This window comes from Staphylococcus sp. AtHG25 (genome assembly GCF_003217445.1).
GTDB classification, from domain to species: domain Bacteria; phylum Bacillota; class Bacilli; order Staphylococcales; family Staphylococcaceae; genus Staphylococcus; species Staphylococcus haemolyticus.
Genome location: NZ_QJSN01000008.1, coordinates 1 through 57,671, shown reverse-complemented (window position 1 = coordinate 57,671; position 57,671 = coordinate 1). Strand labels below are relative to the sequence as shown.

Genomic DNA, 57,671 nt, shown 5'->3' with positions numbered 1-57,671 from the left:
TAAAAAAGCAGAAACAATTATAATAGCTGCTGGTGCTATTTTTGTCTTAATTATAATGGTTCTAGTAACTTGGAACGATATACAACGTTATTTCTTGTAGAATAAGGAGGATTAAGTGATGAAACAATCGAAAGTTTTCATACCAACTAGGAGAGATGTCCCTGCTGAAGCAGAAGCATTGAGTCACCAATTATTATTAAAAGCAGGATTAATCAAACAAAGTACAAGTGGTATTTATAGCTATTTACCATTAGCCTCTCGTGTGTTAAATAATATTTCTAAAATCATCCGTGAAGAAATGGAAAGCATTGATGCCGTTGAAATTTTAATGCCTGCACTTCAACAAGCAGAACTTTGGGAAGAATCAGGTCGTTGGGGTGCATACGGTCCAGAGTTAATGCGCTTAAAAGATCGTAATGGACGTGAATTTGCTTTAGGTCCTACACATGAGGAAGTAGTGACTTCTATCGTTAGAGATGAACTTAAATCATATAAACAATTGCCTTTAACGTTATTCCAAATACAATCTAAATTTCGAGATGAGAAACGTCCACGCTTTGGTTTGTTAAGAGGTAGAGAATTTATTATGAAAGATGCGTATTCATTCCATGCTGATGAAGCATCGTTAGATGAAACATATCAAGATATGTACAATGCTTACGATCGTATATTCAAACGTGTTGGCATCAATGCTCGACCAGTGGTTGCAGACTCAGGCGCAATTGGAGGTAACCACACACACGAATTCATGGCCTTAAGTGAAATTGGTGAAGATACTATCGTTTATAGTAAGCAAAGTGATTATGCAGCTAATATTGAAAAAGCGGAAGTCGTTTATCATCCAAATGAAAAGCATTCAGAAGAAGCAGAACTAGAAAAGATTGAAACACCTAATGTTAAAACTGCTCAAGAATTAGCTGATTTTTTAAACCGTCCGGTTGATGAAATTGTTAAATCAATGATTTTTAAAATTGATGGAGAATTCATTATGTTCTTAATACGTGGTCATCATGAATTAAATGATATCAAAGTAAAAGCATTCTTTGAAACAGATAACGTTGAAATGGCCACTCAAGATGAGATTGTTAATTTATTAGGTGCTAATCCTGGGTCACTGGGACCAGTTCATGATAAAGATATTAGAATTTTTGCAGATAATTATGTCAAAGATTTAAATAATTTAGTCGTTGGTGCTAATGAGAATGGATTCCACTATATTAACGCTAATTTAGACCGAGATTTCAAGGTTGATGAGTTTGGAGATTTCCGTTTTATCTTAGAAGGAGAACCATTAAGCGATGGCTCTGGCGAAGCGAAATTTGCTGAAGGTATTGAAGTAGGTCAAGTATTTAAGTTAGGAACTAAATACTCAGAAGCAATGAACGCAACATTCTTAGATAACCAAGGTAAAGCTAAGCCATTAATCATGGGGTGCTATGGAATAGGCGTTTCAAGAACGCTAAGTGCCATTGTTGAACAAAATAATGATGAAAATGGTATTATTTGGCCTAAATCAGTTACACCATTTGATTTACATCTAATTACTATTAATCCTAAAAAGGATGAACAACTAGAATTAGGTGATCAATTGTATAAAGAATTACAACAACAATATGATGTACTTTATGATGATCGTAAAGATCGAGCTGGCGTTAAATTTAATGATGCAGATTTAATCGGTCTTCCAATAAGAATTGTAGTTGGTAAAAATGCTAGTGAGGGTATCGTTGAAGTTAAAGTACGTCAAACTGGTGAAAGCGAAGATATTCATATTAACGATTTAAACACTCATATCGCTACACTTTATAGTAATTTATAATTTGCTAAGACTAAGTTGAATTTGATGAATGTACTTGATTTCACTTGTTCAACATGGATATTCAATGCATAATGCTAAATGAGGTTAAGACAATTTCATATTTGTCTAAACCTCTTTTTTTACTAAAAATTTTAAAACGAAACATATGAAAAGCACATGGCAAAGTAGTATAATGGATATCAAGTTTGCAGTTAGATCATAACACGTTGCGTATACATATAATTGAGAAATTAGTTAGATATAAGGGTGGTTATCTGTCATGGCAATGACGAATCAAGAAAAATTCAAAGTACTCGCTGACCAGATTAAAGTTTCCAATCAACTAGATCAAACAATCATTGAAAAAGGTGAATTAACGCGAGTAGATGTGTCAAATAAAAATAGAACGTGGGAATTTCAAATTACATTGCCATATTTTCTATCACATGAAGATTATTTAATATTCACAAATGCGATTACTGAAGAATTTAAAGAAATTGCCAAAGTTGATTGGCATTTTACAATTCAAGATACAAGTAATCAAGATGAGCATGCTATCAAATATTTTGGTCATTGTATAGAACATACTGCACTTTCACCTAAAGTAAAAGGTCAACTTAAACGGAAGCGTTTAATTATGTCTGGTAATGTGTTGAAAGTAATGACCTCTAATGACATCGAAAGAAATCACTTTGACAAAGTATGTAATGGTAGCTTAGTAAAAGCTTTTCGTAAATGTGGTTTTGATATTGATAAAGTTGTTTTTGAAACGGACGACTCAAGTTCTTATGATGATTTAGCTTCATTAGAAGCACATATTCAAGAAGAAGATGAAAAAAGTGCTCGTGAAGCTACTGAAAAAATTGAAAAAATCAAAGCAGAAAAAGCGAAACAACAAGATAACAATGAAAGTAATGTTGATAAGTGTCAAATTGGTAAACCGATACAAATTGATAATATAAAACCAATTGAATCAATCATTGAAGAAGAGTTCAAAGTAGCGATTGAAGGGGTTATATTTGATATTAACCTAAAAGAATTAAAGAGTGGTCGTCATATTGTTGAGTTAAAAGTAACAGACTACACAGATTCTCTTGTACTTAAGATGTTTACAAGAAAAAATAAAGATGATTTAGATCACTTTAAGGCACTAAGTGTAGGTAAATGGGTACGTGCTCAAGGACGTATTGAAGAAGACACGTTTGTAAGAGATCTAGTAATGATGATGACTGATATAGAAGAAATCAAAAAGACACCTAAGCAAGATAAAGCTGAAGAAAAGCGTGTAGAGTTTCATTTACATACATCAATGAGTCAAATGGATGGTATTCCTAATATAAGTGCATATATTAATCAGGCTGCAAAATGGGGACATAAAGCGATAGCAGTTACAGATCATAATGTTGTTCAAGCCTTTCCTGATGCTCATGGTGCCGCTGAAAAAAATGGTATTAAAATGATTTATGGTATGGAAGGTATGCTCGTAGATGATGGAGTACCTATTGCTTACAAACCAACAGATCGAGATCTTAAAGAAGCAACTTATGTTGTGTTTGACGTTGAAACAACTGGACTTTCAAACCAATACGATCAAATTATAGAATTGGCCGCCGTTAAAGTTAAAGATGGGGAAATTATTGATAAATTTGAACGATTTAGTAATCCACACGAAAAATTATCAGAAACAATCATTAATTTAACTCACATTACTGATGATATGTTGACTGATGCACCTGAGATTGAGGAAGTATTGACTGAATTTAAAGAGTGGGTTGGAGATGCTATATTTGTAGCACATAATGCATCATTTGATATGGGCTTTATTGACACTGGATATGAAAGGCTTGGCTTTGGGCCATCAACGAATGGTGTCATAGATACTTTAGAACTATCACGTACGATTAATACTGAATATGGTAAACACGGATTAAACTTTTTAGCGAAAAAATATGGTGTAGAATTAACTCAACACCATAGAGCCATTTATGATACTGAGGCTACAGCGTATATCTTCATTAAGATGGTTCAACAAATGAAAGAGTTAGGAGTTACAAATCATAAAGACATTAATCAAAAACTGTCTAATGAGGATGCATATAAACGTGCACGTCCGACACATGTGACATTAATTGTTCAAACACAAGAAGGCTTAAAGAACTTATTTAAAATTGTAAGTGCCTCATTAGTTAAATACTATTATCGAACTCCTAGAATTCCACGTTCATTATTAAATGAATATCGTGAAGGCATACTAGTTGGAACAGCTTGTGATGAAGGTGAATTATTCACTGCTGTAATGCAGAGAGACCAATCGGAAGTTGAAAAAATCGCTAAATATTATGATTTCATTGAAGTACAACCACCTAAACTGTATCAAGATCTTATTGATAGAGAACTCATTAGAGATACTGAAACACTTTATGAAATTTATGAACGTATATTAAAAGCAGGAGAAAGTACAGGTATTCCAGTAATAGCGACAGGAAATGCGCATTATTTGTATGAACATGACGCGATTGCTCGTAAAATCCTAATCGCATCTCAACCTGGTAATCCTTTGAATCGCTCAACTTTACCAGAAGCGCATTTTAGAACGACAGATGAGATGTTAGATGAGTTTCACTTTTTAGGTGAAGAAAAGGCACATGAAATAGTTGTTAAAAACACAAATGAATTAGCGGACCGAATTGAAAAAGTTATTCCAATTAAAGATCAATTGTTTACGCCACGTATGGATGGAGCAAATGAAGAAATTCGTGAACTAAGCTACACAAATGCCAAAAAATTATACGGTGAAGATTTACCACAAATCGTAATCGATCGTCTTGAAAAAGAACTAGCAAGTATCATCGGAAATGGTTTCTCTGTTATCTATTTAATTTCACAACGTCTTGTTAAAAAATCTCTAGATGATGGATATTTAGTAGGTTCGCGTGGTTCGGTTGGATCTAGTTTTGTGGCAACAATGACTGAAATAACTGAAGTTAATCCATTGCCACCTCATTACATTTGTCCTAACTGTAAAACGAGTGAATTCTTTGATGATGGGTCTGTAGGTTCAGGGTTTGACTTACCTGATAAACAATGTAGCACTTGTGGTGCTGAACTTATTAAAGAAGGGCAAGACATACCATTTGAAACATTCTTAGGATTTAAGGGAGATAAAGTTCCTGATATTGACTTGAACTTTAGTGGTGAGTACCAACCAAACGCTCATAACTATACTAAAGTGCTTTTCGGGGAAGACAAGGTGTTCCGTGCAGGAACAATAGGTACAGTTGCCGAAAAAACGGCGTTTGGATATGTCAAAGGCTACTTAAATGACCAAGGTATCCATAAACGTGGTGCGGAAATCGATCGTCTGGTTAAAGGATGTACAGGTGTAAAACGTACAACAGGACAACATCCAGGTGGGATTATAGTAGTTCCTGATTACATGGATATTTATGATTTCACCCCGATACAATTTCCTGCAGATGATCAAAGCGCTTCTTGGATGACAACGCATTTCGACTTCCATTCCATCCATGATAATGTTTTAAAACTTGATATATTAGGACATGATGATCCTACAATGATTCGTATGTTACAAGATTTATCTGGTATAGATCCTAAGACCATTCCAGTAGATGATAAAGAGACAATGCAAATCTTTAGTAGTCCTGAGTCATTAGGTGTAACTGAAGAGGAGATACTTTGTAAGACTGGAACGTTCGGTGTACCTGAATTTGGTACAGGATTTGTTCGACAAATGTTAGAAGATACGAAACCAACAACTTTTTCAGAACTTGTACAAATATCAGGATTATCTCATGGTACTGATGTTTGGTTAGGTAATGCACAAGAATTAATTCGTTCAGGTATTTGTGATTTATCAAGCGTTATAGGTTGTCGTGATGATATCATGGTTTATTTAATGTATGCAGGATTAGAACCCTCAATGGCCTTCAAGACAATGGAGTCAGTGCGTAAAGGTAAAGGTTTAACTGAAGAAATGATAGATGCTATGAAAGAGAATGATGTACCAGATTGGTATTTAGATTCTTGTCTGAAAATTAAGTACATGTTCCCTAAAGCCCACGCGGCTGCATATGTATTAATGGCAGTGAGAATTGCATATTTCAAAGTACATCATCCGCTTTATTATTATGCATCTTATTTCACAATTCGTGCATCAGACTTTGATTTAATTACTATGATTAAAGACAAAGAAAGCATAAAGAATACAGTCAAAGATATGTATTCAAGATACATGGACCTCGGTAAAAAAGAAAAAGACGTTCTTACTGTCTTAGAAATTATGAATGAAATGGCTCATCGCGGATTCCGTATGCAACCAATTAGTCTAGAGAAAAGTCAGGCATTTGACTTTATTATTGAAGGAGATAGCTTAATTCCTCCATTTATTTCTGTACCTGGACTTGGAGAGAATGTTGCTAAACGTATTGTTGAAGCGCGAGAAGATGGGCCATTCCTATCTAAAGAAGATTTAAATAAAAAGGCTGGTTTATCTCAAAAAATAATTGAATATCTTGATGATTTAGGTTCTTTACCTAATCTTCCAGATAAGGCACAATTGTCTATTTTTGATATGTAATTTTATATTCCAAGTTCAAAAGTATTTTATTAGTCTATGTGACGCAAGAGATAGACATTTGTTTAAGGAATTAAAGTGTGATATACTTAATGTGCGTAAAAAATTAGACTCAGGCAGAAAGAGTGGGCATATACCCGCTCTTTTCTATTTGCCGAAAAAGGAGGCCTGTATGAGTAAAATCACTGAAGAAGTAGAAACAATCATAACTCCTATTTTAGACGAATTGAATTTTGAATTAGTTGAAGTTGAATATACTAAAGAGGGGAAAGATCATTTCTTAAGAATCTCTATTGATAAAGAGGGCGGTGTCGATTTAAATGATTGCACACTTGCATCTGAAAAAATCAGCGAGGCAATGGATGAGAATGATCCAATTCCAGATATGTACTACTTAGACGTAGCATCACCAGGTGCGGAACGTCCAATTAAAAAAGAAAAAGATTATCACAATGCAATTGATAAACCAGTATTTGTATCATTATATGCGCCAATTGAAGGCGATAAAGAGTGGCTTGGAATTTTAAAAGCTGTTGATGAAGACACAATCACGATGGAAGTTAAAGAAAAAGCTAAAACAAAACAAATTGAAATACCAAGAAATAAAATTGCAAAAGCACGTCACGCTGTAATGATTTAACGTGATGAGGAGGAATAATTGTGGCAAGTAATGAACTTTTATTAGCAACTGAATATTTAGAAAAAGAAAAGAAAATCCCTAGAGAAGTATTAATTGATGCAATTGAAGCAGCTTTAATAACTGCATATAAAAAGAACTATGATAGTGCTAGAAACGTACGTGTAGAATTAAATATGGATGAAGGTACTTTTAAAGTTATAGCACGTAAAGAAGTTGTAGAAGAAGTATTTGATGACAGAGACGAAGTAGATTTAAGTACAGCATTAGTTAAAAATCCAGCATATGAAGTTGGTGATATTTACGAAGAAGATGTTACACCAAAAGATTTTGGTCGTGTTGGTGCACAAGCTGCTAAACAAGCAGTAATGCAAAGACTAAGAGATGCTGAAAGAGAAATTCTGTATACTGAATTTATTGATAAAGAAGATGATATTTTAACAGGTGTTATCGATAGAGTTGACCATCGTTACGTTTATGTTAACTTAGGTAGAATTGAAGCGGTCTTATCTGAAGCTGAAAGAAGTCCTAACGAAAAATATATTCCTAATGAACATATTAAAGTCTATGTTAATAAAGTGGAACAGACAACTAAGGGACCACAAATTTACGTTTCTAGAAGTCATCCAGGCTTGTTAAAACGTTTATTTGAGCAAGAAGTTCCTGAAATTTATGATGGAACTGTTATTGTGAAATCAGTAGCACGTGAAGCTGGTGATCGTTCTAAGATTAGTGTTTATTCTGATAATCCAGACATCGATGCGGTAGGCGCATGTGTTGGTGCAAAAGGTGCTCGAGTTGAAGCTGTAGTTGAAGAACTTGGTGGAGAAAAAATCGACATCGTTCAATGGAATGAAGATCCTAAAGTATTTGTACGTAATGCTTTAAGTCCTTCACAAGTATTGGAAGTTATCGTTGACGAAGACAATCAATCTACCGTTGTTGTAGTTCCTGACTATCAATTGTCACTAGCTATTGGTAAGAGAGGTCAAAATGCACGATTAGCTGCAAAATTGACTGGATGGAAAATTGATATTAAATCAGAAACTGATGCTCGTGAAGCGGGAATTTATCCTGTGATTGAATCTGAAGAATTAGCTGAAGACATCGTTTTATCAGAATCAGATGATGAAGATATCGAAATTGAAGATGTTAATCTAGAGGAATCAAATTTAACTACTGCAGAATTAGCGGCAGATATCGATGAACCTTCTGAAAATATCGAAGAAGCAGGCAATGAAGAAAAAGACGTATAAGCAGATAATTGGGGTGAGTAATTAAGTGAAGAAGAAAAAGATTCCAATGCGTAAATGTATTATTACAAATGAAATGCGTCCCAAAAAAGATATGATTCGCGTTGTTATTAACAAAGAAGGCGACATTTTTGCTGATGGTACTGGGAAACAACAAGGTAGAGGCGCTTATGTTTTAAAAGATGTTGAAAGTGTAGAAGTAGCCCAAGAAAAAGGCGTACTTGAAAGATATTTTAATGCAGATTCTGAGAAGCTAGACCCTGTTTATAAAGAAATTATACGTTTGATTTATAGAGAAGAGATTCCTAAATGAGCAAAGAACAAATTTTAAACTTTTTAGGTTTAGCAATGAGAGCCCGTAAAGTAAAGTCTGGCGAGTCTGTATTGCTTACTGAAATAAAGAAAAATAATATAAAGCTTGTTATCATGGCATCTGATGCCTCAGAAAACACTTTAAAGAATATAAAAAATAAATGTGAAACATATCATGTTCCATTTAGAATCTTTAGTACAAGAGCAGAATTAGGACAATCTTTAGGCAAGTCTGAACGTGTGAACATTGGAGTAATAGACTCTGGGTTTGCGACTAAGCTTACGTCGATGATAGATGAATATTGTGAGGAGTGATTATATGAGTAAAAAAAGAATTTACGAATATGCGAAAGAATTAAATGTTAAAAGTAAAGAGATTATAGATGAGTTAAAAAATATGAATGTAGAAGTATCAAACCATATGCAAGCGTTAGAGGACGATCAAATTAAGACGCTTGATAAAAAGTTTAGACCACAAGAAAGTAACAAGAATACAAAACAAAACACTCAAAATAATCACCAAAAACAACAAAACAATACTAAAAATAATAACAAACAGAACAACAAAGGTAACGCGAATCAAAAAGGCAATAATAACAACAAAAATAATGCCAAAAATAACAAAAATAATAAGAACAATAAAAGTAATAAAAACAACAAAGGTAACAAAAATAATAAACCAGCAGCAGAACCAAAAGAAATGCCATCTAAAATCACATATGAAGAAGGCATTACAGTTGGCGAGTTAGCTGATAAATTAAATATTGAATCATCAGGAATTATTAAAAAATTATTCTTATTAGGCATCGTTGCTAATATTAACCAAGCACTTGATGAAGAAACACTAGAATTGATTGCGGATGATTATGGTGTTGAACTTGAAAAAGAAGTCGTTGTAAATGAAGAAGATTTATCAATTTACTTTGATGAAGAAGAAGTTGATCCAGATGCAATTGAACGACCAGCCGTAGTTACAATTATGGGACATGTTGACCATGGTAAAACAACATTACTTGATTCAATTCGTCATACTAAAGTTACAGCTGGAGAAGCAGGCGGTATCACGCAACATATTGGTGCTTATCAAATTGAAAATGCTGGTAAAAAAATTACATTCCTTGATACACCTGGACACGCAGCATTTACTACAATGCGTGCACGCGGTGCTCAAGTAACGGACATCACAATTTTAGTTGTTGCAGCTGATGATGGTGTAATGCCACAAACAATTGAGGCAATTAACCATGCTAAAGAGGCTAACGTTCCTACGATAGTAGCTGTAAATAAAATTGATAAACCTACTGCAAACCCAGACCGTGTTATGCAAGAATTAACAGAGTACGGTTTGATCCCTGAAGACTGGGGCGGTGAAACAATTTTTGTTCCACTTTCAGCATTAAGTGGTGAAGGTATTGATGATTTATTAGAAATGATTGGCTTAGTAGCTGAAGTCCAAGAATTAAAAGCTAATCCTGATAAACAAGCTGTAGGTACTGTGATTGAAGCGGAGTTAGATAAATCACGTGGTCCAGCTGCTTCACTATTAGTTCAAAACGGAACATTAAATGTCGGTGACTCAATAGTTGTAGGTAACACATATGGACGAATTAGAGCGATGGTTAATGATTTAGGTCAAAGAATTAAATCAGCAGGTCCTTCTACACCTGTAGAAATTACAGGTATCAATGATGTGCCATTAGCAGGTGATCGCTTTGTTATCTTTAAAGACGAAAAACAAGCACGTCGCATTGGTGAAGCGCGTCATGAAGCAAGCGTCATCCAACAACGTCAAGAAAGTAAAAATGTTTCATTAGACAACTTATTTGAACAAATGAAGCAAGGTGAAATGAAAGATCTTAACGTGATTATCAAAGGTGACGTTCAAGGTTCTGTTGAAGCACTTGCAGCTTCTCTTATGAAAATTGATGTAGAAGGCGTTAATGTACGTATTATTCACACTGCTGTTGGCGCTATTAATGAATCAGATGTTACATTAGCTAATGCGTCAAATGGTATTATTATTGGTTTCAATGTGCGTCCAGACGCAGGTGCTAAACGTGCTGCAGAAGCTGAAAACGTTGATATGAGACTGCATCGCGTTATTTATAATGTTATTGAAGAAATTGAATCAGCTATGAAAGGTTTACTTGATCCTGAATTCGAAGAACAAGTTATCGGACAAGCTGAAGTACGTCAAACATTCAAAGTGTCTAAAGTTGGCACAATTGCTGGTAGTTATGTTACTGAAGGTAAGATTACTCGTAATGCAGGTGTTCGTATTATTAGAGACGGAATTGTTCTATTCGAAGGTGAATTAGATACATTGAAACGTTTCAAAGATGATGCCAAAGAAGTAGCTCAAGGTTATGAATGTGGTATTACAATTGAAAAATTCAATGATATTAAAGAAGGCGACATTATCGAAGCATTTGAAATGGTTGAAATCGAAAGATAAGACTTAACAATATATGTATAGGTGGACGTGGAGAAACCGTCCACCTTTTTAAATGATGAACATTACAATATATTGTTTCTTTAAGATAATGCGTTTAAATCTAACTTAAATAGTGAATAAAATAGCAAAGAAGAGTAACATCAAATATTGAGGTGACATAAATGAGTAACATGAGAGCAGAACGTGTAGGCGAACAAATGAAGAAAGAAATAATGGATATCGTTAATAATAAAGTTAAAGATCCTAGAGTAGGGTTTATCACAATTACTGACGTTGACTTAACAAATGACTTATCTCAAGCAAAAGTTTACCTTACAGTCTTAGGTAGCGAAAAAGAAGTTAATGATACGTTTAAAGCTTTAGACAAAGCGAAAGGATTTATTAAATCTGAATTAGGTTCAAGAATGAGATTGCGTATCGTTCCAGAATTATTCTTTGAATATGATGAATCAATTGAGTATGGTAATAAAATCGAGAAAATGATTCAAGATTTGCATAAGCAAGATAGATAATTATTTATAATCTTAATTACAGCAAATTTACTAAATAGTTAAGGGGTAGGACATTGAAATTAGTATAATTTCAGTTCTACTCTTTTTTTAAAAATTAAAGTAATTAAAAATTTACCAATTTAGCTATATGATATACGAATTAGTGTTATTACTTCTATATTAAATAACACAAGTTAAGTCAGATAAGTTATGATACATAGGTGTACTTAAAACTGAAGGATGTGAAAAAATGTATAATGGTATTTTACCTGTATATAAAGAGCGTGGATTGACGAGTCATGATGTCGTCTTTAAGCTAAGAAAAATCTTAAAAACTAAGAAAATAGGTCATACTGGGACATTAGATCCTGAAGTTTCTGGGGTATTGCCAGTATGTATTGGTACTGCCACTCGTGTAAGTGATTATGTGATGGATATGGGAAAATCTTATAATGCTACCATAACTCTAGGGGAAAGTACGACTACGGAAGATCAAACAGGAGAAGTTATTGATAAAATAGATGTACAAGAAAATGCAATAAATATTAATAAAGTAGACGCTGTTTTAAAACAATTTGAAGGAATTATAGAACAAGTTCCACCTATGTATTCATCTGTTAAAGTAAATGGTAAAAAGTTATATGAGTATGCACGAAAAGGTGAAACTGTTGAACGACCAGTTCGTAAAGTAAATATAGATTCGATAGCACGCACCTCTGAACTTCAATTCGAAGATGGGAAATGTCATTTTAATATTGAGGTTAAATGTGGTAAAGGTACATATATTCGCACATTAGCAACGGATATTGGTAAACAATTAGGGTATCCAGCTCACATGTCGCTATTGACACGAATAAATTCAGGTGGGTTTGACATTCAAGATAGTATAACATTAGATCAAATCTCTCAATTACATGAGCAAGACACATTACAATCAAACTTATTTCCTTTAGAATATGGTTTGAAAAGTTTGCCGAAAATTTATGTTTCTGATGAAAATATAAAAACTAGAATATTAAATGGACAAAAGTTTAATAAAAAACAATTTAATCAAATGATTGAACAACAACTCGTCTTTATTGATTCTGAGACGGAGGAAGTAATGGCAATTTATATTCAACATCCGGATAAAAATCATGAAATAAAACCTAAAAAAGTATTTAATTAAAGGAGTCTAAAGTTATGAAAGTGATAGAAGTAACCCATCCAATTCAAGAAAATCAATTGATAAAAGAAGACGTTGCGATGGCATTTGGCTTTTTTGATGGCATGCATCGTGGTCATCATAAAGTGTTTGAAGCATTGGATGAACGTGCTGCAGCGCAAAATCTAAAAAAGGCAGTAACAACATTCGATCCTCATCCTTCTGTTGTGTTAAATCCTGAACGTAAACGCACAGATTATTTAACACCACTTTCAGATAAACTTGAAATGATTGAACAACACGACGTGGATTATTGTATTGTTATTAATTTTTCTTCACGATTTGCGAGTGTAACAGCAGAAGAGTTTGTTCAAGACTATATTATTAATAATCGTGTTAAAGAAGTGATTGCTGGTTTTGACTTTACTTACGGTAAATTCGGAAAAGGTAACATGTCCGTATTAAATGAAATGGATGAATTTAGCACTACATTAGTTGGTAAACAAGAAATGGATACTGAAAAAATCTCTACTACTGCAATTAGGGAAGCTTTGAAAGAAGGAAATTTAAAAAAGGCCAATGAGCAGTTAGGTTATCTCTATCGAATTAAAGGCACTGTAGTTCAAGGAGAGAAACGTGGACGTACAATTGGCTTTCCTACGGCAAATGTTCAACCAAGTGATGATTATGTTTTACCTAAGAAAGGGGTTTATGCTGTTAGTATGGCGATAGGTGCTGAAAATAAGATCTATCGTGGTGTAGCTAATGTTGGTGTTAAACCTACTTTTCACGATCCTTCTAAAGCTGAAGTAGTGATTGAAGTTAATATCTTTGATTTTAATGACAACATATATGGTGAACGTGTCATTGTTTATTGGCATCATTATTTAAGACCAGAAGTTAAATTTGATGGTATTGATCCATTAGTTGAACAAATGAATAATGATAAAGAAAAAGCGAAATACTTACTTTCAGTTGATTTCGGTGATGATGTATCGTATAATATTTAAAGTTGGGTTCTAGAAAATAAAATTCAACTTTAAATATTATTCCTTTATCTTGGCGGGTTGAGACTCCGACGCCTAGCTCAGATTAAGGTGTATACAAATTTTAGGAGGAATTTAATTATGGCAATCACTCAAGAACGTAAAAATGAAATTATCAAAGAATATCGCGTGCACGAAACTGACACTGGTTCACCAGAAGTACAAATCGCTGTTTTAACTGCAGAAATCGCTGCGTTAAACGAACACTTACGTGAACACAAAAAAGACCACCATTCACGTCGTGGATTATTAAAAATGGTAGGTCGTCGTCGTCACTTGTTAAACTACTTACGTGGTAAAGATATTCAACGTTACCGTGAATTAATTAAATCATTAGGTATCCGTCGTTAATTTTTATATATTAAGAGGAAAGCACCATTTAGTTTGGTACTTTCCTTTTTTTATCGTTTAATATAAATCACTAATATAAAATTTGAAAAATAAATGATATGATGTAATTAATAGATTTCAGAGAGGAGATTCATAATGTCTCAAGAAAAGAAAGTGTTTAAAACTGAGTGGTCTGGAAGATCGTTAACGATTGAGACAGGACAATTAGCAAAACAAGCTAATGGTGCAGTTTTAGTACGTTATGGAGATACGGTTGTATTATCTACGGCTGTAGCATCTAAAGAACCGCGTGATGGTGACTTTTTCCCATTAACAGTTAATTATGAAGAAAAAATGTATGCTGCTGGTAAAATTCCAGGAGGATTTAAAAAACGTGAAGGTCGTCCAGGAGATGAAGCAACATTAACTGCACGTTTAATTGATAGACCAATTCGACCACTTTTCCCTAAAGGATATCGACATGACGTTCAAATTATGAACACAGTACTAAGCGCTGATCCAGATTGTTCGCCTGAAATGGCTGCAATGATAGGTTCTTCAATGGCATTAAGTATTTCAGATATTCCTTTCCAAGGACCAATTGCTGGTGTTAATGTAGGTTATGTTGATGGTAAATATGTAATTAACCCTACCGTTGAGGAAAAAGAAGTTTCACGTCTAGATTTAGAAGTTGCTGGTCATAAAGACGCTGTAAACATGGTAGAAGCCGGTGCAAGTGAAATAACTGAGAAAGAAATGTTAGAAGCTATTTTCTTCGGACATGATGAAATCAAACGTTTAGTAGCATTCCAAGAAGAAGTGGTAGCTCACATTCAACCTGTTAAAAAAGAATTTGTACCTGTAGAACGTGATGAAACACTGGTTTCAAGAGTTAAAACACTTACTGAAGAAAAAGGCTTAAAAGAAACAGTTCTAACATTTGATAAACAACAACGTGACGAAAACTTGGATTCGTTAAAAGCTGAAATTGCAACTGAATTTGTTGACGAAGCAGATCCTGAAAATGAATTGTTAATTGATGAAGTTTATGCAATTTTAAATGACTTAGTTAAAGAGGAAGTACGTCGTCTTATCGCTGATGAAAAAATTAGACCTGATGGGCGTAAACCAGATGAAATTAGACCACTTGAATCTGAAGTTGGTTTATTACCACGAGCACATGGTTCAGGTTTATTTACACGTGGACAAACACAAGCTTTATCTGTATTAACATTAGGAGCATTAGGTGATTATCAACTTATTGATGGACTAGGTCCTGAACAAGAAAAACGATTCATGCATCATTACAACTTCCCAAATTTCTCTGTTGGAGAGACAGGACCAGTTAGAGCACCTGGTCGTCGTGAGATTGGACATGGTGCATTAGGCGAGAGAGCATTAAAATACATTATTCCAGATACAACTGAATTCCCTTACACCGTACGTATTGTAAGTGAAGTATTAGAATCTAACGGTTCATCTTCACAAGCATCAATTTGTGGTTCAACTTTAGCTTTAATGGATGCTGGTGTGCCAATTAAAGCGCCTGTTGCAGGTATAGCAATGGGGCTAGTTACACGTGAAGATAGTTATACGATTCTTACGGATATACAAGGTATGGAAGATGCTTTAGGGGATATGGATTTTAAAGTTGCAGGTACAAAAGAAGGTATTACTGCGATACAAATGGACATTAAAATTGATGGTTTAACACGTGAAGTCATCGAAGAAGCTTTAGAACAAGCACGACAAGGTCGATTAGCGATAATGGATCACATGTTACAAACAATTGATCAACCACGTAAAGAATTAAGTGCTTATGCTCCTAAAGTGGAAATAATGCATATTAAACCTGATAAAATTAGAGACGTAATTGGACCAGGTGGTAAGAAAATTAATGAAATCATTGATGAAACTGGTGTTAAATTAGATATTGAACAAGATGGTACAATCTTCATAGGTGCAATTGATCAAGACATGATTAACCGTGCTCGTGAAATTATTGAAGATATCACACGTGAAGCGGAAGTAGGCCAAGTTTACAATGCAAAAGTTAAACGTATTGAAAAGTATGGTGCTTTTGTAGAATTGTTTGCCGGTAAAGATGCTTTATTACACATCTCTCAAATTTCAAAAGAACGTATTAATAAAGTAGAGGATGTATTAAGTATAGGCGATTCAATTGAAGTTAAAATAACTGAAATTGACAAACAAGGTCGCGTAAATGCTTCTCATAAAGCATTAGATGAAAATAAATAATATTTTAAGACTAGGAGATTATCATCCTAGTCTTTTATTAGTTTATAAGAATCATTAAAATTAAGAATTATATAATATCTAATACTAAATTCGATTGTTACTATAATGCCTCAAGAAATACTTTAATAGTGTACATCCAACATAAATTAAACTATAATAAATTATGAGTTTATATGGACGGGGATTTTATAATAGGAGGTAACATTTTGAGTTTAGTGAAAAAAAAGAATGACGATATTCGCATCATTCCACTTGGTGGTGTCGGCGAAATCGCAAAAAATATGTATATCGTTGAAGTAGACGATGAAATGTTTATGTTAGATGCGGGGTTAATGTTCCCAGAAGATGAAATGTTAGGTGTAGATATTGTAATTCCTGACATTCAATATGTCATTGAAAATAAAGAAAAACTAAAAGGTATCTTTCTAAGCCATGGTCATGAACACGCTATTGGTGCAGTTAGCTACATTTTAGAACAAATTGATGCACCAGTATATGGCTCTAAATTAACGTTAGCACTTGTTAAAGAAAATATGAAGTCACGTAATGTTAAAAAGAAAGTACGTTATTATACTGTAAATCATGATTCAGTAATGAGATTTAAAAATGTTAATATTACATTCTTTAACACTACACACAGCATTCCTGATAGTTTAGGAATTTGCATTCATACTTCATACGGTTCAATCGTTTATACAGGTGAATTTAAATTTGATCAAAGTTTACAAGGACATTACACGCCAGATATCAAACGTATGGCTGAAATAGGTGAAGAAGGTGTCTTCGCATTAATCAGTGACTCAACAGAAGCTGAGAAACCTGGATATAATACACCTGAGAATGTTATAGAATCGCACATTTACGATGCTTTTGCGAAAGTACAAGGACGCTTAATTGTGTCATGCTATGCTTCAAACTTTATTAGAATTCAACAAGTATTGAACACTGCAAGCAAATTAAATCGTAAAGTTTCATTTTTAGGTCGTTCACTTGAAAGTTCGTTTAATATTGCACGTAAAATGGGATATTTTGACATTCCTAAAGACTTGTTAATCCCTATTAACGAAGTTGGAAATTATCCTAAAAATGAAGTAGTAATTATTGCCACTGGCATGGAAGGCGAACCTATCGAAGCATTGAGCCAAATGGCCCAACAGAAACACAAAATAATGAATATTGAAGAAGGCGATTCAGTATACTTAGCAATTACAGCATCAGCTAATATGGAAGTTATCATTGCTGATACACTGAATGAATTAGTGCGCGCAGGTGCATATATTATTCCTAACAATAAAAAGATTCATGCATCTAGTCATGGTTGCATGGAAGAATTAAAAATGATGATTAATATTATGAAACCTGAATACTTTATCCCTGTTCAAGGTGAATTTAAAATGCAAATTGCGCATGCTAAATTGGCTAACGAATCTGGTGTGGCGCCGGAGAAAATTTTCTTAGTCGAAAAGGGAGACGTTATTCATTACTACGGTAAAGATATGGTATTAAACGAGAAAGTTAATTCTGGCAATATTCTTATCGATGGTATTGGTGTAGGAGATGTCGGTAATATCGTATTGAGAGATCGTCATTTACTTGCAGAAGATGGTATTTTTATTGCAGTTGTTACATTGGATCCGAAAAATAGACGAATTGCTGCTGGTCCTGAAATTCAATCACGTGGCTTTGTATACGTCCGTGAAAGTGAAGAACTAATGAAGGAAGCAGAAGATAAGGTTCGTGAAATTGTTGAAGCAGGTCTTCAAGAGAAACGTATTGAGTGGTCTGACATCAAACAGAATATGCGAGATCAAATCAGTAAATTACTATTTGAAAGTACAAAACGTCGTCCAATGATTATTCCAGTTATTTCAGAAATTTAAGATATATACAATCCAAAAGAGGTCGGGACAACATCACAGTTGTGTAATAATTTAAAAGGTTATGTAAACTCATTACTTAAATTATTCACTTTAGTTTATGACGATAAGTCTAAATGTGGTTGGTATTGTTCCAACCTCTTTCATACTTTTAAAAATACTATTAATACATATCGGAATACTATAAATATTTGTATAAAAAGAAATACTAAGTGATAAATAAAGAAGGTGTACTATTTTGCCACAAACTAAGAAAAAAACAACAACTCGTAAAAAGGGTGCAACAGCTCGTAAATCGACTAAGAAAAAGCAACAGAAAAAAGATAGCTCAATTCGCTATATCGTTGCAATCATTATAGTCATTTCGTCGGTTTTGGGAATGTTTCAATTAGGAATTGTTGGTCGAATGATTGATAGCTTTTTCAATTATTTGTTTGGAATGAGTCGCTATTTAACATACATATTACTAAGTTTGATTACAGTCTATATTGCAATGCAGAAGAAATTTCCTAAAACAAGACGGACTTTTGGGTTAATATCATTACAATTTGTCTTATTAATTACAACACAAATTATTTATCATTTTCAAAAAGGTGTAGTATCTGAAAGAGAACCTGTTTTATCCTATGTCTATAAGGCTTATGAACATAGTCATTTTCCGAATTTTGGTGGGGGATTAATAGGATTTTATTTACTTAAAATATTTATTCCACTCATTTCAATTGCCGGTGTCATCATTCTTACATTAATTTTATTAAGTTCTAGTATTATTTTATTGCTTAAACTTAGACATAGAGATGTTGTTAAAGCATCAATTGATAAAATGAGAAACTCAAGTCAAAGTGCATCATCTAATTTCAAAGTAAAAAGAGAACAAAACAAACTTAAAAAAGAAGAACGTCAACGTGAAAAAGAAGAAGAGCGTGAACGCCTACGACAACATCAATTAGAACAAGAACAACTTGAGTCAGCACAAATCAAAGATGTTAGTGATTTCCCTGAAGTTAGTACTGAACCAGAAGATATTCCTATATATGGACATAGTGAATCGCAAGAAAGTAAACAAACAACTACTAATAAACGTAAGAAAAGACGTTTTGGTTTAAATAGTGAAGATATTGATAAAGAGAATAGTAGTAACGATGAAACAAATCTAGAGGATGAAAATTTACCAGAGTCGAATTCAAATGATAATCATCAAATGAATGGAACAATTTCCGAAGCTGGTGAAGAGTCAAATGTGGCATATCACATTCCTCCATTATCATTACTTAATCAGCCAGCTAAGCAACAATCTACATCTAAGTCTGAAGTTCAACGTAAAGGCCAGATACTCGAATCAACAATGAAAAATTTTGGTGTAAATGCAAAAGTTAAGCAAATTAAAATTGGTCCAGCTGTTACACAATATGAAATCCAACCAGCCCAAGGAGTTAAGGTTAGTAAAATTGTTAATTTGCATAATGATATTGCACTCGCTTTGGCAGCGAAAGATGTACGAATTGAAGCACCAATTCCAGGTCGATCAGCTGTTGGTATAGAGGTACCAAACGATAAGATTTCTTTAGTTACGCTTAAAGAAGTTCTTGAATCTAAATTCCCAGCGAGTAATAAGCTGGAAGTTGGACTTGGTAGAGATATTTCTGGTGAACCAATGACAATTCAATTAAATGAAATGCCCCACCTATTAGTTGCAGGATCAACTGGTAGTGGTAAGTCAGTATGTATCAATGGCATTATTACTAGTATTCTTTTAAATGCAAAACCTCATGAAGTTAAACTTATGTTAATTGATCCTAAAATGGTGGAATTAAATGTTTATAATGGGGTGCCCCATTTATTAATACCGGTAGTTACAAATCCACACAAAGCTTCTCAAGCATTAGAGAAGGTAGTTGCTGAAATGGAACGACGATATGATTTATTCCAGCATTCATCTACACGTAATATTGAAGGGTATAATAAATTTATACGCCGTCAGAATGAAGAACTTGATGAAAAACAAGCAGAATTACCTTATATAGTAGTCATTGTAGATGAGTTAGCTGATTTAATGATGGTTGCAGGTAAAGAAGTAGAGAACGCAATTCAACGTATCACTCAAATGGCTAGAGCAGCAGGCATTCATTTAATTGTTGCTACTCAAAGACCATCTGTAGATGTAATCACTGGTATAATCAAAAATAATATACCATCACGTATTGCGTTCGCAGTAAGTTCTCAAACTGACTCTAGAACAATTATAGGCTCTGGTGGAGCTGAAAAATTACTTGGTAAAGGTGATATGCTATATGTAGGAAATGGTGAATCAGCTCAAACGCGTGTACAAGGTGCTTTCTTAAGTGATCAAGAAGTGCAAGATGTAGTTAACTATGTTGTTGAACAACAAAAAGCAAATTATGTGAAAGAAATGGAACCAGATGCGCCAGTAGATAAATCAGAAATGAAGAGTGAAGACGTTTTATATGAAGATGCATATATATTTGTAATTGAACAACAGAAAGCTAGTACTTCACTATTGCAACGACAATTTAGGATTGGCTATAATCGAGCTTCTAGATTAATGGACGATTTGGAACGTAACCAAGTTATCGGCCCACAAAAGGGTAGTAAACCTAGACAAGTATTAGTAAATTTAGATGATGAAGAGGTGTAAATGATGACAGAGTTAAACTCAGCTTTTAAAGTGAAAGAATATATTCTTAAGCAGATTAAAGAACAATCTTTAAAACCTGGTGATAAATTACCTAGCAATTTATCGATTGCTAGAGAATTAAATGTAAAAACTGATGATGTCTATGAAGCGATTGGTGGACTCATAACTGAACAAGTCTTGACAGATAACTTTGAAGAAGGACCAAGCGTAAAAACATTGCACCCCTTCTTCTATCCATTGAATAAATTATTTAGCATCAACGATATGATTAAAGAAGCTGGCTACCACTCAAGCACGGAATATTTAAGTTTAGAGCAACAACCTGCCTCTATACTGGATGCACAAATGTTAGGTATCAATGATAAACAACCTATTACAATCATTGAACGACTGCGTACTGCCAACCACCAACCAGTAATTTATTGTTTAGATAAAATCGCAGAAGATTATCTAACATGTGCAGATTATCAAGTGAGCGATGGTTCTATGTTAAATGCAATAGAGACTAATACGGGACATAAAGTCGCTTCAGCTGAAACAGAGGTTGAAGCCATTAGTTATGAACCACATATTTCTGATATTCTAAACGCATCACCACATGAAGGTTTAATGCTATTAAAGGTTGTACATTATGACGAAATGGGTAAACCTATTTTATACTCATTAAATTATGTGAAAAGCAGTCTAGTTAAATTTAAATTGACGCGTACAAAAATATAGAAACAATATTAAGGAGTGTGGATGAATGTTAGAACAACAAACTAATAATGAGCATCAAATACATATTGATGTGTTACCTACAGATAAATTTAAGACAACTTTGATTACCTTTAAATTTATGGCAACTTTAGAATATGAAACTATTACAGCACGATCATTGTTAAGCAAGTTGTTAATACGTGCTACAAAAAAATGGTCCACGGATAAAGTATTTATTAAACATCTATCTGAACTATATGGTGCATACATACATAGTTTTGTCTCAAAATTTAAAGATAAACATGTTATCACTATCTCGTTAGAAATAGTTAACGAACGCTATTTAAAAGATTCAACACCCTTATTTGAAAAAGGATTAAATGTACTATATGAAGTGATAATGAATCCACTTATAGAGAATAATGCCTTTAACACAACGTTTGTAAATCAAGAAAAATCATTATTATCAAAGAAAATTGAAGCTGTAATTGATAATAAAGCACAATATTCTTTCTTGAATTTATTAAAATATATGTTTAAAGATGAACCTTATCGTCATTTAGCGACAGGTCAGATTGAAAAAATTAGTACAATCACACCTGAAAATTTATATAATACATATCAAAACATGATTAGTAATGACCTATGTTCCATTTATGTAGTAGGTAACGTAAATAAACAAGAAGTTAAACAATTAATTCAATCTAAATTTACGATTAATCCATTTAAAATAGCGAAAACTAATCAACTTAATTTAAAAGATTCATGTTCAGAAACACAATATATAGTTGAAGAAGATGAAGTTGATCAAGCTAAATTAAATATGGGTTATCGTTTTCCAACACGATTCGGGGTAAATGATTATTATGCATTGGTTGTATTAAACACGATGTTCGGTGGCGATCCATCATCTGCATTATTTAATGAAGTGCGTGAAAAGCAAAGTCTAGCATATTCAATACACTCTCAATTAGATAGTAAAAACGGTTATCTTTTTGTATTAAGCGGTGTTTCAGCAGATAAATATGAACTTGCTAAAGATACAATTTTAGAGGAGTTTGATAAGTTTAAACGCGGTGAATTTGATATAGATAAATTAGAACTTGCTAAAAAAATTATCATTTCTCATAGGCACGAAATAACCGATCGACCTAAAAGTATCATCGAGGTCATGCAAAATCAACTACTGTTAGATTATAAACAAACAGACGAAAGCTACATAGATCACATTCAAAAAGTAACAAAGGATGATGTGATATCAATGGCTAATAAAGCAGAACTAGATACGATATATGTACTTACAAAGGGGGATCATTCTTAATGAGGGAAACATACTATGAATTGATTGATGAACGTGTTTTTGAACATGAATTAACTAATGGTTTACGTTTATTTGTTATCCCAAAAAAAGGATTCCAAAAGACATTTGTAACGTATACTACTCAATTTGGCTCTCTCGATAATACTTTCAAACCTCATAATCAAAATGATTTTGTGACCGTGCCAGATGGTGTCGCTCACTTTTTAGAGCATAAGTTATTTGAGAAAGATGATACTGAAGATTTATTCACTGCATTTGCCAATGATAATGCTCAAGTAAACGCATTTACTAGTTTTGATCGCACTAGCTATCTGTTCAGTGCAACAGATAATGTTGAAAGGAATATTTTAAGATTATTAGAAATGGTTGAAACGCCTTTCTTTTCTAAGGAAACGGTAGATAAAGAAAAAGGTATTATTGCTGAAGAAATAAAGATGTATCAGGAGCAACCTGGTTATAAAATTATGTTTAATACTTTACGTGCTATGTATCAAAATCACCCTATTAAAGTTGATATAGCAGGAAGCGTTGAAAGCATTTATAACATTACTAAAGATGATTTATATTTATGTTATGAAACATTTTATCATCCATCAAATATGGTGTTATTTGTCGTTGGAGATGTCAATCCTGAAAACATACGTGACATAGTTGAAACTCATGAAAATAAAAGGGATAAAACGAATCAGTCTAGCATTGAACGAGCAACTGTTGATGAACCAACAAATGTTATAACACCTTTTGTTTCAGAAGAAATGAAATTACAATCTCCTAGATTAATGTTAGGTTTTAAAAATGAACCAACTGAAGCTTTACCACATGAATACGTACAACATGATTTAGAAATGACACTATTTTTCGAATTAATATTTGGTGAAGAAACTGAATTTTATCAGACTTTATTAAATGAAGATTTAATAGACGAATCTTTTGGATATCAATTTGTACTCGAACCTACATATTGTTTTTCAATTATCACCAGTGCAACGCAATATCCAGATAAGTTAAAAGAAGTGTTGTTAAGAGAGCTAAACAAGTATTGTGGTAATCTTGATGATCAAGAAGCATTTGAATTGTTGAAAAAACAATTTATTGGGGAATTTATTTCAAGTTTAAATTCTCCTGAATATATTGCAAATCAATATTCTAAATTATACTTTGAGGGCGTCAGTGTATTCGATATGTTAGATATTATAGATAATATAACATTAGATAGTATTAATGAAACTGCATCTAAATTTTTAAATATCAATAATATGGTTGATAGTCGATTGGAGCCTAAAGCTTAATGAGAGCGTTAGTACTTGGTGGGTCAGGCACTATTGGAACAGCAATTGTAGAGCGTTTATTAGAAGAAGGTAATGAAGTAATTATTCAATATTTTCAATCAGATTTAAAAGCATTACAAGATAAGTACAAAGGCAAAGCAGTCGAATTTATACAAGTTGATTTAACGCAAAATATTGATTTGGAAACTACGTTTGCTCACATCAAACATTTAGATTGTTTGATATACAGTAGTGGTACAGCTTTGTATGGCTTATTGCAAGATATGTCAGATAAAGATATTGATCTTAGCTATAACATTCATGTTAAGCAGTTAATTAGATGTTGTCGTTATTTTATAGACTTAATACGTCAAAGTGAGTTTGGTCGAATTATTGTTATTTCATCCATTTGGGGTGAAACAGGTGCGAGTATGGAAACAATTTACTCGGCAATGAAAAGTGCACAAATCGGTTTCGTCAAAGCGCTAAGTCAAGAATTAGCGATGACTAATGTCACTGTTAATGCTATCACGCCTGGTTTTGTAAGTGGAAATATGTCACAAGTTTTTAATTCAGATGAATTGAAAGCTATATTAGCAGAATTGCCTCAGCAAAGAATGATTAATCCTTGTGAAATTGCGCATACGTGTGCTTATCTATGGAATCCTTTGGCGAAAAGTATTACTGGAACTGTCCAAAAAGTAAACGGTGCTTGGTATATTTAAGTTGTGACAATTGAGGATGTGATAGTATTTAACGTCACTACTCTATTAGCTATAGTAAATTTCCCTTACACAGTAAAAAAAGATTTTTGAACCAAGTTCTAAATGCTATAATATGATTACTAATTTTAATATTCCGATGGTAGGTTACCATTTAAAACAAGGGGCGGATATTGATGACAGTAGCCGAAAAGAAAGAATGGTATCTTGAATATGAAATCACAGTTAACCGAGCAGGTTTACTGGGTGATATTTCGAGTTTACTTGGTATGTTAGGTATAAGTATCGTTACGATTAATGGGGTTGATCAAGGTCGACGGGGTTTATTAATTAAAACGGACAGTCTTGAGAAAGTTAATCGCTTTGAACATATAATCAATGAGCTTAGTGAGATAGAAATTACTAAATTAAGAGTACCTGAATTACGTGATAGATTGGCTGTTAGACATGGACGTTATATTGAACAAGACGCCGATGATAAAAAAACTTTTCGTTTTGAACGTGAAGATTTAGGTTTATTGGTAGATTTTTTGGCTGAACTATTTAAAGAGGAAGGTCATAAATTAATTGGTATCAGAGGTATGCCGCGTGTCGGAAAAACAGAATCAATCGTAGCAGGAAGTGTATGTGCGCATAAGCGATGGTTATTTATTAGTTCTACATTGATTAAGCAAACTGTACGAAGCTCTCTTATTAAAGGAGAATATGATTCTAACCATGTTTATATTATTGATGGCGCTGTCACTGCTAGAGAATCAAACCCTAAGCATCAAGAATTAGTGCGAGAAGTAATGACCTTACCATCAATCAAAGTGGTTGAACATCCAGATTTATTTGTGGAATCGGGTAATTATAGCATGGATGATTTTGATTATATTATTGAATTAAGAGAAAATGAAAATCAAGAAATTGAATATGATCAAATGAAACAACAAACAGTTAAAAGTAAAAACACGCTAGACTTTGGAGAAGACATGTTTGGCGGAGGATTTGGATTTTTTGAATAGTGGTTGTGGAGGCTTTTAGAAGTGAAGACAATTGGTGAAACATTAAAAGGTAGACGTGAAAGGCTAGGAATGACGTTAGCAGAATTAGAAGAGCGCACTCAAATTAAACGTGATACGTTGAAATTAATCGAACAAAATCAGTTTGATAAATTAGCTAAAGTTGATTACGCAGAGGGTTTTATTCGACGTTATGCGAGTGTGGTAAATATTGATTCACAACAACTGATTCAAGCGCATCAAGAGGAAATACCAGATAGTCAACATCAATTGAATGAGTTTTTATACAGATATCATAATGATGATGCGCCTACATATCGTACTAAGAGTAAAGAACCTTTACAATTAATGATAATTATTGGTGGCATTATTGTAATAACTTTTATCTTATGGGTCTTAGCTGTGTTACTATTATAAAATGAGAGATAAATTTAGAAATGAGGCTTTAACATGAATATTCCAAATCAAATTACGGTTTTCAGAGTAATACTAATTCCGTTTTTCATATTATTTGCTCTAGTAAACTTTGGATTTGGCAATGTATCTATTTTAGGTGGATTTGAAATCCGTATTGAACAACTTATTGCTGCTATCATTTTCATTGTAGCTTCTTTAAGTGATTTCCTAGATGGGTACTTAGCTAGAAAATGGCAACTTGTAACTAATATGGGTAAATTCTTAGATCCACTAGCTGACAAATTGCTAGTTTCCAGTGCACTAATTGTTATGGTTCAATTAGGACTTACAAATTCAGTAGTAGCAATCATTATAATTGCACGTGAATTTGCTGTTACAGGATTACGTCTATTACAGATTGAACAAGGGTTTGTTAGTGCTGCTGGTCAATTAGGTAAAATTAAAACTGCTGTGACTATGGTTGCAATTATTTGGGTTTTATTAGGTGATTTATTAGCAACATGGATAGGCATCCAAATTGGACAAGTATTACTTTATATAGGTGTTTTATTCACGATTTTATCTGGTATTGAATACTTTTATAAAGGTAGAGATGTTTTCAAACATTAAATTAGTGAAATATAACCAAGAATGATAGTGATAGAAAGATAATTCTATTCCTATTTATTCTTGGTTTTTTAGTTCAATTTTTAGAATAAATGTCATACTTTGCATTATAATGATAGATGTTGTGTAAGAATTATCGTTAGGGGGATAAATGGACATGAATATTTCAATAATAGCTGTTGGATCTGAGTTATTATTAGGACAAATTGCTAATACGAATGGACAATATTTATCAAGATTATTTAATAGTATTGGTAAAAGTGTTGTCGAACATACTGTGATTGGCGATAATCCTCAAAGATTAGAGTATGTTATCAAAGAGGGGTTAAAACGTTTTGATACACTTGTATTTACTGGGGGATTAGGACCTACAAAAGATGACTTAACAAAGCATACTGTTGCGAAAGTGCTTGGTAAAAATCTTGTGACAGATACAAATGCATTAGAATATATTGAGAATTATTTTAAAGAACAAGGACAAGAAATGACACCCAATAATAAGCAACAAGCTTTGGTTATTGAAGGTGCAAAAGTATTACAAAACAAATATGGGATGGCACCTGGTATGTTTGTGGAATATGAAGATAAGAAAGTCATTTTATTACCTGGCCCACCAAGTGAAATGCAACCAATGGCAAAGAATGAGTTATTACCTTATTTAATGGATGAAGATAGAGTTATACACTCAGAACAATTAAGATTCGCTGGAATTGGAGAATCTAAAGTTGAAACAGAGTTAATGGATTTAATTGATAGTCAAGATAATCCAACCATTGCTCCATTAGCTGGTACGCATGAAGTTTATATTAGATTAACTGCTAATGCAAATACAGAAAATGAATGCAAAAAGTTAATTGCACCTACTAAAGAGAAGATTCTTGCAAGAATAGGTGACTATTATTACGGTTCGGATGATATCGTTATTGAACAGGCATTAATGAATATTATAAATAAAAGTTTCAGCATATATGATGGCGTGACCAATGGTGCACTATATACACGTTTGAAAAACCAAGATTTAAATCATTTTTTGAAAGGACAACTACCTGATTCATCAGTCTTTGTTTCTGATTTTGATGATATTGTAGATAAATTAAAATATGTATCTCAATATGTAAAAGATTTATATAAAACTGATTGGGGTATAGCGTTATTACACGATCAAGAACAAGTTTATCTTGGATACTATGATGACAGTGTGTTTAAATATGAGACATTTAAAATGCCTCTAAAACGAAATATTTTAAAAAGCAGAAGTCAAAATTATGCCATGATAAAGTTAATAAATTGGTTTAAATAGTTATTATTTTTGAAAACTAGAGTATTCATTTAGTACGTTTGTTCGATTTTATCTTGTCTAACATTGTTAAAAGCGAACAAATATTCGCAAAATGCTTGTAATTAGATTCAATTGAATGTATAGTATTAATTAAGATATTAATACGATGATTAACTCATTAATAGGAGGTTTCGCTTTGGATAATGATCGTCAAAAAGCTTTAGATACAGTTATAAAAAATATGGAAAAATCATTCGGTAAAGGTGCCGTTATGAAACTAGGCGATAATAAAGGACGCCGTGTTTCAAGTGTTTCAAGTGGTTCAGTTACATTAGATAACGCACTAGGTGTAGGTGGATATCCTAAAGGTAGAATTATAGAGATTTATGGACCAGAAAGTTCTGGTAAAACAACAGTAGCTTTACATGCTATTGCAGAGGTACAAAAGAACGGTGGCGTTGCTGCATTTATCGATGCCGAACACGCACTTGATCCGGTATATGCAGAAGCATTAGGTGTAGATATTGATAATTTGTATCTATCACAACCAGACCATGGTGAACAGGGTTTAGAGATTGCTGAAGCTTTCGTTCGAAGTGGTGCGGTTGATATTGTAGTAGTTGACTCTGTTGCTGCATTAACACCTAAAGCAGAAATTGAAGGTGAAATGGGCGATACGCATGTAGGACTTCAAGCTCGCTTAATGTCACAGGCGTTACGTAAATTATCTGGTGCAATTTCAAAATCAAATACAACAGCCATTTTCATTAATCAAATTCGTGAAAAAGTTGGTGTAATGTTTGGTAACCCAGAAACTACACCTGGTGGACGTGCATTAAAATTCTATAGTTCTGTTCGTTTAGAAGTTCGTCGTGCTGAGCAGTTAAAACAAGGCCAAGAAATTGTTGGTAACAGAACTAAAATTAAAGTTGTCAAAAACAAAGTTGCACCACCTTTTAGAGTCGCTGAAGTAGATATTATGTATGGTCAAGGTATCTCTAAAGAAGGTGAATTGATTGATCTTGGTGTTGAAAATGACATCGTAGATAAATCAGGTGCATGGTACTCATATAATGGTGATCGAATGGGTCAAGGTAAAGAAAATGTAAAAACATACCTTAAGGAAAATCCTCAAGTTAAAGAAGAAATCGATCGTAAGTTACGAGAAAAACTCGGTATTTTCGATGGAGATGTTGATGAAAAAGAAGAAGATGCACCGCAAACCTTATTCGATGAAGAATAGTATTTACAATTTTAATTATTGGAGTGAATATTTCGCTAACTATATAGCGATAAAGTTTTAGTAAAATACGTCAGTTCACTAAAATTTACTTTTATTATATGAAATAAGCCTGCTACATTTGATAAGCTACCCCAGTATTAAGCATTGAATAAATGAAATACTAGGAGGCAGTTTTTATCACTTAACATTGTAGTAGGATTTTTGTTTTTATATAAACTTACATATAGTAAGTAATATATGTAAATTCTAAATACAGTGCAATTTCATATCTTGACACTAACAAGTTAATAAACGTACAATTAATATGTATAGTTATTATACATTTATAAAAATCATAAAGAGATTTTGATATACAAAGCAAATACCTAGAAAAAGGAGGTGTTTATGTGAATTTATTAAACCTCCTACTCATTTTGCTGGGGATTATTCTAGGGGTTGTTGTGGGGTATTTTGTAGCCCGAAATTTATTGCATCAAAAGCAATTACAAGCTAGACAAACTGCTGATGATATTATCAAGCAAGGTCAAAAAGAAGCTGATAATATCAAAAAGGAAAAATTATTAGAGGCAAAAGAAGAAAACCAAATCATAAGAGAACAAACTGAATCAGAACTACGTGAAAGACGTGGTGAGCTTCAAAGACAAGAAGCCCGACTTCTTCAAAAAGAGGAAAATTTAGATCGAAAATCTGATCTTCTCGATAAAAAAGATGAGATTTTAGAACAAAAAGAATCTAAACTTGAAGAAAGACAACAACAAGTAGATGCAAAAGAGAGTAGTGTTCAGACATTAATAATGAAGCATGAACAAGAATTAGAACGCATCTCCGGTCTCACTCAAGAAGAAGCTGTAAATGAACAACTTCAAAGGGTTGAAGAAGAACTGTCACAAGATATTGCAGTACTTGTTAAAGAAAAAGAGAAAGAAGCTAAAGAAAAAGTTGATAAAAAAGCAAAAGAATTATTAGCTACTACCGTTCAAAGATTAGCTGCTGACCATACAACTGAATCAACAGTTTCAGTAGTTAATTTACCAAATGATGAGATGAAAGGTCGTATCATTGGTAGAGAAGGTAGAAATATTAGAACTTTAGAAACATTAACAGGTATTGATTTAATCATTGATGATACACCAGAAGCGGTTATTTTATCTGGTTTTGATCCAATTAGACGTGAAATCGCGCGTACAGCATTAGTTAATTTAGTCTCAGATGGGCGCATCCATCCAGGCAGAATTGAAGAAATGGTAGATAAAGCTAGAAAAGAAGTAGATGACATTATTAGAGATGCTGGTGAACAAGCAACATTCGAAATCAATGTTCATAATATGCACCCAGACTTAGTTAAAGTCTTAGGTCGTCTAAATTATAGAACTAGTTATGGTCAAAACGTCTTGAAACATTCTATTGAAGTGGCGCATTTATCTGGAATGCTAGCTGCTGAACTAGGAGAAGATGTTAGCTTGGCCAAACGTGCTGGATTACTTCACGATGTTGGTAAAGCGATAGATCATGAGGTTGAAGGTAGCCACGTAGAAATAGGTGTTGAATTAGCTAAAAAATATGCAGAAAATGAAACTGTAATTAATGCTATTCACTCTCATCATGGTGATGTTGAACCTACTTCTATTATTTCAATTCTGGTAGCAGCTGCTGACGCATTATCTGCGGCTAGACCAGGTGCTCGTAAAGAAACGCTTGAAAACTATATACGTAGATTAGAACGCTTAGAAACACTTTCTGAAGGTTATGATGGTGTAGAAAAAGCATTCGCTATTCAAGCAGGTCGAGAAATTAGAGTTATTGTTTCCCCTGATGAAATAGATGACTTGAAGTCATACAGACTGGCTAGAGACATTAAAACGCAAATAGAAGATGAATTACAATATCCTGGTCACATCAAAGTGACAGTTGTAAGAGAGACAAGAGCAGTAGAGTATGCGAAATAGTTTTTAACAGATCCAAATTTTGGGTCTGTTTTTTTCTTTTGTTTTCTTTTCAGTTAAAATTCAATTATTAATTGAATTTAATAAAGTAGGTGAAATGTTGTCATTAAAAAAGAGTGAGATTGAATTCATTACGAATTCATAGTCTCACTCCAAATAGATGACTAGAACCAAAAAGTACAAACTAATTGAGGACATACTCAAAGTTCAATCATTTAATATAAATTTTCATTGTAAACTTAAACTATTTGATGTTTATGCTTATCCTTAATTGATAGTCTTATATATTATTTAAGTTGTAAATCTGTTTTTCTTAATTCAGAAATTATTTCTGCTGTATCATAGCAATTAGTAGCAATATTTGAATATCTTTCAGCTAAACGATAAGCGTTGATGTATAATTCAAGACTTTCTTTAGCGATATCTTCTGCATCTTCAGATTTAGATGGATTAGATTTTACCACTAATTCTGCAAACTTCTCTGGATCAATATTAATTGACATGTAAATTTTACAACTCCTATTACTTTTGATAAACCTATCTTAACATATGTTGTATACATGCTAAAGCAAATAGATATCAAATTTAAAAAGAGTATGAATATCCTCTTTTATTATAGACCTATATGAATTAAACTATTTTTATGAGAGGATGAACATTCAATGAGGATATTATTTATTGGAGATATCGTAGGTAAAGTTGGAAGAAATGCGATTGCTGAATATTTACCTAAAATAAAACAATCATATAGACCTACTGTAAGTATCGTTAATGCTGAAAATGCAGCGCACGGTAAGGGTCTAACTGAAAAGTTATATAAACAATTATTAAGAGATGGCGTAGATTTCATGACGATGGGTAATCATACATACGGTCAACGTGAAATTTATGACTTTATTGATGATGCAAACAGAATGGTAAGACCCGCTAATTTTCCAAGTGAAGCACCTGGTGTAGGCATGAGATTTATTCAAATTAATGATATTAAATTAGCAATTATTAATTTGCAAGGCCGTTCATTTATGCAAGATATCGACGACCCTTTTAAAAAAGCTGATCAACTTATTGAAGAGGCTAAAAAAGAGACTAATTTTATATTTGTTGATTTTCATGCAGAAACGACATCAGAAAAAAATGCAATGGGATGGTATTTAGATGGTAGAGTAAGTGCGGTAGTTGGTACGCATACACACATTCAGACTTCAGATGAACGTGTACTACCGAATGGCACAGGGTATATTACTGATGTTGGTATGACAGGATATTACGATGGTATATTAGGTATTAATCGTGATGAAGTAATAGAGAGATTTATCACAAGCTTACCACAACGTCATGTTGTGCCGGATGATGGAAGAAGTGTTCTATCTGGTGTTATTATAGATTTAGATAAAGATGGAAAAACAAAGCGAATTGAAAGAATTTTAATTAATGACGATCATCCATTTAATAAATAATTTAAAAGAAATTTATAGATGAACGAATATAGTCCATTAGTATGAATTTAAATAATTGCCACTGTTGTCATAGTAAGACGGTGGTTATTTTTGTTATGATTTATTATGAATTAATTCCACAGGAGGCATATGATATGAAATCACAAATATCATGGAAAGTGGGCGGACAACAAGGTGAAGGTATCGAATCGACTGGAGAAATCTTTGCCACAGCAATGAACCGTAAAGGTTATTATTTATATGGATATAGACATTTCTCAAGTCGTATAAAAGGTGGACATACTAATAACAAAATTAGAGTATCTACTGCACCTGTACATGCAATCAGTGATGATTTAGACATTCTAGTGGCTTTTGATCAAGAAACGATTGAATTGAATCATCATGAAATGCGTGAAGATAGCATTATTATTGCTGATGCAAAAGCTAAACCGACAAAACCTGAACAATGTCGTGCTCAACTTATTGAATTACCTTTTACTAGCACAGCTAAAGAATTAGGTACTGCATTAATGAAAAATATGGTTGCTATAGGAGCAACATGTGCAATCATGGATTTAGATACTGCAACATTTGAAACCCTTATAACTAATATGTTTACTAAAAAAGGTGAAAAAGTTGTAGAAATGAACATTGAAGCTCTAAATCAAGGTTATACATTGATGAAAGAACAATTAAATGATTTACAAGGAGACTTCAAACTACAAACGACTGGAGAGAATCCACACTTATATATGATTGGTAATGATGCCATTGGATTAGGTGCGATTTCAGCTGGTTCTCGTTTCATGGCTGCTTATCCAATTACACCGGCATCTGAAATTATGGAATATATGATTGCAAACGTCCCAAAAGTAGGCGGTACGGTAGTACAAACTGAAGATGAAATTGCTGCAGCCAATATGGCAATTGGTGCTAATTATGCAGGTGTCAGAGCATTTACTGCTAGTGCTGGTCCAGGTTTATCACTTATGATGGAAGCCATAGGCCTATCAGGTATGACTGAAACACCTTTAGTCATTATTAATACTCAACGTGGTGGACCATCTACAGGTTTACCAACCAAGCAAGAACAATCAGATTTAATGCAAATGATTTATGGTACGCATGGAGATATACCTAAAATAGTAGTTGCTCCTACAGATGCTGAAGATGCATTCTATTTAACTATTGAGGCTTTTAATTTAGCCGAAGAATATCAATGCCCAGTAATTATATTGAGTGACTTACAATTATCGTTAGGTAAACAAACAGTCGAACGCTTAGATTATAATAAAATTCAAATACATCGTGGCGAGTTATTACAATCTGATATTGAACGTGAAGAAGACGATAAACAATACTTTAGAAGATATGCATTAACAGGAAATGGAATATCACCTAGACCAATTCCGGGCGTTAAAGGTGGCATACACCATGTAACTGGCGTTGAACATAATGAAGAAGGTAAACCGAGTGAAGCGGCTGAAAATAGACGTCAACAAATGGAAAAAAGAATGCGTAAAACATCAAATATACTAATTGAAAAGCCTGTTGAGTTAGATGAGCATCATGAAGAAGCGGATATTCTATTTATAGGATTCATATCTAGTAAAGGTGCAATTCAAGAAGGCGCAGAAAGACTAAATGCTCAAGGTATAAAAGTAAATACAATGCAGATTCGACAACTACATCCTATGCCGAAAGATGTCATTCAAGAAGCTATCGATAAAGCATCTAGAGTTATTGTTGTTGAACATAATTATCAAGGTCAACTTTCAAATATCCTTAAAATGAATACAACTATTCAAGATAAATTAATAAATCAAATTAAGTATGATGGAACACCTTTCTTACCTCATGAAATTGAATCTAAAGGACAAAAAGTAGTAAGCGAAAGTAAGGAGTTGGTATAATTGGCTACATTTAAAGATTTTCGAAATAATGTGAAGCCAAATTGGTGCCCCGGTTGTGGTGATTTCTCAGTTCAAGCAGCTATTCAAAAGGCGGCAGCTAATGTAGGGTTAGAGCCAGAGGAAGTAGCAATTATTACTGGTATAGGTTGTTCAGGACGACTATCTGGTTACATTAATTCATACGGTGTACATGGCATACATGGACGTGCTTTACCATTAGCGCAAGGTGTTAAAATGGCTAACAAGGATTTAACAGTTATTGCTTCTGGTGGTGATGGCGATGGATACGCTATTGGTATGGGTCATACCATACACGCCTTAAGACGAAATATGAATATGACTTATATTGTTATGGATAATCAAATTTATGGCTTAACTAAAGGTCAAACGTCGCCTTCATCTGCAGTAGGTTTTGTTACTAAATCTACCCCTAAAGGTAATATCGAGAAGAATGTTGCACCACTCGAATTAGCTTTATCATCAGGCGCTACATTTGTAGCACAAGGCTTTTCTAGTGATATTAAAGCATTAACTAAACTAATTGAGGATGCGATTAACCATGATGGTTTTTCATTTGTAAATGTCTTTTCACCATGTGTAACATACAACAAAGTAAACACATATGATTGGTTTAAAGAACATTTAACTAGTTTAGAAGATATCGAAGGCTATGATACTTCAGATAAACAATTAGCAATGAAGACTGTTCTAGATCATGAATCACTAGTTAAAGGTATTGTATATCAAGATACTGAAACACCATCATATGAGTCTCAAATTGAAGAATTAAATGAAAGTGCATTATCTAAACGCGATATTCATATAACAGAAGAAGATTTTAATAACTTAACTGCTCAATTTGTATAGAAATTGTATGAGCTCACTTTAAAACGCCTTAAGTTTTGAAGTGAGTTTTTTTATAACTTTAAATTTTTTTATGGAAAATAATAACACCATAGTTTAATGATGTATAGAAAATATTAAAATATTTTAGTTTAAGTAATCATTGTTAAAAATCATTTAAATACTTTTTAGAACCTATAAAATGGGAAAGAATAGTAATAACACTATACTTAAGAGAGGTTTTTACAATGGATAAATATCATTCTATGAAAGAATTACAAAATGAGACAATTGAGAATGAGGATTGGGAGATAATGACTGAAGATAGAGATAGTGACGTAACGATTTTGGCAATACATGGTGGTGGAATTGAACCAGCCACTTCTGAAATTGCTAGGGTCATTGCTAATGAAGGGCAATTTAATTATTTCGTCTTTAACGGTATTCGAACAAAAGGAAACAATGAATTGCATGTGACATCTATAAACTATGATAATGATATCGCAATGAACTTAGTAAAATCTAGTGAACGTGCTGTGACAATTCATGGATGTCTTGGTGAAGAAGACGTTGCTTATATCGGTGGTAAAGATAATCAATTAAAAGAGCGTATTGCTAATGAATTAAATCAAATAGGTGTAGAAGTTAAAGAAGCACCGAATCACATGTCTGGTGTTCAAGATGATAATATAGTTAATTGTACGAAAAATGAAGTTGGGGTACAAATAGAATTAACATCTAGTTTAAGAAAGTCTTTATTTAAAAATAATAAGTTTAATCGTAAAAGTAGAATGGATGAATCAAATTGGGATGATAAAATGTATGATTTTGGCCAAGCAATTAACTCGGCAATTAATTAAGGCAAGTTAAATAAGGGCGTGGTAAAATTAAGGTAATAATATTGAATGAGGTGATTGTTAATGCAAGACACATTAATGAGTATTCAAATCGTTCCGAAAACGCCAAACAATGAAGACGTTATACCTTATGTAGATGAGGCAATAAAAATTATTGATGATTCTGGATTGCATTTTAGAGTTGGCCCACTTGAGACCACAGTTCAAGGTGATATGAGCGAATGCTTAATTTTAATCCAAAAATTGCATGAACGTATGGTTGAATTAGAATGTCCGAGCATTATAAGTCAAGTTAAGTTCTACCATGTACCAGCTGGCATCACAATTGAAACGTTAACAGGAAAATTTGATAACGAGTAAGTAAAGTTTAAATGAGATAAGCCTAAGACATAAATCTGTGTCTTAGGCTATATTTTTTATAATGGCAGTAGTTGACTGATCTAAAAAACCTATAACAAGCTTTTTTAATGCTAGTCAATCTTGCTTTGCTAAGATTACATCTAAATAAATATTGTAAAAATATTATTTCTATCCCACCCTATTCCACTTTTTAAATGACAAATTTATTAACTATTTCAACTCTTTTTGCACTTTATTATTAATTTTAATATAATTAACTAATGATATAAGGGCATATAGAAAGGAATTTTTTAAAGTGAACGAAGAACAAAGAAAAGCTGGTACGATAAATATCCTTGATGAACGCGATAGAAAAGTAGAAAAAGATTATAGTAAATATTTCGAAAAAATTTATCAACCACCTAGTTTAAAAGAAGCACGTAAACGTGGAAAACAAAATATAAATTATAATCGTGACTTTCATATAGAAGACAAGTTTGAAGGGATGGGCAAAGGTCGCACATTCTTAATAAAAACATATGGCTGCCAAATGAATGCACATGATACTGAGGTAATGGCAGGAATATTACAAGCCTTAGGATATACTGCCACAGAAGATATCAACGAAGCGGACGTTATTTTGATAAATACATGTGCGATTCGTGAAAACGCTGAAAATAAAGTGTTTAGTGAAATTGGTAACTTAAAACATTTAAAAAAGAATAGACCAGAAGCATTAATTGGTGTATGTGGATGTATGTCACAAGAAGAGTCAGTAGTAAATAAAATACTTAAATCATACCAAAATGTGGATATGATTTTTGGAACTCATAATATTCACAAATTACCTGAAATTTTAGAAGAAGCATACCTATCTAAAGCAATGGTTGTCGAAGTTTGGTCTAAAGAAGGCGACATTATTGAAAACCTTCCTAAAGTACGTGAAGGTAGTACAAAAGCATGGGTTAATATTATGTATGGTTGTGATAAATTCTGTACATATTGCATTGTACCCTTTACTAGAGGTAAAGAACGCAGTCGTAGACCAGAAGATATTATTGAAGAAGTTCGCGGTTTAGCGAGAGATGGTTATAAAGAAATAACTTTGCTTGGTCAAAATGTAAACTCATATGGAAAAGATATTAAGGATTTAGAGTATGGATTAGGAGATTTATTAGAAGATATTTCCAAAATTGATATTCCAAGAGTACGTTTTACTACTAGTCACCCATGGGATTTTACAGATAGAATGATTGAAGTAATAGCTAAAGGTGGCAATATTGTACCTCATATCCATTTACCCGTGCAATCAGGAAATAATGCTGTATTGAAAATTATGGGACGTAAATATACAAGAGAAAGTTATTTAGATCTAGTTAATAGAATAAAAAAATCAATACCTAATGTAGCTTTAACTACTGATATCATTGTTGGATATCCAAACGAAACTGAAGAACAATTTGAAGAGACACTATCACTATATGACGAAGTTCAATTTGAGCACGCTTATACGTATTTATACTCTCAAAGGGATGGTACACCTGCCTCAAAAATGAAAGATAATGTTCCTAAAGACGTTAAAAAAGAACGATTACAACGTTTAAATAAAAAAGTAGGACATTATTCAGAAAAAGCTATGAATCAATATGAAGGCAAAACTGTAACTGTTCTATGTGAAGGTTCAAGTAAAAAAGATGATACAGTTTTAGCAGGTTATACCGAAAAGAACAAGTTAGTTAACTTTAAAGGTCCACGTGAGGCAATCGGTAAGTTAGTAAATGTTGAAATTGATGAAACAAAACAATATTCATTAAATGGTACATTCAAAGAATTTAACGATGCACCATTGGTGACAAATTAAATGTATAGTAAAGATGATATTTTAAAACAAGCCGATCAACTCACGAGTAAAATTCAAAATTTAGATCTTATAAAATCTTATCAAAATATAGAGAAACAAATTCATGAAAATCGTAATATTGAAAGTAAAATGAATCGCTTAAAAAAACAACAAAAGCAATCTGTTAATTTTCAAAATTATGGGAAACAACATGCTTATCAACAATCAGAAAATGAAATTGAAGCGCTAGAACATGAAATTAATGAATTACCAATAGTGGAAGAATTTCGTTCTGCTCAGTATGAAGCAAACGATTTATTACAACTAATGATAAGCACAATGGAAGATCGTTTGAATGAACATAATGAGGATGAACATAAGGATTAATGGAAGAAGGGGATACGCACTATGAACAATAGAAAATTGACACTTACTGCACTGTTAATTGCCACTAATGTTGTATTAAGCAGTATTATTATCATACCCTTAGGTCCTGTCAAAGCAGCACCTGTTCAACATTTCATCAATGTGTTATGTGCAGTATTTGTAGGGCCATGGTACGGTTTAGCTCAAGCATTAATTTCATCAATCATAAGAAATTTATTTGGTACTGGTAGTTTTTTTGCATTTCCTGGCAGTATGATTGGCGTGCTATTGGCTAGTGTATTCTATATGTATAGAAAACATATCTTTATGGCTGCTGTTGGTGAAGTAATTGGTACAGGCATTATAGGAAGTCTTTTATGCATACCAATGGCGTGGGTTTTAGGTATGCAAGATTTCTTTGTCAAACCCTTAATGATAGCATTTATTATTTCAAGTTTTATCGGAGCTGCTATTAGTTATTTCTTACTTATAATGTTGAAAAAAAGAGGTTTACTAGATAGATTTAAACAATAATAGTTTGGAAATAAGAGATTGATTTAGTTGATTTGAGATTATCATTCCAAAATAAAGTACAGTCGTTTATGAAACGTATGTGTTCTATATTTTGTTGTGATAATCTTTTTTATTTGTAAATTAAGATGAATCATTTTTTAACTAAACTCTAAAAAATAAATAAAATCAATAAAATGAACTCACGAGCGTTGTAACATTTCATATGTTAAAATATATGAGTTAAAAGCATGTAATAAATCGGAAAAAATTAGTAAGGTTGTGAAAATATGTCAAACACGACACCGATGATGCAACAATATTTAAAAATTAAATCGCAATATCAAGATTGCTTATTATTCTTCAGATTAGGCGATTTTTATGAAATGTTTTTTGAAGATGCTAAAGAAGCGTCAAGGGTATTAGAAATTACATTAACTAAAAGAGATGCTAAAAAAGAGAATCCAATACCTATGTGTGGTGTTCCGTATCATTCCGCTAATAGCTATATTGAAACATTGATAAATAATGGTTATAAAGTAGCAATTTGTGAACAAATGGAAGATCCTAAACAAACTAAAGGTATGGTAAAACGCGAAGTAGTTAGAGTTGTAACACCTGGAACAGTCATGGAACAAGGTGGTATGGATGAAAATCAAAATAACTACATTTTAAGTTTCATTAAACAAGATAGTAACTACGCCCTTAGCTATTGTGATATTTCTACAGGAGAGTTAAAAGCCACTCAAATTGAAGATGAAGATACATTGATTAATGAAATTGTAACTATTAATCCTAATGAAATCGTTGTTAACCAAGAAATTGATGAAAATCTTAAAAAGCAAATCTATTTAACTACAGAAACTATAACAATTAGAGAATCTATTTCCGATGCAAGCTATGAAGTGAATCAATTAACTAATAATCATATGTATCTAGCAACACAACTATTACTCGATTATGTTTATCATACTCAAAAACGAGATTTGTCTCACATAGAAACTGCAATAACGTATGCTGCAGTGGATTTTATGAAGATGGACTACTATGCTAAAAGAAATTTAGAATTAACCGAAAGTATTAGATTAAAATCTAAAAAAGGAACACTTTTATGGTTAATGGATGAAACTAAAACGCCGATGGGAGCACGTCGCCTTAAGCAATGGATAGACAGACCATTAATCAATAAAGAAAGAATTGAAGAAAGACTAAGTGTAGTAGAATCATTCATAAATCACTTTATTGAGAGAGATACATTACGAGGATATTTAAATCAAGTATATGATATAGAAAGACTTGTTGGCCGTGTCAGTTATGGCAATGTCAATGCGCGTGATTTAATTCAACTTAAACATTCAATTTCAGAGATACCTAATATTAAATCTTTACTTGAAAGTATGAATGACGTAGCATCAAATCAATTTAGTTCCCTTGAACCATTAGAAGACTTATTACAAGTGTTAGAAGATAGTTTAATCGAAGAACCACCTATTTCCATTAAGGATGGTGGTCTATTTAAACAAGGCTTTAGTAAACAATTAGATGAATACTTAGAAGCTTCTAAAAATGGAAAAGATTGGTTAGCACAATTACAAGCTAAAGAAAGAGAGCGTACAGGTATTAAATCTCTTAAAATCAGTTTTAACAAAGTGTTTGGTTATTTTATAGAAATCACACGAGCAAATTTACAAGGATTTGAACCTAGTAAATTTGGCTATCACCGTAAACAAACATTGTCCAATGCCGAACGCTTCATTACAGATGAATTGAAAGAAAAAGAAGATATTATTTTAGGTGCAGAAGATAAAGCGGTAGATCTTGAATATCAACTATTTGTTCGCCTAAGAGAACACATTAAAACGTACACTGAAAGACTACAAAAACAGGCTAAAATCATTTCTGAACTTGACTGCCTACAAAGTTTTGCTGAAATTGCACAAAAATACAACTATGTTAAACCTGAATTTAGTGATAATAAAACGCTAAGCTTAGAGAACTCTCGCCATCCTGTTGTTGAACGTGTGATGGACTACAATGACTATGTACCTAATGACTGTAAATTAGATAAAGATAACTTTATATATCTAATAACTGGTCCTAACATGTCTGGTAAGTCAACTTACATGAGACAAGTAGCAATCATAAGCATCATGGCTCAAATGGGGGCTTATGTTCCTTGTGATAAAGCAGAATTACCAATATTTGATCAAATATTCACTCGTATAGGTGCTGCAGATGATTTAGTATCAGGAAAAAGTACATTTATGGTAGAGATGTTAGAAGCACAAAAAGCATTAACTTACGCAACAGAAGATAGTTTAATAATCTTCGATGAAATTGGTAGAGGAACTTCAACATATGATGGGCTAGCGTTAGCTCAAGCAATGATTGAATATGTTGCTCAAACATCTCATGCGAAAACTTTATTCTCAACACACTATCATGAACTTACGACTTTAGATCAAGCACTACCAAATCTTAAAAATGTTCATGTGGCTGCGGATGAATACAAAGGTGAATTAATCTTCTTACATAAAGTAAAAGATGGTGCTGTAGATGATAGTTATGGTATTCAAGTAGCGAAACTAGCTAACTTGCCAGATGAAGTTATTAACCGTGCACAAGTTATATTAGATGCTTTTGAACAAAGTCAAAATGCTTCTGATAATGAAGAGTATTCTAACATTACTGTTCTTAAAGATTCAGCCTCAGTGGAAGGGTTTGCAGATTATGACGCACAAAATGCAAATAACAATGATAAAAAGTCTCAAACAACAAAGTATACAAATGAGAATGAATTTGAGCAAGCGTCATTCGATTTATTTGATTCAGAAACAATGACTAGTAAAATTGAGGAACAGATTAAAAATCTTAATATATCAAACATGACGCCTATTGAAGCATTACTAAAACTAAGTGAATTACAAAACCAATTGAGATAGAGGTGTTTGAAAATGGGCAAAATTAAAGAACTACAAACCTCTTTAGCTAATAAAATAGCAGCAGGCGAAGTAGTAGAGCGTCCAAGCTCAGTTGTGAAAGAATTGCTAGAAAATGCAATCGATGCTAAATCGACAGAAATTAATATTGAGGTAGAACAATCAGGTATATCCTCAATTAGAGTAGTAGATAATGGTACTGGAATAGAACAAGATGATTTAGATTTAGTGTTTCATAGACATGCCACGAGTAAATTAGATGCCGATGACGATTTATTTCATATCAGAACGTTAGGATTTCGTGGGGAGGCATTAGCAAGTATATCTTCAGTTGCTAAAGTCACACTTAAAACTTGCACTGATAGAGAAAATGGACATGAAATCTATGCAGAAAACGGAGAGATTTTAAGTCGTAAACCTGCTAAAGCTAAAAAAGGTACAGATATTACTGTTTCATCACTTTTCTACAATACACCAGCTCGCTTAAAATATATTAAAAGCTTATACACAGAGTTAGGTAAAATTACAGATATTGTGAATCGGATGGCAATGAGTCATCCTGATATACGAATTTCATTAATATCTGATGGAAAAACGTTATTAAAAACGAATGGTTCAGGTAAAACAAATGAGGTTATGGCAGAGATTTATGGTATTAAAGTAGCTAAAGATTTAGTGCACATTCAAGGTGATACAAGCGATTATCACCTTGAAGGCTTTGTGGCTAAGCCAGAACACTCAAGAAGTAACAAACATTATATATCAATTTTTATAAATGGAAGATATATTAAAAATTTTGTACTAAATAAAGCTATTATTGAAGGTTATCATACATTACTGACAATAGGACGCTACCCGATATGTTATTTAAACATAGAAATGGATCCTATATTAGTAGATGTGAACGTCCATCCAACTAAATTAGAAGTCAGATTATCAAAGGAAGAGCAATTGTATCAATTAATAGTTGAGAAAATCCGTTATGCATTCAAGGATAGAATTTTAATTCCGCAGAACGATTTGGATAGAACGCCTAAAAAAAATAAAGTCTTAAATCAATTTGAACAACAAAAATTAGACTTTGAAAGAAGGCAGCGTAACTCTAATCAAGACAAAAAAAATTCTCAATATTATGATATGAGTGAATCTGAAGTACAAAATCCAAATTTAGATAATAATGAGTTAATTAATGAAAGTACGGAAAGCTTCGTACATAATAATAAACGTTCAGATGACAAAGATTACTTCCAAATTCAAAAAGAAATTTTGAATGATTTAGACAAAGGTGATGCATTATCATTAAATGACGAGTCTACAAACGATTCAGAAGAAGTTGTAACTGAACAAAACAATAGTGATGAAGCATCATCGAAAGCTTCTCAAACATTATACAGTCAGCAAGATAATAATGATATTAAAGGTAAAGTGAGTAACACACCATCTCGACGTGTTCCATATATGGAAGTCGTAGGACAAGTGCATGGCACTTATATCATTGCTCAAAATGAGAATGGCATGTTTATGATAGATCAGCATGCTGCACAAGAACGTATCAAATATGAATATTTTAGAGAAAAAATTGGTGAAGTGACTAATGAAGTTCAAGATTTATTAATACCCCTAACATTCCACTTTTCAAAAGATGAACAAATGATTATTGATCAATATCAAGATGAATTAGACAAAGTGGGTGTTCATTTAGAGCACTTTGGCGGTCATGATTATATCGTTAATAGTTACCCAGTTTGGTTCCCAAAAGCTGAAGCTGAAGAAATTATTCAAGATATGGTTGAGTTAGTATTAAACGATAAAAAAGTAAATGTTAAAAAAATGCGTGAAGATGCTGCCATCATGATGAGTTGCAAAAAATCAATAAAGGCAAATCATTATTTAAAAAATAATGAAATGGCGGATTTGATTGATCAGTTACGTGAAGCAGAAGATCCATTCACTTGTCCTCATGGCAGACCTATAATCATCAATTTTTCAAATTATGAACTTGAAAAACTATTTAAACGTGTAATGTAGAGAGGAAAATGCCGCATGAAGGAATATGTTTTACCAGCGATACGCAACATGAAAGATTTAGAAAAATTAATAAAAACAGATTATAAGATATGCGTATTATTAGATATGCATATCGGTCATTTGAAAAGTGTTATGGCATTGCTTAAAGCGAATCAAATTGAAACTTATATTCATATTGATCTAATTAAAGGGATGGCTGTCGATGAATTTGCTTGTGAGTATATAATTCAAACTTATAATCCTAAAGGGATCGTTTCTACCAAATCTAAAGTAATTCAGAAGGCTAAATCGTTAAATAAGTTAACGATTTTTAGGGTGTTTATTATAGATAGCCAAGCATTAAGTAGAAGTATCAACTTAATTAAGAAGGTTGAACCAGATTTCATTGAAGTATTACCTGGGATTGCACATAAAGTAGTTAAAATTATTGATGAAGAAACCCCTTCAAAAGTTATAGCAGGTGGTTTAATTAATGAAGAAAGTGAAATTGTTCAAGCACTTAATAGCGGGGCAAGTTACGTTACAACAAGCAATCGTTTATTATGGTAGACATCATCGTTAATAATTTTGCTGTAATTTAAAATCTTAAAAAACGATTATAACAATTTTTCAAACAATTTAAATGTGACAAATTTTTAACGAAAGTATTGACAACGCTTACAAACTTTCTGTATGATTTAAACAAGTTAATATTAGATTAAGAGACGAAGAGATTTCTGCAATGCCTTTATTAGCGCTTTTGTAGGAATCTTTTTGTCTTATAGGAGGATTCGTGATGAATGTATATTTAGCAGAATTTATTGGTACTGCTATTCTTATCCTTTTTGGTGGTGGCGTTTGTGCCAACGTCAATTTAAAGCGAAGTGCTGGACAGGATTCTGATTGGATAGTAATTGCAGCAGGTTGGGGATTAGCCGTGTCAATGGGCGCATACGCAGTTGGTAAGTTTTCAGGTGCACATTTAAATCCAGCGGTTTCAATTGCTTTAGCGATGGATGGAAGTTTTAGTTGGGCTCAAGTACCTGGCTATATTATCTGTCAAATGCTTGGAGGTATCTTTGGCGGTGTATTAGTTTGGTTAATGTATTTACCACATTGGAAGGCAACTGAAGATCAGGGTGCAAAGTTAGGCGTATTCTCTACAGCACCTGCTATTAAGAATTATTTTGCAAACTTTTTAAGTGAGATTATTGGTACAGCAATCTTATGTTTAGGTATCTTATTTATCGGTGTAAATAAAATTGCAGATGGAATGAATCCACTTATTGTTGGTGGCTTAATCGTGGCTATTGGCTTGAGCTTAGGTGGTCCGACTGGATATGCAATTAATCCAGCACGTGATTTAGGACCAAGAATCGCTCATGCTATATTACCAATTGCAGGTAAAGGTGGTTCTAATTGGGGATACGCGATAGTACCTGTATTAGGACCTATAGCTGGAGGTATGCTTGGAGCAGTTATTTATAAAGTATTTTATAAAGGTCAATTTGATTTAATTTGTGCAGTAGGTATTTTACTAGTAATAGCAACATTAGTATTAGGTTTAGTTTTAAACAAATCTAATAAATCAAATGATATTGAGTCTATTTATTAATTAATTTAATAAATATCTTAAATTAGTGGTTAATTTTTTTGGAAAAGTGCTATACATATAGTACACTTCCTTATTATTCAAAATTAAAAAATAAATGTTTTTATTCACATAGCAGAAAGGGAGAAAATTTATGGAAAAATACATCATGTCGATTGACCAAGGAACAACAAGTTCAAGAGCCATTCTATTTGATAAAGAAGGCGATATTAAAGGTGTTGCACAAAGAGAATTTAAGCAATACTTCCCTAAATCAGGTTGGGTAGAGCACGATGCTAATGAAATTTGGACTTCGGTATTAGCAGTTATGACTGAAGTATTAAATGAAAATGAAATTAACGCTGACCAAATTGAGGGTATTGGAATTACCAACCAACGTGAAACTACAGTTATTTGGGATAAAAATACTGGACGTCCAATATACCATGCAATTGTTTGGCAATCCCGTCAAACACAATCAATTTGTCATGAATTAAAGGAACAAGGTCATGAAGAAACATTCCGCAATAAAACTGGATTATTGTTAGATCCTTACTTCGCTGGTACAAAAGTTAAATGGATTCTTGATAATGTTGATGGAGCTAGAGAAAAAGCTGAAAATGGTGATTTATTATTCGGTACAATTGATACATGGCTAGTTTGGAAGTTATCTGGTGGAAAAGCACATATTACAGATTATTCAAATGCTAGTCGTACTTTAATGTATAATATTTACGATTTAAAATGGGATGATGAGCTACTTGATTTATTAAATGTACCTAAACAATTATTACCGGAAGTTAAAGAATCTAGTGAAATTTACGCTCACACTAAAGATTATCATTTCTTCGGTCAAGAGGTACCGATTTCAGGTATTGCTGGTGACCAACAAGCAGCACTATTTGGACAAGCTTGTTTCGAACGTGGAGATGTTAAAAATACTTATGGTACAGGCGGCTTTATGTTAATGAATACTGGTGAAGCCCCAGTTAAATCTGAAAGTGGGTTGTTAACTACTATTGCATACGGCTTAGACGGTAAAGTCAATTATGCACTTGAAGGTTCTATCTTTGTTTCAGGTTCAGCAATTCAATGGTTACGTGATGGATTAAGAATTATAAATTCTGCACCTCAATCAGAGAATTATGCTACACGTGTTGATTCTACAGATAATGTTTACTTCGTACCAGCATTTGTAGGATTAGGTACACCTTATTGGGATTCAGAAGCTAGAGGTGCTATATTTGGTTTAAGTCGCGGTACTGAAAAAGAACACTTTATTCGTGCGACTTTAGAATCTTTATGCTATCAAACTCGTGATGTTATGGAAGCTATGTCTAAAGACTCTAAGATTGAAGTAAACAATTTACGTGTTGACGGTGGCGCAGTTAAAAATAACTTTATCATGCAATTCCAAGCTGATATTGTAAATACTGCTGTAGAACGCCCTGAAATACAAGAAACGACAGCATTAGGTGCAGCTTATTTAGCAGGATTAGCTGTTGGTTTCTGGGATAGTAAAGATGAAATAGCAAATAGATGGCAATTAGAAACAGAATTTACACCACAGATGTCTGAAGAAGACAGAACTAAGTTGTATAAAGGTTGGAAAAAAGCAGTTGAAGCTACTCAGGTCTTTAAATTGGAAGATTAATCTCTAAACATGGCTTAGTTTATTGAAGTGTGATATGATTAAATTAAGTTAATACATCAGTCGAGATTTGAGAGACCTGTTACATACAGTTTGATTCTGTATGGATAGGTCTCTCTTTTTCGCATAAATAAAATATCGGAGGGGTATATTTATGGCTTTATCAACATTAAATAGAGAAGTAATTAAGAAAAATTTACAAAATGAAGAATACGATGTCGTTATTATAGGTGGCGGTATTACAGGTGCAGGTATTGCATTAGATGCGTCTCAACGAGGAATGAAAGTAGCTTTAGTAGAAATGCAAGATTTTGCTCAAGGTACAAGTTCTCGTTCTACTAAACTTGTTCACGGTGGTTTAAGATATTTAAAACAAGCTCAAATCAAAGTTGTAGCTGAAACGGGTAAAGAACGTGCGATTGTTTATGAAAATGGCCCTCATGTAACTACTCCTGAATGGATGTTATTACCAATGCACAAAGGCGGAACGTTTGGTAAATTCACAACTAATTTAGGTTTAACTGCTTATGATCGTTTAGCAGGCGTAAAAAAATATGAACGCAAGAAAATGTTAAGTAAAAAACAAACATTAAATAAAGAGCCATTGGTAAAAAAAGATGGACTTAAAGGTGGCGGTTATTACGTTGAATACCGTACTGATGATGCACGTTTAACAATTGAAGTTATGAAACGTGCTGAAGAAAATGGTGCAGAGATTTTAAATCATACGAAATCTACAGATTTCATTTACGATTCTAAATCAAAAGTAAGAGGTATTGAAGTTCAAGATCAACTTACTGGTGAAATGTATGAAATTAACGCTAAAAAAGTTATTAATGCAGCAGGCCCTTGGGTAGATGAAGTTCGTAAAAAAGATTATACACGTAACAATAAACAATTACGTTTAACTAAAGGTGTCCATGTAGTCATTGATCAATCTAAGTTTCCATTAAGACAAGCTGTTTATTTTGACACTGAAAAAGATGGTCGAATGATCTTTGCAATTCCACGTGAAGGTAAAGCATACGTTGGAACTACAGATACTTTCTATGATAATGACAAAACAAAACCTTTAACAACACAGGAAGATAGAGATTATCTAATTGATGCGATTAACTATATGTTCCCAGATGTTAATGTGAAAGATGAAGATATCGAATCAACTTGGGCAGGAGTTAGACCTTTAATTTTAGAAGATGGAAAAGACCCTTCTGAAATTTCACGTAAAGATGAAATTTGGGAAGGTAAATCAGGCTTATTAACAATCGCTGGTGGTAAATTAACAGGTTATCGTCATATGGCGCTTGAAATCGTAGATTTATTAGCTAAGCGCTTAAAACAAGAATATAAATTGACATTTGCTGAATGTAAAACAAAACATACACCAATTTCTGGTGGTGATGTAGGTGGTAGCGCTAACTTTGAAAGTTTCGTGGAACGCAAAGTTGAAGAAGGTAAAGCGATTGGACTTCAAGCCGATGTTGCCAAACGTTTAGCTTCTAAATATGGTTCTAACGTAGATAAACTATTTAACATCGCACAAATTGCACAAGACAAAGATTTAAATTTATCATTAGAATTGTACGTTGAGTTAGTATATAGTGTACAAAATGAAATGGTGTTTAAACCAACTGATTTCTTAATTCGTAGATCTGGTAAACTTTATTTCAATATCAATGAAGTTAAACAATATAAAGATGCAGTCGTTGAAGAACTTGCTAAATTACTAAACTATACACAAAGTCAACAAAACGAATTTACTAAAGAAATTAATATTGCAATTGAAGAAGCAACTCGTGGAAATGAACAACTTGCAGTATTAAAATAAAATTAGTATTTATGTTTTGAAATTTAACATTTTTGATTAAATTCAAATATGATACTGCTAACTAACTAGTAAATTTATTTTAAACTTCAAATTCGCAGTTAATATCTGAACTGAGAGAGCTTTAATATGAAGCTCATCTCAGTTCATTTTTTATAAAATAAAGTAATTTTATGTTATAAAGCTTTAGTTGTTAAAATGAGTCTAACAATTTGATAACATTAAGAATGAAAGGTATATTAAAAAGAATATAAGCTTTAAGGATTAAGTTATAATTTCACAAGGAGGCATATGCGTGAGTCAACAATCATTCAAAATTACCGTTGAAGACGGCACTATGATTGAAGTAAAAGTAGATAAGGCTAAGATTGCTACATTTGGTGTCGTCCATATCTTTCACGGGATGGCTGAGCATATGGATCGATATGAAGCACTTGTGCAAGCTTTAACACATCAAGGATATGATGTTATTCGACATAATCATCGAGGGCATGGTATTGATATTGATGAAAATGAAAGAGGTCATTACGATGATATGAATATCATTGCACAAGATGCATATGAAATAGCTCAAACACTTCACGGTTCAGATAACAATATTCCATATATCGTTTTGGGACATTCAATGGGCTCAATTATTGCGCGTTTATTTGTAGAGAAATATCCAGATATTGCGCAAGGTTTAATTCTCACTGGTACTGGTCAATATCCAAAATATAAAGGGATTCCAGCCATCATCGTTTTAAAATTAATAACCTTAATTTTTGGGAAGCGCAGTTGCCTAGAATGGGTAAATCAATTTGTTTATAAATCGTTTAATAAAAAGATAGACCAACCTGAAACAAGTAGTGATTGGCTATCATCTAAACGCGATGAAATTAATAAATTTGTTAAGGATGATTACACTGGTTTCTTAGTGTCAAACCAATTAATTTACCAAACCGTTAAGAATATGATACGTACAGCAAATAATAATCAACTTAAAAAAATTAATGAAGTATTACCAATGCTTCTTATTTCTGGTAAGGATGATCCATTTGGAGATTATGGGAAAGGTATACGTAAATTAGGAAAGAAATTCAAACGTGCTGGAATAAATCATATAACAGTCCAACTATATGCTAATAGAAGACATGAAATTTTATTTGAAGATGAAAAAGAAATGATTTGGAGTCATATGTTTGAATGGATCCAAAAACAAGTGTTAAAGAAAAAAATAAAGTGAGGGATAACTATTGAGTGACGTCAATAAACCGTTTTTAGTAGTTATAGTAGGTCCAACTGCATCAGGTAAAACAGAGTTAAGTATTGAACTTGCTAAACAAATTGACGGTGAAATCATTAGTGGGGATTCCATGCAAGTTTATAAACAAATGGACATTGGTACAGCTAAAGTTACTAATGAAGAGATGGATGGAATTCCTCATTATATGATTGATATTTTAAATCCAGATGACTCATTTTCTGTGTACGATTTCAAATTACGAGCTCAAGCACTAATAGAAGATATAACTTCAAGAGGAAAGATACCGATCATAGCAGGGGGAACAGGGTTATATATACAATCGTTAATATATGATTATCCTTTTGATGATGAGACAGTTTCAAAAGAAGTTGAACAGAAAACACAGTTACAATTACAAAAATTAGAACAATTAACTAATCAAGAAGTGCATGATTATTTAGCTACATTTGATCCACAATCTGCTAAAGACATACATCCAAATAATAGAAAAAGAGTGCTTAGAGCGATTGAATATTACTTAAATACAAAAAAACTTATAAGTTCTCGCAAGAAAGTACAACAATTTACAGAAAATTATGATACATTATTAATAGGGATTGAAATGTCGCGCAAAACATTATATTCAAGAATAAATAAACGTGTAGATATTATGTTTGGCCACGGATTATTTAAAGAAGTGAAGAATCTAGTAGAACAGGGTTATGAATCTACTCAAAGTATGCAAGCAATTGGTTATAAAGAGCTGGTACCTGTTGTGAATGGTGAGTCATCAATAGACCAAGCAGTTGAAACGTTAAAACAACATTCTAGACAATATGCTAAGCGACAATTGACATGGTTCAAGAATAAATTGACTGTTCAATGGTTTAATAGAGAGACAATGTCACTTCAAATGATGTTAGATGAGATTACAACCCAAATAAATAAAAGGAGTTCTAAACATGATTGCAAACCACAACATCCAAGATCAAGCACTAGAGAACTTTAAATCACAACAAACAGAAGTTACTGTTTTCTTTTTAAACGGCTTTCAAATGAAAGGTGTTATTGAAGACTTTGACAAATATGTTGTAAGTTTAGTTTCTCAAGGTAAACAACATTTGATATACAAACATGCGATCAGCACATTTACTGTTGAGACTGAAGTTTCAGATTCTGAAGAATCAGTAAATAGTCAAAAATAAGTTGTAATTAAAGTGCAACGTTGTAAGTTCTTAAGAGCGTAGACAACGGTCTTAATGAAAGTGTAACTTGTAATAAACTCATCAAATTTTAGCACTTTTGACAAATAGAGGAATGTTTGTAATATAAAAAGCTTCATTATAGAGTTGCTATTTCACTCTATAATGAAGCTTTTTATTGTATTAAAACAATATCTATAATAATTTTTCAATATCTTTTTCGATTTGTGCTGGTTTCTTTTGAGGTGAGAAACGACTTACAACGTTACCATCACTATCAACTAAGAATTTAGTGAAGTTCCATTTGATTTTTTCACTTAACATTCCTTTAGCTGCATCAGTTAAGTAGCGGAATAAAGGATGTTGATTTTCACCTTTGACATCTACTTTTTCATGGATAGGGAAAGTCACACCGTAATTAATTTTACAGTTTTGATTAGCTTCTGCACCTGAACCAGGTTCTTGGCCACCAAATTGATTACATGGAAAACCTAATATCACAAAACCTTGGTCTTTGTATTTTTCATACAATGCTTGTAAGCCTTCAAATTGTGGCGTGAAACCACATTCACTAGCAGTATTAACGATTAGCATTACTTTGCCTTTGTATTCTTCTAATTTATAATCTTCACCATTGGACTTTTGTACAACAAAATCATATATATTTTCCATAGTATCACCCTTTCAATATAAATTTAATGTAACATAATTTTAGTGGATAGTCTTTGCATAGACACTATGATAGAATATTTGAGAAATATATAAGAAGGAGATGTATAACATGACTCAGCAAATTACTCATGAAACAAAGAAAAAATTGGAAACTGCTGTATTAGTCGGTGTACATGCTCAAAATGATAACGAATTTAATTTTGATTCAACGATGGAAGAATTAAAAGCCCTATCTTTGACTTGTCAGCTAGATGTTAAAGGACAAGTTACTCAAAATAGAGAACAAGTCGATCATAAATATTACGTTGGTAAAGGTAAGATTGATGAACTTAAAGCTTTTATTGAATTCCATGATATAGACGTCGTAGTAACGAATGATGAGTTAACTACCGCTCAATCAAAAACATTAAATGATAATTTGGGCATTAAAATTATCGATAGAACACAATTGATTTTAGAAATATTTGCCTTAAGAGCTAGCAGTCGCGAAGGTAAATTACAAGTCGAATTAGCGCAATTAGATTATTTATTGCCAAGACTTCAAGGACATGGTAAGAGTTTATCAAGACTAGGTGGTGGCATAGGTACACGTGGTCCTGGTGAAACGAAGTTAGAAATGGACAGACGTCATATTCGAACACGTATGAATGAAATTAAACATCAATTAAAAACTGTAGTGGAACACAGGGAACGTTATCGTAGCAAACGTGAACAAAATCAAGTCTTTCAGATTGCACTCGTTGGTTATACGAATGCGGGGAAATCATCATGGTTTAATGTATTATCTGGCGAAGGAACCTTTGAAAAAGATTTACTCTTTGCAACATTAGATCCTAAAACACGTCAAATTCAAATAAATGAAGGATTTAATTTAATTATTTCAGATACTGTAGGTTTCATTCAAAAGTTACCAACGACCTTGATTGCCGCCTTTAAATCAACTTTAGAAGAAGCAAAAGGTGCAGATTTATTATTACATGTTGTTGACTCAAGCCATCCAGAATACCGTTCTCAATATGATACAGTAAATCAATTGATTAATGATTTAGATATGAATCAAATACCACAAGCGGTTATATTTAATAAGAAGGATCAATGTGGTGATAGTGATGATAAACCATTATCTGCGTCTCCATCCATCTTTGTCTCTAGCCGTGATGAAGAAGATAAATTAAAAGTAAAATCATTTTTAATAGATCAAGTTAAATCAACACTGAGTTTCTATGAAGAGATTGTCCCTAGTACAAACGCAGATAGACTTTATTTCTTAAAGCAGCATACACTCATTGAAGAAATGAATTTTTATGCTGAAAATGAAACTTACATCATTACTGGATATAAAAAATGATAAAAGGAAGTATATGAAAATGTCAGATATTACATCAATGGTTAAAGACGTAGAGAAGACGTTGGTACCATATTTTAAAGAAATAGAAGAAATTGCATATAGTAATCAGGAAAAAGTTCTGAATGCTTTTCATTACGTTAAAGCTACCGAGAGTGATTTAGTTGGAAGTACAGGATATGGATATGATGATTTTGGTCGGGACCATTTGGAAGAAATCTATGCACATACTTTTAAAGCTGAAGATGCTATTGTGCGCCCGCAAATCATTTCTGGTACACATGCGATTACTCTAGCACTTCAAAGTACACTTAAATACGGAGATGAACTATTATATATTACTGGAAGTCCATATGATACGTTGCTTGAAGTTATAGGGGTAAATGGAAATGGCATTGAAAGCTTGAAAGAACACGGTGTCGAATTTAAAGAAGTCCCTTTAAAAGATGGACAAATAGATATTCAGTCTTCAATTGAAGCAATATCAGAAAAGACGAAAGTAGTAGCCATTCAACGTTCAAAAGGGTATGACCAAAGACCTTCAATTACTATCGATGAAATTGAATCTGCTATCCATGATATTAAATCACAATACCCTAATGTCATTGTCTTTGTAGATAATTGTTATGGAGAATTTGTAGAGCAACGTGAACCTATTGAAGTTGGTGCAGATCTGATAGCAGGTTCACTAATCAAGAACCCAGGCGGTGGTCTAGCTAAGATTGGTGGTTATATAGCCGGACGTAAAGATTTAATCGAACGTTGTGGTTATCGATTAACAGCTCCTGGTATCGGTAAAGAGGCCGGCGCTTCTTTATATTCATTACAAGAAATGTATCAAGGATTCTTCTTAGCACCACATGTAGTTAGTCAAAGTTTGAAAGGTGCATTATTTACAAGCTTACTCCTTGAAAAAATGAAAATGAAAACAGTTCCTAATTACAATGTTAAACGTACTGATTTAATACAAACTGTCCAATTTGATACTAAAGAACAAATGATAGCATTTTGCCAAAGTATTCAACATGCTTCACCAATTAATGCTCATTTTAGTCCAGAACCAAGCTATATGCCTGGTTATGAAGATGATGTCATTATGGCAGCCGGTACTTTTGTTCAAGGGTCTTCAATTGAATTGTCTGCAGATGGACCTATTAGACCACCGTATGAAGCTTATGTACAAGGCGGATTAACATATGAACATGTTAAATTAGCTGTTACACGTGCAGTTACTTATTTAAAAGAACAAAACTTGATATAGAAAAATGTATCCCTACTTGAGTTGAGTAGGGATTTTTTGAAAAAATTTATATTTCAATATAAATTACCTGGTATAAAAGACCTTGTAATTACAATTAAATATAGCTTTTAAAATTACATGTAAGAAAACCTGACATATTTTTGTAATACGTTTTAAACTATGCTAAATTAGTATCAAGTTCAAAAGTAGAGGTGAGGTTATTAATGTCTAACGATAAAATCAGACGTAATATGGCCGTGTTCTCTATGAGTGTTGTTTGTAAATTAACAGAACTCACTGCAAGACAAATCCGCTACTATGAAACACATGAACTTGTCATGCCCGAGCGTACAGAAGGAAATAAGCGATTATTCTCGTTAAATGATTTAGAACGTCTCCTCGAAATTAAATCTTTGATTGAGAAGGGATTTAACCTTAAAGGAATTAAACAAATCATAACTAATAATCAAGGGCATTTAACATCAGATGAGCAAGAGATTAGAAAAAGAATGATTGTAGACGCAACGCAGAAACCACCTGGTGAAGCTTTGCCAATAAATCGTGGTGATTTATCACGGTTTATTAAATAAATTTTTGGAGGATTTTTACCATGCCTAAACGTACATTTAGTAAAGATGACATTCGTAAATTTGCAAAAGAAGAAAACGTAAGATATTTAAGATTACAATTCACAGATATCTTAGGTACAATCAAGAACGTTGAAGTACCAGTTAGCCAATTAGAAAAAGTATTAGACAATGAAATGATGTTTGATGGTTCATCAATCGAAGGTTTCGTACGTATCGAAGAATCTGACATGTATTTATGCCCAGATTTAGATACTTGGGTTATCTTCCCATGGACTGCCGGTCAAGGTAAAGTAGCTCGTTTAATTTGTGATGTTTATACTACTGACGGTGAACCATTTGCTGGTGACCCACGTAACAACTTAAAACGTGTATTGAAAGAAATGGAAGATATGGGCTATACAGATTTCAACTTAGGGCCTGAACCAGAGTTCTTCTTATTCAAATTAGATGAAAAAGGTGAACCAACATTAGAACTAAATGATAATGGTGGTTACTTCGATTTAGCACCAACAGATTTAGGTGAAAATTGCCGTCGTGACATCGTATTAGAACTTGAAGATATGGGATTCGATATCGAAGCAAGTCACCACGAAGTTGCTCCAGGACAACATGAAATTGATTTTAAATATGCAGATGCGATTACTGCATGTGATAACATCCAAACATTTAAATTAGTTGTTAAAACAATTGCACGTAAACATAACTTACATGCAACATTCATGCCAAAACCATTATTCGGTGTTAACGGAAGCGGAATGCACTTCAACGTATCTTTATTTAAAGGTAAAGAAAATGCATTCTTCGATCCAAATGGTGAAATGCAATTAACTGAAGAAGCTTATCATTTTACTGCAGGTATCTTAAATAATGCACGTGGATTCACAGCTGTATGTAACCCATTAGTAAACTCTTATAAACGTTTAGTTCCTGGTTACGAAGCACCTTGTTATATCGCTTGGAGTGGTAAAAACCGTTCACCATTAGTACGTGTGCCATCTTCAAGAGGATTATCAACTCGTATTGAAGTACGTTCAGTAGACCCAGCTGCTAACCCTTACATGGCATTAGCAACAATCCTACAAGCTGGTTTAGATGGTATTAAGAACAAATCTAAAGTCCCAGAACCAGTCAACCAAAATATTTATGAAATGAACCGTGAAGAACGTGAAGCTGTAGGTATCCAAGATTTACCTTCAACACTTTACACTGCATTAAAAGCTATGCGCGAAAATGACACAGTTAAAAAAGCGTTAGGTAATCACATTTACAACCAATTTATTAACTCTAAATCAATTGAATGGGATTATTACAGAACTCAAGTTTCTGAATGGGAACGCGATCAATATATGAAACAATACTAATCGCTAAGCAAAAAGGGGAAAGATTTAGGGATACAAGGAGTTAAGGCACATGCCTTAGCTTCTTTTTTATGTTTGAAAAGCTAAATTTACTTGACCATTTTTGTGAAGAAATTAAAATTGGTCAAATTTTGGTCAAGTACACTTTAAAATACATTCTTAATATACTTCTCAAAATATTCTTTAGCATCATCATTCATTGTTTGTTAAATGACTATACTTTTTAAGCTCTATAATAAATTGGACTGATGACTAAAAAACATCAGTCCAATTTTTATGTTTGAATACAAAAATAGCGCAATTACCTCTATAATTATTAGGTACCAAACAAAATAAAAAAGAAAGGTAATGCGCCTATGTGTAAGTCTATATTAAATACATTAAGAATTAAAGATAAAAATCTAAATTTTTCAGATGAAGTGACTGAGAAAAAACATAAAGGACGAATGAGCTTGTTTTACTATGCCGAACTCACTTATCAACCTACACATTGTGAAAATTGTTCAACTAAAAATGAAAATTTCTCTATAGTAAAAAATGGTAAGAAAACCTCAACGATTACTTT

The 57,671-nt window shown here is 32.9% G+C and carries 48 protein-coding genes and 1 pseudogene (1 of these 49 running past the window's edge); 47 read left to right on the top strand and 2 right to left on the bottom strand.

Annotation, left to right across the window (positions count from 1 at the left end):
* The 25 genes from rseP to rny form a co-directional block, all read left to right on the top strand.
* On the top strand, window positions 1-100 hold the 3' end of the coding sequence (gene rseP, locus BDW31_RS07505) for an RIP metalloprotease RseP (RefSeq protein ID WP_037551637.1). Its footprint begins 1,187 nt before the window's first position; 100 of the gene's 1,287 nt are visible here — the last part of the coding sequence; its start codon lies beyond the left edge, outside the window; its stop codon occupies window positions 98-100.
* Window positions 101-118: 18 nt separating this feature from the next.
* Window positions 119-1,819 (top strand): proline--tRNA ligase, encoded by a 1,701-nt coding sequence (locus BDW31_RS07500; protein ID WP_053024900.1) that lies wholly within the window; start codon window positions 119-121, stop codon window positions 1,817-1,819.
* Between the two features lie 259 nt (window positions 1,820-2,078).
* Window positions 2,079-6,395, top strand: coding sequence for a PolC-type DNA polymerase III (locus BDW31_RS07495; protein ID WP_053024901.1), 4,317 nt, complete (start codon window positions 2,079-2,081; stop codon window positions 6,393-6,395).
* A 169-nt stretch (window positions 6,396-6,564) separates the two neighbouring features.
* Window positions 6,565-7,032: a ribosome maturation factor RimP gene (gene rimP / locus BDW31_RS07490; protein ID WP_037551630.1), complete on the top strand. Its 468-nt coding sequence runs from the start codon at window positions 6,565-6,567 to the stop codon at window positions 7,030-7,032.
* Between the two features lie 20 nt (window positions 7,033-7,052).
* Window positions 7,053-8,285, top strand: coding sequence for a transcription termination factor NusA (gene nusA / locus BDW31_RS07485; RefSeq protein WP_053024902.1), 1,233 nt, complete (start codon window positions 7,053-7,055; stop codon window positions 8,283-8,285).
* A gap of 25 nt (window positions 8,286-8,310) precedes the next feature.
* A complete protein-coding gene (gene rnpM, locus BDW31_RS07480) occupies window positions 8,311-8,595 on the top strand; it encodes an RNase P modulator RnpM (RefSeq protein WP_037551627.1) in 285 nt (94 codons plus the stop codon).
* A complete protein-coding gene (locus tag BDW31_RS07475) occupies window positions 8,592-8,909 on the top strand; it encodes a YlxQ family RNA-binding protein (RefSeq protein WP_037551625.1) in 318 nt (105 codons plus the stop codon). The genes rnpM and BDW31_RS07475 overlap by 4 nt, the downstream gene beginning before the upstream one ends.
* 4 nt (window positions 8,910-8,913) lie before the next feature.
* Window positions 8,914-11,049 carry a translation initiation factor IF-2 gene (gene infB, locus BDW31_RS07470; RefSeq protein WP_037551624.1) on the top strand — a complete coding sequence of 712 codons (2,136 nt, stop codon included), beginning with the start codon at window positions 8,914-8,916 and terminating at the stop codon, window positions 11,047-11,049.
* 161 nt (window positions 11,050-11,210) lie between these two features.
* Window positions 11,211-11,561, top strand: coding sequence for a 30S ribosome-binding factor RbfA (gene rbfA / locus BDW31_RS07465; protein WP_037551622.1), 351 nt, complete (start codon window positions 11,211-11,213; stop codon window positions 11,559-11,561).
* A 229-nt stretch (window positions 11,562-11,790) separates the two neighbouring features.
* Window positions 11,791-12,708, top strand: a complete 918-nt coding sequence (truB, locus tag BDW31_RS07460) for a tRNA pseudouridine(55) synthase TruB (RefSeq protein ID WP_053024904.1) — start codon at window positions 11,791-11,793, stop codon at window positions 12,706-12,708.
* 14 nt (window positions 12,709-12,722) lie between these two features.
* Window positions 12,723-13,694: a riboflavin biosynthesis protein RibF gene (gene ribF / locus BDW31_RS07455; RefSeq protein WP_053024905.1), complete on the top strand. Its 972-nt coding sequence runs from the start codon at window positions 12,723-12,725 to the stop codon at window positions 13,692-13,694.
* A gap of 117 nt (window positions 13,695-13,811) precedes the next feature.
* Entirely contained in the window at window positions 13,812-14,081 is a 270-nt protein-coding gene (gene rpsO / locus BDW31_RS07450) for a 30S ribosomal protein S15 (RefSeq protein WP_011275926.1), read from the top strand.
* A 135-nt stretch (window positions 14,082-14,216) separates the two neighbouring features.
* Window positions 14,217-16,319, top strand: a complete 2,103-nt coding sequence (gene pnp, locus BDW31_RS07445) for a polyribonucleotide nucleotidyltransferase (protein ID WP_037551618.1) — start codon at window positions 14,217-14,219, stop codon at window positions 16,317-16,319.
* A gap of 206 nt (window positions 16,320-16,525) precedes the next feature.
* Window positions 16,526-18,199 (top strand): ribonuclease J2, encoded by a 1,674-nt coding sequence (rnjB, locus tag BDW31_RS07440; RefSeq protein ID WP_110709465.1) that lies wholly within the window; start codon window positions 16,526-16,528, stop codon window positions 18,197-18,199.
* Between the two features lie 235 nt (window positions 18,200-18,434).
* Window positions 18,435-20,852 (top strand): DNA translocase FtsK, encoded by a 2,418-nt coding sequence (locus BDW31_RS07435; protein WP_053024906.1) that lies wholly within the window; start codon window positions 18,435-18,437, stop codon window positions 20,850-20,852.
* Window positions 20,853-20,855: 3 nt separating this feature from the next.
* Entirely contained in the window at window positions 20,856-21,572 is a 717-nt protein-coding gene (locus tag BDW31_RS07430) for a GntR family transcriptional regulator (RefSeq protein ID WP_037551693.1), read from the top strand.
* Window positions 21,573-21,597: 25 nt separating this feature from the next.
* Entirely contained in the window at window positions 21,598-22,872 is a 1,275-nt protein-coding gene (yfmF, locus tag BDW31_RS07425; RefSeq protein WP_053024907.1) for an EF-P 5-aminopentanol modification-associated protein YfmF, read from the top strand.
* Complete coding sequence (gene yfmH, locus BDW31_RS07420; protein WP_053024908.1) at window positions 22,872-24,161, top strand: EF-P 5-aminopentanol modification-associated protein YfmH; 1,290 nt, start codon at window positions 22,872-22,874, stop codon at window positions 24,159-24,161. The genes yfmF and yfmH overlap by 1 nt, the downstream gene beginning before the upstream one ends.
* Window positions 24,161-24,865, top strand: a complete 705-nt coding sequence (ymfI, locus tag BDW31_RS07415; RefSeq protein WP_037551608.1) for an elongation factor P 5-aminopentanone reductase — start codon at window positions 24,161-24,163, stop codon at window positions 24,863-24,865. Before yfmH ends, ymfI begins: the two co-directional genes overlap by 1 nt.
* A gap of 173 nt (window positions 24,866-25,038) precedes the next feature.
* The gene (locus BDW31_RS07410) at window positions 25,039-25,869 is read left to right on the top strand and encodes a YmfK family protein (protein WP_037551607.1); all 831 of its coding nucleotides are present in this window, start codon (window positions 25,039-25,041) and stop codon (window positions 25,867-25,869) included.
* A 21-nt stretch (window positions 25,870-25,890) separates the two neighbouring features.
* Window positions 25,891-26,283: a helix-turn-helix domain-containing protein gene (locus tag BDW31_RS07405; protein ID WP_053024909.1), complete on the top strand. Its 393-nt coding sequence runs from the start codon at window positions 25,891-25,893 to the stop codon at window positions 26,281-26,283.
* A gap of 33 nt (window positions 26,284-26,316) precedes the next feature.
* The gene (gene pgsA, locus BDW31_RS07400; protein ID WP_053024910.1) at window positions 26,317-26,892 is read left to right on the top strand and encodes a CDP-diacylglycerol--glycerol-3-phosphate 3-phosphatidyltransferase; all 576 of its coding nucleotides are present in this window, start codon (window positions 26,317-26,319) and stop codon (window positions 26,890-26,892) included.
* 154 nt (window positions 26,893-27,046) lie between these two features.
* Window positions 27,047-28,189, top strand: a complete 1,143-nt coding sequence (locus BDW31_RS07395; RefSeq protein ID WP_110709470.1) for a CinA family nicotinamide mononucleotide deamidase-related protein — start codon at window positions 27,047-27,049, stop codon at window positions 28,187-28,189.
* A gap of 175 nt (window positions 28,190-28,364) precedes the next feature.
* The gene (gene recA, locus BDW31_RS07390; RefSeq protein ID WP_037551602.1) at window positions 28,365-29,411 is read left to right on the top strand and encodes a recombinase RecA; all 1,047 of its coding nucleotides are present in this window, start codon (window positions 28,365-28,367) and stop codon (window positions 29,409-29,411) included.
* A 386-nt stretch (window positions 29,412-29,797) separates the two neighbouring features.
* Window positions 29,798-31,357, top strand: a complete 1,560-nt coding sequence (gene rny, locus BDW31_RS07385) for a ribonuclease Y (RefSeq protein WP_011275913.1) — start codon at window positions 29,798-29,800, stop codon at window positions 31,355-31,357.
* Window positions 31,358-31,641: 284 nt separating this feature from the next.
* Here rny and BDW31_RS07380 read toward each other — a convergent pair whose 3' ends face one another.
* Window positions 31,642-31,857, bottom strand: a complete 216-nt coding sequence (locus tag BDW31_RS07380; protein WP_037537291.1) for a hypothetical protein — start codon at window positions 31,855-31,857, stop codon at window positions 31,642-31,644.
* A 159-nt stretch (window positions 31,858-32,016) separates the two neighbouring features.
* Here BDW31_RS07380 and BDW31_RS07375 point away from each other — a divergent pair, with 159 nt between their 5' ends.
* From BDW31_RS07375 to hfq, 17 genes are all read left to right on the top strand, one after another.
* Entirely contained in the window at window positions 32,017-32,811 is a 795-nt protein-coding gene (locus BDW31_RS07375; protein WP_053024911.1) for a TIGR00282 family metallophosphoesterase, read from the top strand.
* Window positions 32,812-32,945: 134 nt separating this feature from the next.
* Window positions 32,946-34,706, top strand: coding sequence for a 2-oxoacid:acceptor oxidoreductase subunit alpha (locus BDW31_RS07370; protein ID WP_053024912.1), 1,761 nt, complete (start codon window positions 32,946-32,948; stop codon window positions 34,704-34,706).
* The gene (locus tag BDW31_RS07365) at window positions 34,707-35,573 is read left to right on the top strand and encodes a 2-oxoacid:ferredoxin oxidoreductase subunit beta (protein ID WP_037537287.1); all 867 of its coding nucleotides are present in this window, start codon (window positions 34,707-34,709) and stop codon (window positions 35,571-35,573) included.
* A 224-nt stretch (window positions 35,574-35,797) separates the two neighbouring features.
* The gene (locus tag BDW31_RS07360; RefSeq protein WP_037551600.1) at window positions 35,798-36,409 is read left to right on the top strand and encodes a poly-gamma-glutamate hydrolase family protein; all 612 of its coding nucleotides are present in this window, start codon (window positions 35,798-35,800) and stop codon (window positions 36,407-36,409) included.
* Window positions 36,410-36,469: 60 nt separating this feature from the next.
* The gene (locus BDW31_RS07355) at window positions 36,470-36,766 is read left to right on the top strand and encodes a thiamine-binding protein (RefSeq protein ID WP_037551599.1); all 297 of its coding nucleotides are present in this window, start codon (window positions 36,470-36,472) and stop codon (window positions 36,764-36,766) included.
* A 295-nt stretch (window positions 36,767-37,061) separates the two neighbouring features.
* The gene (miaB, locus tag BDW31_RS07350) at window positions 37,062-38,606 is read left to right on the top strand and encodes a tRNA (N6-isopentenyl adenosine(37)-C2)-methylthiotransferase MiaB (RefSeq protein WP_037551598.1); all 1,545 of its coding nucleotides are present in this window, start codon (window positions 37,062-37,064) and stop codon (window positions 38,604-38,606) included.
* Window positions 38,607-38,972 (top strand): YlbF/YmcA family competence regulator, encoded by a 366-nt coding sequence (locus BDW31_RS07345; protein WP_037551597.1) that lies wholly within the window; start codon window positions 38,607-38,609, stop codon window positions 38,970-38,972.
* A gap of 21 nt (window positions 38,973-38,993) precedes the next feature.
* A complete protein-coding gene (gene thiW / locus BDW31_RS07340; protein WP_037551596.1) occupies window positions 38,994-39,485 on the top strand; it encodes an energy coupling factor transporter S component ThiW in 492 nt (163 codons plus the stop codon).
* A gap of 266 nt (window positions 39,486-39,751) precedes the next feature.
* Window positions 39,752-42,403 carry a DNA mismatch repair protein MutS gene (gene mutS, locus BDW31_RS07335; protein WP_110709463.1) on the top strand — a complete coding sequence of 884 codons (2,652 nt, stop codon included), beginning with the start codon at window positions 39,752-39,754 and terminating at the stop codon, window positions 42,401-42,403.
* A gap of 12 nt (window positions 42,404-42,415) precedes the next feature.
* A complete protein-coding gene (mutL, locus tag BDW31_RS07330) occupies window positions 42,416-44,428 on the top strand; it encodes a DNA mismatch repair endonuclease MutL (protein WP_053024914.1) in 2,013 nt (670 codons plus the stop codon).
* Between the two features lie 15 nt (window positions 44,429-44,443).
* The gene (locus tag BDW31_RS07325; protein ID WP_053024915.1) at window positions 44,444-44,977 is read left to right on the top strand and encodes a glycerol-3-phosphate responsive antiterminator; all 534 of its coding nucleotides are present in this window, start codon (window positions 44,444-44,446) and stop codon (window positions 44,975-44,977) included.
* A gap of 226 nt (window positions 44,978-45,203) precedes the next feature.
* Window positions 45,204-46,022, top strand: coding sequence for an MIP/aquaporin family protein (locus BDW31_RS07320; RefSeq protein WP_011275900.1), 819 nt, complete (start codon window positions 45,204-45,206; stop codon window positions 46,020-46,022).
* Window positions 46,023-46,152: 130 nt separating this feature from the next.
* The gene (gene glpK, locus BDW31_RS07315; RefSeq protein WP_053024916.1) at window positions 46,153-47,652 is read left to right on the top strand and encodes a glycerol kinase GlpK; all 1,500 of its coding nucleotides are present in this window, start codon (window positions 46,153-46,155) and stop codon (window positions 47,650-47,652) included.
* A 151-nt stretch (window positions 47,653-47,803) separates the two neighbouring features.
* Entirely contained in the window at window positions 47,804-49,477 is a 1,674-nt protein-coding gene (locus tag BDW31_RS07310) for a glycerol-3-phosphate dehydrogenase/oxidase (RefSeq protein WP_053024917.1), read from the top strand.
* 292 nt (window positions 49,478-49,769) lie between these two features.
* A complete protein-coding gene (locus tag BDW31_RS07305) occupies window positions 49,770-50,699 on the top strand; it encodes an alpha/beta fold hydrolase (RefSeq protein WP_053024918.1) in 930 nt (309 codons plus the stop codon).
* Between the two features lie 10 nt (window positions 50,700-50,709).
* Window positions 50,710-51,708, top strand: coding sequence for a tRNA (adenosine(37)-N6)-dimethylallyltransferase MiaA (miaA, locus tag BDW31_RS07300; RefSeq protein ID WP_053024919.1), 999 nt, complete (start codon window positions 50,710-50,712; stop codon window positions 51,706-51,708).
* Complete coding sequence (gene hfq, locus BDW31_RS07295) at window positions 51,662-51,904, top strand: RNA chaperone Hfq (RefSeq protein WP_053024920.1); 243 nt, start codon at window positions 51,662-51,664, stop codon at window positions 51,902-51,904. The genes miaA and hfq overlap by 47 nt, the downstream gene beginning before the upstream one ends.
* Window positions 51,905-52,096: 192 nt before the next feature.
* Here the strand turns inward: hfq and BDW31_RS07290 are convergent, their stop codons facing one another.
* Complete coding sequence (locus tag BDW31_RS07290; protein WP_037551583.1) at window positions 52,097-52,573, bottom strand: glutathione peroxidase; 477 nt, start codon at window positions 52,571-52,573, stop codon at window positions 52,097-52,099.
* A gap of 109 nt (window positions 52,574-52,682) precedes the next feature.
* On the opposite strand from BDW31_RS07290, the gene hflX reads away from it, so the two are divergent.
* The 5 genes and pseudogenes from hflX to BDW31_RS07265 all read left to right on the top strand — a co-directional run.
* Window positions 52,683-53,921 carry a GTPase HflX gene (gene hflX, locus BDW31_RS07285; RefSeq protein ID WP_053024921.1) on the top strand — a complete coding sequence of 413 codons (1,239 nt, stop codon included), beginning with the start codon at window positions 52,683-52,685 and terminating at the stop codon, window positions 53,919-53,921.
* Window positions 53,922-53,940: 19 nt separating this feature from the next.
* On the top strand, window positions 53,941-55,179 hold the full coding sequence (locus BDW31_RS07280; RefSeq protein WP_053024922.1) for a methionine gamma-lyase family protein: 1,239 nt from the start codon (window positions 53,941-53,943) through the stop codon (window positions 55,177-55,179).
* Between the two features lie 203 nt (window positions 55,180-55,382).
* Window positions 55,383-55,748: a MerR family transcriptional regulator gene (locus BDW31_RS07275; protein ID WP_011275891.1), complete on the top strand. Its 366-nt coding sequence runs from the start codon at window positions 55,383-55,385 to the stop codon at window positions 55,746-55,748.
* Window positions 55,749-55,768: 20 nt separating this feature from the next.
* Window positions 55,769-57,109: a type I glutamate--ammonia ligase gene (glnA, locus tag BDW31_RS07270; protein WP_053024923.1), complete on the top strand. Its 1,341-nt coding sequence runs from the start codon at window positions 55,769-55,771 to the stop codon at window positions 57,107-57,109.
* Window positions 57,110-57,462: 353 nt separating this feature from the next.
* Window positions 57,463-57,671, top strand: a pseudogene (locus BDW31_RS07265) (ISL3 family transposase); the annotation flags it as partial.

Excerpts from the sequence above, each read along its gene's own strand:
- BDW31_RS07290 (WP_037551583.1), bottom strand. The coding sequence starts at position 52,573 with ATGGAAAATATATATGATTTTGTTGTACAAAAGTCCAATGGTGAAGAT.
- BDW31_RS07355 (WP_037551599.1), top strand. The coding sequence starts at position 36,470 with ATGCAAGACACATTAATGAGTATTCAAATCGTTCCGAAAACGCCAAAC.
- BDW31_RS07320 (WP_011275900.1), top strand. The coding sequence starts at position 45,204 with ATGAATGTATATTTAGCAGAATTTATTGGTACTGCTATTCTTATCCTT.
- glnA (WP_053024923.1), top strand. The coding sequence starts at position 55,769 with ATGCCTAAACGTACATTTAGTAAAGATGACATTCGTAAATTTGCAAAA.
- BDW31_RS07325 (WP_053024915.1), top strand. The coding sequence starts at position 44,444 with ATGAAGGAATATGTTTTACCAGCGATACGCAACATGAAAGATTTAGAA.
- BDW31_RS07375 (WP_053024911.1), top strand. The coding sequence starts at position 32,017 with ATGAGGATATTATTTATTGGAGATATCGTAGGTAAAGTTGGAAGAAAT.
- BDW31_RS07495 (WP_053024901.1), top strand. The coding sequence starts at position 2,079 with ATGGCAATGACGAATCAAGAAAAATTCAAAGTACTCGCTGACCAGATT.
- ribF (WP_053024905.1), top strand. The coding sequence starts at position 12,723 with ATGAAAGTGATAGAAGTAACCCATCCAATTCAAGAAAATCAATTGATA.
- BDW31_RS07395 (WP_110709470.1), top strand. The coding sequence starts at position 27,047 with ATGAATATTTCAATAATAGCTGTTGGATCTGAGTTATTATTAGGACAA.
- infB (WP_037551624.1), top strand. The coding sequence starts at position 8,914 with ATGAGTAAAAAAAGAATTTACGAATATGCGAAAGAATTAAATGTTAAA.
- BDW31_RS07410 (WP_037551607.1), top strand. The coding sequence starts at position 25,039 with ATGACAGTAGCCGAAAAGAAAGAATGGTATCTTGAATATGAAATCACA.
- yfmH (WP_053024908.1), top strand. The coding sequence starts at position 22,872 with ATGAGGGAAACATACTATGAATTGATTGATGAACGTGTTTTTGAACAT.
- rbfA (WP_037551622.1), top strand. The coding sequence starts at position 11,211 with ATGAGTAACATGAGAGCAGAACGTGTAGGCGAACAAATGAAGAAAGAA.
- mutL (WP_053024914.1), top strand. The coding sequence starts at position 42,416 with ATGGGCAAAATTAAAGAACTACAAACCTCTTTAGCTAATAAAATAGCA.
- mutS (WP_110709463.1), top strand. The coding sequence starts at position 39,752 with ATGTCAAACACGACACCGATGATGCAACAATATTTAAAAATTAAATCG.
- truB (WP_053024904.1), top strand. The coding sequence starts at position 11,791 with ATGTATAATGGTATTTTACCTGTATATAAAGAGCGTGGATTGACGAGT.
- BDW31_RS07500 (WP_053024900.1), top strand. The coding sequence starts at position 119 with ATGAAACAATCGAAAGTTTTCATACCAACTAGGAGAGATGTCCCTGCT.
- rimP (WP_037551630.1), top strand. The coding sequence starts at position 6,565 with ATGAGTAAAATCACTGAAGAAGTAGAAACAATCATAACTCCTATTTTA.
- BDW31_RS07345 (WP_037551597.1), top strand. The coding sequence starts at position 38,607 with ATGTATAGTAAAGATGATATTTTAAAACAAGCCGATCAACTCACGAGT.
- glpK (WP_053024916.1), top strand. The coding sequence starts at position 46,153 with ATGGAAAAATACATCATGTCGATTGACCAAGGAACAACAAGTTCAAGA.
- BDW31_RS07475 (WP_037551625.1), top strand. The coding sequence starts at position 8,592 with ATGAGCAAAGAACAAATTTTAAACTTTTTAGGTTTAGCAATGAGAGCC.
- rpsO (WP_011275926.1), top strand. The coding sequence starts at position 13,812 with ATGGCAATCACTCAAGAACGTAAAAATGAAATTATCAAAGAATATCGC.
- BDW31_RS07310 (WP_053024917.1), top strand. The coding sequence starts at position 47,804 with ATGGCTTTATCAACATTAAATAGAGAAGTAATTAAGAAAAATTTACAA.
- BDW31_RS07380 (WP_037537291.1), bottom strand. The coding sequence starts at position 31,857 with ATGTCAATTAATATTGATCCAGAGAAGTTTGCAGAATTAGTGGTAAAA.
- BDW31_RS07370 (WP_053024912.1), top strand. The coding sequence starts at position 32,946 with ATGAAATCACAAATATCATGGAAAGTGGGCGGACAACAAGGTGAAGGT.
- ymfI (WP_037551608.1), top strand. The coding sequence starts at position 24,161 with ATGAGAGCGTTAGTACTTGGTGGGTCAGGCACTATTGGAACAGCAATT.
- BDW31_RS07275 (WP_011275891.1), top strand. The coding sequence starts at position 55,383 with ATGTCTAACGATAAAATCAGACGTAATATGGCCGTGTTCTCTATGAGT.
- thiW (WP_037551596.1), top strand. The coding sequence starts at position 38,994 with ATGAACAATAGAAAATTGACACTTACTGCACTGTTAATTGCCACTAAT.
- BDW31_RS07430 (WP_037551693.1), top strand. The coding sequence starts at position 20,856 with ATGACAGAGTTAAACTCAGCTTTTAAAGTGAAAGAATATATTCTTAAG.
- yfmF (WP_053024907.1), top strand. The coding sequence starts at position 21,598 with ATGTTAGAACAACAAACTAATAATGAGCATCAAATACATATTGATGTG.
- BDW31_RS07280 (WP_053024922.1), top strand. The coding sequence starts at position 53,941 with ATGTCAGATATTACATCAATGGTTAAAGACGTAGAGAAGACGTTGGTA.
- pgsA (WP_053024910.1), top strand. The coding sequence starts at position 26,317 with ATGAATATTCCAAATCAAATTACGGTTTTCAGAGTAATACTAATTCCG.
- hflX (WP_053024921.1), top strand. The coding sequence starts at position 52,683 with ATGACTCAGCAAATTACTCATGAAACAAAGAAAAAATTGGAAACTGCT.
- pnp (WP_037551618.1), top strand. The coding sequence starts at position 14,217 with ATGTCTCAAGAAAAGAAAGTGTTTAAAACTGAGTGGTCTGGAAGATCG.
- BDW31_RS07360 (WP_037551600.1), top strand. The coding sequence starts at position 35,798 with ATGGATAAATATCATTCTATGAAAGAATTACAAAATGAGACAATTGAG.
- hfq (WP_053024920.1), top strand. The coding sequence starts at position 51,662 with ATGATTGCAAACCACAACATCCAAGATCAAGCACTAGAGAACTTTAAA.